The organism is Streptomyces griseobrunneus, from assembly GCF_046713465.1.
GTDB classification, from domain to species: Bacteria; Actinomycetota; Actinomycetes; order Streptomycetales; family Streptomycetaceae; genus Streptomyces; species Streptomyces microflavus.
In genome coordinates this window covers 172,268-223,280 of record NZ_CP177081.1, presented here as the reverse complement: position 1 = coordinate 223,280, position 51,013 = coordinate 172,268, and the positions used below count along the sequence as shown (strand labels likewise).

Genomic DNA, 51,013 nt, shown 5'->3' with positions numbered 1-51,013 from the left:
GGCCGTCTCCGGGTCCTTGCAGGCGGTGACGATGTCGGTGAGGAACGCGTAGTCGTCCAAGTAGCCCTCGACACCGGCCAGTCCACCCGTACGCAGGGACTGCGGGTGGGCGCCGAGCGGCGCCTCGCACAGGCCGAGCACGCGGGCGGCGGGGATCACCACCCGGTCCGGCATGGCCGCGATCACCTCGTCGTCGACGATCGCCTCCACCGAGGCCAGGACCCCGTCGGTGGCGGCGTACGCGGCCCAGGCGCCCTCGCCCAGCGGCGGGACGGCCACGACGTTGCCCCGGCGGTCGGCGACGACCCCGTGGAAGAGGGCGAGGCGCGGGCGCAGCGGGCTGAGCAGGGTGACGGTGCGCTCCGGGTCCTCGGGGTGCGGCACCAGGTGGAGGCTGCCCTCCTTGCCGTTCCGGAGGTCGGTCTCGGCGAGCATCGAGCCGGTGGTGGCGAAGGGCTGGCCGAGCGCGGCGGCCATCAGCCGCTGGGTGTAGCTGAGCAGCGACCACATCTCCACCTCGAACGGCCTGCCCTCGGCGAGTTCGCGGTAGAGGCGGTTGGGGCGCGGCGAGGGGAAGGTGTCGCCGACGAAGCCGGTGATCACCTTGCGTACGGCACCGGAGAGGGCGAGCGCGTGGGCGCTGGAGTGCACGGCCGTGGTGCTCACCGTCAGGCTGTGGCTTCCGGCGAAGGCCCGGCACACCGCGTTCAGGAGGGCGTTGGGCCGTGACATCGTTGCCGCGGCGTGCACGTGGTCGCCCTCGCGGACGAAGCGGCGCACCAGGTCGTCGGGGCCGCTTGCCAGATAGGGAGCGGTGGTGGAGGAGGGGCGTTCGGGGGCTGTGGTCATGCGTGCTCCAGGGCCATGACGGAGGTCTGCGATCCGAAGGCGAAGGACAGCGAGACCGCGAGGTCGATCTCGGTGTCGCGCGGCCCCTCGGCGACGTGGTCGTAGTCGCACTCGGGGTCCGGCGTGAGGTGGTTGGCGGTCCGGGCCAGCCGCTGGTGGTGGAGCATCAGCGAGGTGGCGGCGACGTTGATGATCCCGGCCATGCCGAACGTGTGGCCGTAGATGGGCTTGTTGGAGCCGTGCGGCGGCAGGTCGGCGTCGTCGTGGCGCGGCAGCAGACGGCGCAGCGCCCGGCTCTCGGCGATGTCGTTGTACCGGGTGGCGGTGCCGTGGCCGCAGAGGTAGCCGATCTCCTCGGGTTTGCGGCCGGCGTCGTCGAGCACGCCCGAGACGACCGAGGCGGTGACGTCACCGACCAGGTCCATGCTGGTGGCGTGGTTGGCCTCGTTGAGCGCGCGGTGGCCCAGGATCCGTGCGTAGATCCGGGCGCCGCGCTCCCGGGCGGACGACTCGCGTTCCAGGCAGAGCGTCATGGCGCCCTCGCCGAGGGCGAATCCGCGCCGGTCGCGGTCGTAGGGGCGCACCGCGGTGGCCGGGTCGTCGCTCTCGGGCGAGAGCACCCCGTCACCGAGGGCCAGGTAGCAGCGGGCCACCTCGGGGACGATGGGGAACTCGTGCCCGCCGGCGAGGACCACGTCGGCGCTGCCCGAACGCAGCTCGCGCAGGGCGAGGCCGATCGCGTGGTGGCCGCCGACGCAGGCGCTGCTGAGGGTGGTGACCAGGCCGCTCGCGCCGACGTCGATGGCGGCCAGCGTGGCCGGGCAGCCGGCCAGACCGCGGAACATGGCCGTCGCCTTGCCCCCGTACGGGTCCTGCTCCGCGTCGGCCGTGATGGTCTCGGCCCACCACGACAGGGGGCCGCGGGACGAGGACTGGACGATGCTCATCCGCTCCGGGGCGATCTGGCCCCGGGCGATCCCGGCGTCCTTCAGCGCGTCGCTGACGGCGGCCATGGTCGCGAGGATGTCGCGGTTGTACTTCGCGGCGTGCGCCGGGAGGAGGTCCGGCAGCCGGGTCGCGGTGTCGAACTCGCCGAGCTGCGCGGCCGCGTGGACGGGCAGCCCGGCAGCGGCGAAGGCCGGCCTCTCCAGCCGGCTCACCTGTGAGGTCCCGGTGGAGACATGGCTCCAGAAGGCATGGACATCGGGAGTGCCGGGCAGTACGCACCCGATGCCGGTCAGCACGATGGGATCGGAGGGGTCCGGGGAATGGGCTCGGCTGCTGTCCATGGCTCGAAGCTAGCTGCCCTTACATGAGCCTCGATATGGCCGTCAAGTACTCATGCACACTTTATTTGATGACTGCCAGTACTCGATTTCCGGCCCCGTGCGTCAACGCCGTGACCCGCCCCCACCCCGTACACACGTCGGCGGCCCGGCGCCTCCGCGAGGGAGGCACCGGGCCGCTGGGGGAACGCGCGGGTGTGCGGTTCAGGCGTTCTTGATGTCGCGCCGGTCCACGGCGTACGTGCCGGCGGCGACGACCACGACGGAGACGGCCACCAGCAGCGCGACCCCGCCCCAGGGGACGCCGTTGAGCAGCGGGTCGCTGCCCAGCGCCCACTCCCAGGGGGAGACGTTCGCCAGCGGTTCCAGGGCGTCGGACATCGGCGCGATGCCGTGCAGCAGATATCCGACGACGAGCACGCCCGCCGCCACGCCCAGCGCGGGACCGCGCCCGAAGCCGAACCCGACGACGGCGTACGCGATACCCGCGTGCAGCACGGCCAGCAGGGCGACGGTCAGCGTCACCGCCGCCACCCCGCCCGCGGAGACGTCCATGTCGAGGGAGACGACCGAGCCGTACACCGACAGCCAGACCAGGAGGCTGGTGAGGGCCAGGCCGAAAACCACGCAGAGGAAGCGGACCAGGAACACCTGGCGGCGGGCGACCGGCAGCGCGAGCAGCAGTTCGAGCCGCCCGGCCTCCTCGTCGCCGCCGGTCAGGGCGGTGGTGGCGGTCACGGCCATCAGGCCGAGGAGCAGCGGCAGCAGGACGGCGTACAAGTTGCCCTTGAGGTAGCCGCCGGCGCTGGCGATCTGGTCGACCCCCAACGCCGAGGCCAGCTCCGGCGAGAGACCGGTGGAGAAGTCCTCCAGGGCGCCGGAGCTCTCCATGGAGGGCCAGGCGCCGACGACGGAGAGCGCGAGCAGGACCAGCGCGGCCGACCAGGCGATCAGGGTGCGCTTCTGGATCTGTACTCCGCGCCGGAAGATCTCCGAGCTGGGCGATGACATGTGTTTCCCTTCCGGCCGGCCCGGGGGAGCGGCCTTGGTGACTGAGACCCGTGGCGGTGGTGTCCGGCGGTCGCTACCGCACCGGGTCGGCGGCCGGGGAGGGCTCCTCGGCGGTGGAGCTCCGGCTGCCCGGGACGTCCCGCTGGTAGTACTCCAGGAACGCCTCCTCCAGGTCCGGTTCGGGGGCGGTGAGCGTCGTGATGCGGTGCCCGGCCAGGAACCTCAGCAGCGCGTCGGGAGAGCCGGCCCACGCCAGGGAGACCTCCTGGCCCTCCTGCCGGCGGCGCCCCACGCCGGACGCCCCGTCCAGGGCGGCCAGCGCGGTGAGCGGTACGTCCTCGCCCTCCGCGAAGGTGATGTGGAAGCGCTGCGCGGCCTGGCGGCGCAGCTCCTGCGTCGGCCCGGAGGCGGCGAGCTTGCCGCCCTGGAGCACCGCGACCAGGTCCGCGACCCGCTCGACCTCGGAGAGGATGTGCGAGGAGAGCAGCACGCTCTGCCCGTTGTCCCGGGCCTCCTCGACGGTGGAGAGGAACACCTGCTGCATCAACGGGTCGAGCCCGTTGGTCGGTTCGTCCAGGATCAGCAGCTCCGGCCGGGCCATGAAGGCGCCGACCAGGCCGACCTTGCGGCGGTTGCCGGTGGAGAGCCCGCGCACCTGCCGGGACGGGTCGACGCCGAACCGCTGGACCAGATCGTCCCGGCAGGCGGTGTCGGTCAGCCCCCGCAGCCGCCCCCAGGAGGCCAGCGTCTGCCCGATGGTCAGCCGCTCGTCCAGCCGCAGTTCACCGGGCAGATAGCCGATGCGCCGCCGGACCTCGGGTTCGGTCGGGTCCTGGCCCAACACCCGGACCTGGCCCGATGTCGGCCGGGAGAGGCCCATGAGCATCCGGATCGTGGTGCTCTTGCCCGCTCCGTTGGGGCCCAGGTATCCGTAGACGACGCCCTGGGGGACCGTCAGGTTCAGCCGGCTCAGCGCGGTGAAGTCACCGAACTTCTTGGTGACATCGGTACATTCGATGAGAGGGGTCACGTCTCTTCTGCTCTCTCTCCTCTTGCGTCCACGGTCGTCCGCAGGTCATATTCACTGATTACTGAATCTGATCAACAAGGCTAACGGTGCAGCTCACCCGCTGCAACGGAGTGCTCGCTTCCGGTGGCCGGAAATGCTTCGGTCGCAGGGGTGCGAGGCCTAGGCGGGGTTCTGGTTCGCGGCCGACGCGGCCTGCCACCAGTAGCCGTTCTCCACGCCGAGCGCCGCCGCGCGGTCCAGGTGCCCGGAGTCCCGCAGCAGCCGGACCCCCGCCTCCAGGAGTGCCGGATCCTGCGCCGCCACCGAGGCGGCCAGGGCCTGTGCCTCGGTGAGCGCCCCGCCGTCGGGCACCGTGCGTTCCACCGCGCCCAGCCGGGCCAGCTCGTCCGCCCGCACGCGCTCCCCGGGGATCAGCAGCATCCTGGCGGCCACCCCGCGGCCCGCCCGGCGCAGCAGTGAGTGGACCGCGCCGCCGCCCGGAACGGCGCCGACCCCCAGCTCCGGAAGGCCGAACAGCGCACCCTCGCCGGCCACCACCAGGTCGCAGGCCAGGGCCAGTTCGAGCCCGCCCCCGAGCGCGTACCCCTCGACGGCCGCCACCACCGGGAAGGGGGCCTCGTGCAGGGCCGCGAACACGGTACGGAAATGGGCCCGCCGCACCGCGCGGCGCGACAGGTCACGCCAGTCGGGTTCCCGGGTGTCCGCACCGCTGGAGAAGGTCCCGCCGGCACCGGTGAGCACCAGTGCGCCCGTCACGTCGCCACCCAGCTCCGTCAACTCCCTTAACCTATGGGCCAGTTGACTCAACATCTCGGTGGACATCGCATTGCGGCGGTGCGGCCGGTCCAGGGTGAGGGTGACCACCCGCCCGTGCCGCTCGGCCGACAGAGGGTTTTCCGCCATTCCGGCCGCTGTCTCCCGGGGGGTCATCCGCGGGGCCTCAGCATCCTGAACAGCTCCTTGCGCCCGGAGACGCCCACTTTGTGGAAGACCCGGCTCGCATAGTTCTTGACGGTCTGCTGGGTGAGGCACAGCTCATGGGCGATCTCCTCGTTGGAGCGCCGGCGGAGTAAGAGGCCGAGAATCTCCTCCTCGCGCCCGCTCAGCTTCCACTGCCCGCCCGCGTCGGCGCGCTGCGCCACCGGTACCCGCTCGGGCTCGTCGGCCCCCAGATGCCAGAAGCTGCGCCCGCTCAGCACATCGTGCAGCCCCTTGACGATGGACTCGGGCGGGCACGACTCGTGCACGAACCCGGCGGCCCCGCCCCGGATGCAATCCACCACGCTGCGGGGGGCGTTGTCCCTGCTGTAGAGGATGACCCGGGTGCCGCTCCAGTACGCCAGATTGCCGCGCACGCCCTGCCACTGCTCGTACTCCACCAGTGCGACGTCCGGCCGGCGTCCGGGAAGGCTGCCGACGGCGGTCGGGTGCGGGCAGCCGCCCAGTACGGTGACGCCCGGATCACCCCGGAACAGATCGAGAATCGCCTTGCGTATCAAAGGTGACGAGTGCAGGACCAGCAGTCCGCATCTGCCCTTCTCTGCCATACCAGAACCCCTCGTGCTCCAACAGCGACGGCTGCTGCCGTGTGTCGTTCGGCATGTTGTGAATGTGTTGAACCGTGTGATCGGAGCGCGCCTGCCCCGCCTGGTGGGAGTTCACTCCCGGTGTGGGTCCGGGGCGACGGAAAAGCGGGGTTGCGGCGTCTTCGGCGCGCGACCGCATTGCTGCCGGGGCGCCACCGTGTATTCAGGCGGAATGCATTCTTCTACCGACAGTTATTACTGGCGCGTAGACAGTCTGCGCGGGAATGGGATTCCCCATGCTGGACGCTTCCGCTTCCTGATCGGTTCCACTGTCGCGGATACCTGATACCAGGTTTCGGTGCGCACGTTAAGGCTCTGTGACATCCGTGGGAACAGTGGGCCCGGGCCGCACGGGGGGCGACACGGTGGCCGGTGGCGGCCCCGGTCTCCGCGGTGTGACGGGAAAGTCCGCAGGGTCCTGCCGGGACGGCGCAACCCTGAGGGGTTAGCTGGCTGCGGCACGGTTTCCCCCCCCTGGTTGTGCGTTCCAGCCTGGTGGCCACTCAAGGCCGCACGGGGGGAATCATTGCGTGAGCTCCGCCCCCGAATCCAGGTCAACACTAACCGCAGCGCCTCCACTTGTCACGCAGCGGATTTTTACCCGGGGGTCAAGAATATGCAGGGGAAATTGACGCATCCTTTGTTCCTGGTCGCATTTCGCGGCCACTGTCCGGCATCCGACCGTGCGCCGGAGATGTCCGGGTTCACCCGGGGTGAGGACGCCTGGCGGCCCATGCTTAGCTGGAGGCATGATCGATGACTTCCTGTACGGGACCGCCGGGCACACCGGAGCGTTGGCCGAGGTGGAGGCGGCCGTGCGCGCCGCGGCGGCGGCCGAGATCATGCCCCGCCACCGGAAGCTCGCCGCCCACGAGATCATCGAGAAGAGCGGCCCGCACGACCTGGTCACCGCCGCGGACCGGCTGGCCGAGGAACACCTCACCGCCGCCCTCACCGAGCTGCTGCCCGGCTCGGTCGTCGTCGGCGAGGAGGCCGTGCACGCCGACCCGGCGGTCTATGACGCCCTCGGTGGCGACGCCCCCGTCTGGATCGTCGACCCGGTCGACGGCACCCGCCAGTTCGTCCGGGGCGAGTCCGGGTTCTGCACGCTGGTCGCCCTCGCCCGGCACGGCGAGGTCCACGCCTCCTGGACGTACGCCCCGGCCCTGGGCGAGATGGCCGTCGCCGTGCGCGGCCGCGGCGCCACGCTGAACGGCACCCCGATACGCTCCGGCGCGCCCGCCCCCGGCGCCGTACTGAAGGTGGCCATGTCGCACCCCGACTACACCACCGAGGCGCAGAAGCGGGCCCTGCTCGGCCTGCGCACCGAAGGCATCGCCGCCCGCCCCTGCGGTTCCGCCGGGCTCGAATACCTCTCCGTCGCCCGCGGTGCCCAGGACGCCACCGCCTTCAACTGGGAGTACGCCTGGGACCACGCGGCGGGCCTGCTCCTGGTCACCGAGGCGGGCGGCGCCCAGGCCACCCTGTCCGGCACCCCCTTCCGGATCGCGGGCGGCAACGACCTGCCGTTCTCGGCGGCCCGCGACGAGGCCACCCTCCAGCGCGTCCTGGCCGCCCTGCGGACGGGTGGCTGACAGGCTCCGGGCGGCACCCGCGTCCGCGCGGGCGGTGCGCCGGAATACCCTGGGGTTCCGCCTGCCGGCTGACGAAGGAGTCCCAAGGTGCCGTCGATGCTCGATGCGGTCGTCGTGGGGGCCGGGCCCAACGGGCTGACCGCCGCCGCCGAACTGGCCCGCAGGGGCTTCGCCGTGGAGGTCCACGAGGCGCACGACACCGTCGGCGGAGGTGCCCGCACCGAGGAGCTGACGCTCCCGGGGTTCCGGCACGACCCCTGTTCCGCCGTCCACCCGCTCGGCGTCGGCTCACCCGCGTTCCGGGCCATGCCCCTGGCCCGGCACGGCCTCGAGTGGCTGCACCCCGAGGTCGACCTCGCCCACCCCTTCCCCGACGGCACCGCGGCCACCCTCACCCGCTCCGTCGGCGAGAGCGCGATGTCGCTGGGGCCCGCTGACGCGGGGGCCTACCGCCGCCTCGTCGCCCCCTTCCTCGGCCACTGGGACACCCTGGCCGCCGACTTCCTCCGCACCCCCTGGGACGGCCTGCCCCGCGACCCGTACCGGCTGGCCCGCTTCGGCCTGCTCGGCTTGCAGCCCGCCACCTGGGTCTCCCGGCGCTTCGAGGGCGAGAAGGCCCGGGGCCTCTTCGCCGGTCTCGCCGCCCACGCCATAGCTCCCACCAGCGGATTCGCCACCGCGGCGATCGCCCTCGTCTTCGCGCTCGCCGCCCACGAGAACGGCTGGCCGGTGCCGCGCGGCGGATCGCAGGCCATCTCGGACGCCCTCGCCTCCTACCTCCGCGAACAGGGCGGCACCATCCGCACCGGCAGCGAGGTCAAGCGGCTCGACGAGCTCCCGCCGGCCCGCGCCTACATCTTCGACACCTCGCCCTCCGCGCTCGCCCGGATCGCCGGCCTCGGCAGTGCCTACAGCCACTACCGCTACGGCGCCTCCGCCTTCAAGATCGACTACGCGCTGTCGGGCCCCGTCCCCTGGACCGCCGAGGACGCCCGCCGCGCCGGCACCGTCCACATCGGCCCCGACGCCGGGACCATCGACACCGCGCTGAAGGCCGCCGTCGAGGGCCGCGACCCCAGCGTGCCCTTCCTCATCACCGCCCAGCCGAGCATCACCGACCCGTCCCGGGCCCCCGAAGGACGCCATGTCTTCTGGGTGTACGGGCACGTCCCGGCCGGCTGGGAGGGCGACGCCACCGACGTCATCGAGCGCCAACTGGAGCGCTTCGCCCCGGGCTTCCGCGACCTGGTGCTCGCCCGCGCCGTCTCGGGCCCGCCCCAGCTCGCCGAACGCAACGCCAACTACGTCGGCGGCGATATCGCCTGCGGAGCCTTCTCGGGCCTCCAGACACTGATCCGCCCCAAGCTCGCCCGCGTCCCCTACGCGACCGCGCACCCCGCGGTCTTCCTCTGCTCCTCGGCCACCCCGCCAGGCCCCGGCGTGCACGGCATGTCCGGCCACCACGCCGCCAAGGCCGTATGGCGGCAGCTGCGCGCCTCCTCCTGAATCAGCCGCCGGGGGCGGCGCGGGAGGCCGGAGCCCAACGCCGCTGCGCCGCACCGCCGATGTGGCCGGGCAGCAGAGCCCCCGCGATACCGGGTACCACCAGGGAGCGCGACGGGATCCGGAGCACCGGCGCCACGGCACCGGCCGCCGCGCCCAGCACCGCCGCCGCCCCCAGGACCGCCGGCGGCGTCGGCTGCCCCAGCTCCTGGTGCAGGACGCCCTTGACCGGGCCGGCCAGCACGCCCGCCCCCATCGCCCACGGCAGCAGGCGGGGCGGGCCGCCCATGAAGATGGCGTTGCCGAGCGCCCCGACCGCCGAGGTCACCAGGGAGAGCACCAACGGCAGGGCGCGGAAAGCGGTGTTGCGGGCATCCACGTCGGCGTCCCGCAGCAGGAACGCCACCAGGGAGATCCCGCCGACCATCGCCGCCAGGAACATGCCCACGCTGATCAGCCGCCCGGCCGCCATCGCCCGGAACCCCGAGATGGCGTCCTCCGCGAGGCTCACCACCGACAGGATCGGCAGGAGCAGCACCATGTTGGCCGCGGCCACGCTCGCCGCCTCGCCCCCGGTCAGCACCCGCGCGTCGGCCGGCACCATCGTGAGCCCGATGACGGCGGCGGTCTGGAGCCCGGTGACGTAGAACGAGGGCAGGCCGTTGGTGGACAGCGCCCACGTACTGGGCCTGGACGGTCCGCGCGGTGACGTCGACGGTCATGTGGTCCATGCCCCAGCGCGCGGTGACCGCGACGACCGCCGACTCGATGGCCCGGGTCTCCGCCCCGGCTAGGAACAGCTCCCGCCCGTGGCGCAGCGCGAACCGCATGCAGGCGACGGCGGTGGCCTCGTCCACGTCGTGCGGCCCGGGGAAGGCGTACCCCTCGAACTCCGTTCCGTACAGCCGGTCCAGCAGCGTCGACTCGTTGTCCCGCAACCGGGCGAGCTGCTCCCGCCGCTCCCGGCGCCGGGAGAGGTACGTGGCAACGGAGGGCCTGCCGGTCAGGGGGCCGCCCGCCCGGCCGCCGGTGGACGCATCGTCTGAGGACACGGACGGGCCCCTCGCCTGGGTAGCCACCTCCGACAGCGCGGGGAATCTTGATATACCGGGACATTCTGCCCTTCGGGTGGGCGGCCGGGCGGCAGCGAGGCGCCGCGCGTCACCGCGGGACGGCGGCGCGGCACCGTCCGCCGGGCCCGGTCCGCCCGAGCGGGCGGCGCGGGCGCGTGGGGCGCGGCATGATGTCCGCATGAGCACCTCCGTCACCCCCGCGGTCCGCCTGGTCCGCGGTGACATCACCGACCAGTCCGTCGACGTCATCGTCAACGCCGCCAACTCCTCGCTCCTCGGCGGCGGCGGGGTCGACGGCGCCATCCACCGGCGCGGCGGACCCGAGATCCTCGCCGCCTGCCGGGAGCTGCGCGCCTCGCAGTACGGCAAGGGCCTCGCCACCGGCCGGGCCGTCGCCACCACCGCCGGGCGCCTGGCGGCCCGCTGGGTGATCCACACGGTCGGCCCGGTGTTCTCCGGAGCCCAGGACCGCTCCGCGCTCCTCGCCTCCTGTTACCGCGAATCCCTGCACCTGGCAGCCGAGTTGGGGGCCCGGAGCGTCGCGTTCCCGGCGATCTCGACGGGCATCTACGGCTGGCCGATGGACGACGGCGCGCGGATCGCCGTGCGCACGGTGCTCGCGGAGACCGTGGCCCCCGTCGAGGAGGTGCGGTTCGTGCTCTTCGACGCGCACGCGTACGTGGAGTTCGAGGAAGTCCTCGCGATGCGCGGCTGACACCCAGGGGGCACGGCGGCCCCAGGGGCCCCGAGGTCCATGTCGGATTTCCGCCAGCCAAGCCCCTGACCGGTGACCCATCCTGGAGTCATGCACACCGACACCGAGCGCTGCGTGCGGGCCGTCCAGTCCAAGGACGCCCGCTTCGACGGCTGGTTCTTCACCGCGGTCCTCACCACCCGGATCTACTGCCGCCCCAGCTGCCCCGTTGTGCCGCCCAAGGTCCGCAACATGACCTTCTACCCGAGCGCGGCCGCCTGCCAGCAGGCCGGATTCCGGGCCTGCAAACGGTGCCGCCCCGACACCAGCCCCGGATCCCCCGAGTGGAACGCCCGCGCCGACTCGGTGGCCCGCGCCATGCGGCTCATCCGGGACGGTGTCGTCGACCGCGAGGGCGTCCCAGGCCTCGCCTCCCGCCTCGGCTACTCCGCCCGCCAGATCGAACGCCAGCTCCTCGCCGAGCTGGGCGCCGGGCCGCTGGCCCTGGCCCGCGCCCAGCGGGCCCAGACCGCCCGCCTCCTCATCGAGACCACGACCCTGCCCCTGGCTGAGGTGGCGTTCGCCGCCGGGTTCTCCTCCGTCCGCACCTTCAACGAGACCGTCCGCGAGGTCTTCGCCCTCGCCCCCGGCGAACTGCGCACCCGCGCGGCCCGCGGCCCCCTGGCCCCAGCCACCCCCGGCGTGATCGCGCTCCGCCTCCCTTACCGGGCCCCGCTCAACCCCAGCAACCTCTTCGGCCACCTCGCCGCGACCGCCGTCCCCGGCATCGAGGAGTGGCGGGACGGCGCCTACCGCCGCACGCTGACCCTCCCGTACGGCCACGGCATCGTCGCCCTCACCCCGCAGCCCGGCCACATCGCCTGCCGGCTCTCCCTCACCGACCCCCGCGACCTCACCCAGGCCATCAGCCGCTGCCGCTGGCTCCTGGACCTGGACGCGGACCCGGTCGCCGTCGACGACCGGCTGCGCACCGACCCCCTGCTCGCCCCGCTCGTCGACGCCGGGCCCGGCCGCCGGGTGCCGCGTACGGTGGACGGCGCCGAGTTCGCCGTACGCGCGGTCCTCGGCCAGCAGGTCTCCACCGCCGCCGCCCGCACCCACGCGGCCCGCCTGGTCACCGCGTACGGGGTGCCCGTCGAGGACCCCGAGGGCGGGCTCACCCACCTCTTCCCGGCCCCACAGGCCCTGGCCGGGCTCGACCCGGAGTCCCTGGCCCTGCCCCGCACCCGCCGCACCACGCTCACCACCCTGGTCGCCGCCCTCGCCGACGGGACGCTCCGCCTGGGCACCGACACCGACTGGGGACGGGCCCGCGCCGAACTCTCCGCGCTGCCCGGCTTCGGCCCCTGGACGGTCGAGGTCATCGCCATGCGGGCGCTCGGCGACCCCGACGCCTTCCTCCCCACCGACCTCGGCATCCGCCGGGCGGCCGAGCGGCTCGGCCTCCCGGCCACGCCCGCCGCCCTCACGACACGGGCCGCCGACTGGCGCCCCTGGCGCGCCTACGCCGTCCAGTACCTCTGGACCGTGGACGACCACCCCATCAACCACCTGCCCGCCTGACGGAGGGACCCCCGCCATGACCACACTCACGCCCCCGGTGACCAAGCAGCACACGGTCGTCGACAGCCCCTACGGCCCGCTGACGCTCGTCGCCGCCGACGGCGTCCTCTGCGCCCTCTACATGACCGACCAGCGCCACCGCCCGCCCGAGGAGACCTTCGGAGTCCCGGACCCGGAGCCCTTCGCCGAGGTGATCAGCCAGCTCACGGCGTACTTCGCCGGCGAACTCACCACCTTCGACCTCCCGCTCGACCTGCACGGCACCCCGTTCCAGCGGAGCGTCTGGGCGGAGCTGCTGAAGATCCCGTACGGCGAGACGCGTACGTACGGCGAACTGGCCGAGGAGCTCGGCAAGCCGGGCGCCTCCCGGGCGGTGGGCCTGGCCAACGGCAAGAACCCGGTCGGGATCATCGTGCCGTGCCACCGGGTCGTCGGAGCCTCCGGCAGCCTCACCGGTTACGGCGGCGGCCTGGACCGCAAGCAGCGGCTGCTCGCCTTCGAGAGCGGCGGCGGCACGCAGAACGGGGTGCAGGCGCTGTTCTGAGAGCGCCGGCGGGGGCGGGGAGCACGCAGGAGCGGGACGGGGTCGTACCGGCACCGGTACGACCCCGTCCCGCTCCCCGCCCCTCCTCGGCTCAGCCGGTGAAGATCTCCACGGCCGTCCAGAGCGCGAGGCCCAGCATGCAGATACCGCCGATGCGCTGCACGGTCTTCAGCGGTACGCGCTTGGCGATGAACTTCCCCGCGAGCAGGGCCAGCGCCGAGACGGACATCAGGGCGGCGGCCGAACCGATCGCGGTGGACCAGGTGCCGTTGCTCGCCGCCAGGTTGGCGGTGGTGATCTGGGTCAGGTCGCCCCACTCGCTGATGAAGACCGCCATGAACGCGGTCGAGTAGACGGGCCAGAAACCGGTCACGGTCTTCACCTCGGCGTCGTCATCGTCGTCCCCGCCGCTGCCGCGCAGCAGGATGAACGCGCCGAACGCGAAGAGCGAGGCCGAGACGAGCTTGACGGTCCAGTCGGGCAGCAGCCCGATCAGGCTGCCCGCGCCGACGGCGATGGCGACATGCACGATGAACGCGGACGACGTGCCGAACCACACGTAGAGCGGGCGCATCCGCGTGCCCATGGCCAGCGACGCGAACATCGTCTTGTCGGGGAGCTCCGCGAGGAAGATCAGCCCGAAGGCGGTGATGATCGCCAGAGGGTCGAGGTGCATTCCGGGTGGCTTTCTGTGCGAGCCGGGCCCCGGATCTTCGCGAAGCGCCACTGGGCTTTTCGGAGGACCACTCGGCCCGGCATGACGGCAGCGCCCACAGGACGTGGACGTGTCATACAGGACCGAAGGTCTCGCCCGCCCGTGATCACGATCCCCTCAAGGATCCACGAGCCCGGCCACCGGGAACCCGAGGGCTCCAGTGTGTCGACGACCGGTTTGCGGGGCTACTCCCCTTCGCAGCCATCAACGTTACCCCACCGGGCCCGGCGGGAGGGCAGGTGTTCGAAGCGGGGCGGCCTCGGTAGAGTCGCCGTGATCACCCGCACCAGCGATGGTCGTCGTCCCCCTCCCTTCCCCCACCGACCGGAAGTGCCCGCATGAGCCGCCGCCCCCGCAAGGACGTGCCCGCCCAGGGTGTTCCCCGGCCCACCGTGAGTGTCTGCCGGGGCTGCTGCTGCGGCACCGAGAAGATCCCGGGCGTCGATCACGCGGCCCAGCTCATCCGGCTCCGCTCAGGCCTGGAGGGCGCCGCCACCGTACGGGCCGTCGAGTGCCTGGACGCCTGCGAGCAGGGCAACGTCATCGTGGTCCAGCCCTCCGCCGAGGGCCGCCGCGCAGGCGGCCGCCCGGTCTGGCTGGGCCTGGTCAACGACGAGCACGCGGAGCAGGACATCATCACCTGGGCCTCGGCCGGCGGCCCCGGCCTCGCGGACGCCCCGGACATCCTCGACCTGTACGTCTTCCAGCCCTCGCGCCGGGTCCGGGCGGGGCTGGACGGCTGAAGCCGCAGGTCAGCCCGTGGCCAGCCCCGCCAGCAGCCGGGGCAACGCCGTACCGATCGGCTCCCGGACGACCTCGTCGGCGAGTTCGTCGTACGGGGTCGGCTCCGCGTTCACCACGATCAGCCGCGCCCCGTGCTCGGCCGCGACCCCGGCGAGCGAGGCGGCAGGCTGCACCTGGAGCGTCGAGCCGACCGCCACGAAGACCTCGCACGCCTTGGCGATCGTCATTGCGTCGGCCAGCACCCGCGGGTCCAGCCGTTCGCCGAACATCACCGTCGCCGACTTCAGGATCCCGCCGCAGACCGAGCACGCCGGGTCCGCCTCGCCCGCCCCGACGCGCTCCAGGGCCTCGGCCATCGAGGAGCGGGCGTGGCAGCGGGTGCAGGTCACCTCGCGCGCGGTGCCGTGGAGTTCGAGGACCTTGCGGGCGGGCAGTCCGGCCAGCTGGTGCAGCCCGTCGACGTTCTGGGTGATCACCCGGACCGGGGTGCCGGACCGCTCCAGCTCCGCCACCGCCCGGTGGGCCGCGTTCGGCTCGGCGTTCCAGGTGGAGGCGGTGCGGCGCATCTGCCAGGAACGGCGGCGGATCTCCGGATCGGCCACATAGAAGTCGTACGTGACGAGCTTCTCGGCCTCCGGGTCCTTGCGCCACACCCCGTTCGGGCCCCGGTAGTCGGGGATGCCGGAGTCCGTGGAGATACCGGCACCGCTGAGGATCGCGACAAGCGTCATGCGCCGAGCCTACGGATGCGGGAACGCGCCCCGCGAACGCATTTCGGCGGGGTAGGGTCCCGCCATGGCCAAGGTGAACGTCAGTCTGGACGCCGAACTCGTCGTCGAAGTCATGGTCCTCGCGGGTGTCGGCAATCCGCAGGACGCCGTGGAACTCGTGGTGCGCGACTACATCGCCCGCGGCCACCGCACGGAGGCGCTGGTCGCCGAGCGGGAGGGGCCGACCCGGGACGTGGAGATCAAGCCCGAGGCCCAGCAGGGCTGAGGCGGCCCGTCCTGGACCTCGGCCCCGGCAGGGCCGACGGCTTCCATGTCTCCTGCACGCCCTCCGCCCCCTTACGCCCTCTCCGCGACCGGCTTCCCGTCCTCCAGCTCCGCCGTGCCGGCGCCGGACTCCAGCACGTCCAGGGCTGCCCGCACCCGCGATTCCAGCTGCCCCAGCAGATGCCCGCCCAGGTCCGCCGGAGCGACCAGCTTCCAGGAGAGCAACTCCTCCTCCTGGAGCCGGATCGCCGCCAACTGCTCCGGGGTGAGCACCCCGCCGTCGTACAGGTACGCCACGATCGGCGGCCTGCGGCTGCCCCGCGTCCAGTCGACGGCGAGCAGCCGGCCAGGTGCCAGGTCGAGCCCGATCTCCTCCAGCGTCTCGCGCCGGGCGCCCTGCCGGGGGCCTTCGCCCGTCTCCGACTCGACCGTCCCGCCGGGCAGCGCCCAGCCCTTGCGGTAGTTCGGCTCGACGAGCAGGACCCGTCCCTCCGCGTCCCGGAAGAGACACGCGGCGGCGGCCAGGACCCGGGGGAGCCCGGAGATGTACGTGGCGTAGTCGGCATCGGTAGTCGTCACGGCCGACAGCGTAGTGGGGGAGGGGGAAGCGGGCGGTTCCGGACGGCCATGGGCAGATCAGGGGTCGTGCGGATAGGGTCGGGGCGGCGCGACTGCCTGTTCGAAAGCAAGGGATGCAAGGTGACGGACGGAGCAGATGTGGAGACCGCCCGCGTGCTCGTCGCGGCGGACAAGTTCAAGGGCTCGCTCACGGCCGTACAGGTCGCGGAGCGGGTGACGGCCGGGCTGCGGCGCGTCGCCCCCGGCGTACGGGTGGAGACCCTGCCCGTCGCGGACGGCGGCGACGGCACGGTCGCGGCGGCGGTGGCCGCCGGGTTCGAGCGCCGCGAGGCGCGGGTGACCGGACCCCTCGGGGACCCGGTGACGGCGGCGTACGCGGTGCGGGATTCCACCGCAGTGGTGGAGATGGCCGAGGCCTCGGGCCTCCAGCACCTGCCCGACGGGGTGTTCGCCCCGCTCACGGCCACCACGTACGGCTCGGGCGAACTGCTGAGGGCCGCCCTGGAGGCCGGGGCGACCACGATCGTGTTCGGGGTCGGCGGCAGCGCCACCACGGACGGCGGCGCGGGCATGCTCGCCGCGCTCGGGGCCCGCTTCCTGGACGCGGACGGCAAGCCCGTCGGCCCCGGCGGCGGGGGGCTCGCCGAGCTGGCCGAGGCCGACCTGTCAGGGCTCGACCCGCGCCTCGCGGACGTCGACCTGATCCTGGCCAGCGACGTGGACAACCCGCTGACCGGGCCCAAGGGGGCGCCCGAGGTGTACGGGCGGCAGAAGGGCGCGAGCGAGGAGGACATCGCGGTCCTTGACGCGGCCCTGACGCACTACGCCTCGGTCCTGGGGCCGGAGACGGCGGCCCTGCCCGGAGCCGGAGCGGCCGGAGGCATCGGTTACGGGGCGCTCGTCGCCCTCGGTGCCCGCTTCCGGCCCGGCATCGAGGTGATGCTCGACGTGCTCGGCTTCGCCCCCGCGCTCGCCCGCGCCACGCTGGTCATCACCGGCGAGGGCTCGCTCGACGAGCAGACCCTGCACGGCAAGGCCCCGGCGGGGGTGGCCGCGGCCGCCCGGGAGGCCGGGATCGAGGTCGTCGCGGTCTGCGGCCGGCTCGCCCTCTCCCAGGAGGCCCTGAGGGGGGCGGGCATCGCGCGCGCCTACGCCCTGGCCGAGCTGGAACCGGACCCGGCCGTGTCGATGGCCCAGGCCGGGCCGCTGCTGGAGCGGGCGGCCGAGTCGATCGCCCGGGACTTCCTGAGCTGACGGAACGGGGCCGGCGTACGGAACGTACGACCGGCCCCGCTTCCGGCCCCGCTTCCGGCCCCGCTTCCGGCCCCGCTTCCGGCCCCGCTTCCGGCCCCGAGGGCCCACGCGCCACCCGGGGCCCCCGCCTCCGGCTCTGCGGACCGACGCGCCACGGGAGAGCCCCGCTGCTCACCCCCGCCCCTCACCCCCTCACCCCCGCGCCGCCGACAACCGCAGCGCGTCCAGCGCCAGCACCGTCTCGACCAGCTCGCGCGGGTGCGACAGCGACCGTGAGGTCAGCCGTTCCAGCCGCCGCAGCCGGTTGAACACCGTGTTCCGGTGGCACCGCAGCCGCACCGCGGCCCGCCCCACCGAACCCCCGCACTCCAGCCACACCTCCAACGTGCCTACGAGCAGGGCCCGTTCGGCCGGATCCAGCACGAGCAGCGGGCCGAACACCTCCGCGAGCAGCCGCGCGGACAGCTCCGGCCGGCTCGCCACCAGGGCCGTCGGCAACCGCTCGTCCAGCGTCACGATCTCGCGCGTCCCGGGCCCACAGGTCAGCAGCGCCGCCCCCGCGAGCCGGCGGGCGAGCCCCAGCTCCGCGAGACCGCCCACCACCGGACTGACCCCGCCCGGCCCCGCCCCGGCCTCCCCGAGCAACCCGACCGGTCCGGCGAGACCTCCCTGGCCCAGCAGGACCACCCCCACCTTCCCGCACCAGCACCACCGCGCCCCGTCCCCGTCCGGGACCGCGACGGCTCCGCCCAGCACGACCACCGCGTAACGCCCCCGCTCGGGCAACCCGAGCCCCTGGGCCGCGCGCCGCACCTGGTGCGGCTGGGCGGAGCCGGCCAACAGCGGCCCGAGCAGCGCCCCGGCCGACGTCTCCGTCCCGGCACGCTGCTGCGCCGCGGCCCATGCGTCCCGCCGCATCCCCGCCTCCCTCCGCCGGGCCGGTCTCCCCGATGACCGATGAGGATGCCACCGGCCGCGCGGGCGGGAGCCCGCACGTCACCGCCTCTGTGCGCGTGCACAACGAGCCCCTTCGATCGCTGGTCACCCGCATCGAGTCCGCCCCGCGCCGTGGACGCGCGCTCCGGCCGGTGCTGGTCTGTGGCACCACACGAAGCCACACCCCCACAGATGAGCACGACCCACGAGCACGACACGAGAAGGCGGAAGGAGGAGGACGCATGGCAACGCTAGAGATCCGCGCACTGTCCGTCGGCTACGGCCCGGTCCGGGCCCTGCGCGACATCTCCGTCGATGTGCCGGACGGTGCGATCACCGCCGTACTCGGCGGCAACGGCGCGGGCAAGACCACGCTGCTGCGGGCCGTGTCGCGGACCCTCGGCTTCCACCGCGGTACGGGCACCGGCACCATCCGGTTCGACGGCCGCCCCCTGGAGGGGCTGCGGCCCGCCCAGGTGGTGGCCGCCGGAGTGGTCCAGGTACCGGAGGGCCGACAGGTCTTCGCCCGGATGACGGTGGCCGACAACCTGCGGGCGGGAGCCCTCGGGGCGCGCGGCGGACGCAAGGAGACGAGCGCCGCACTGGCCCGCGTCCACGAACTGTTCCCGGTCCTCTCCGACCGGGCGCACCAGCGGGCCGGCCTGCTCTCCGGCGGTGAGCAGCAGATGCTGGCGATGGGCCGCGCGCTGATGGCGGGACCCCGGCTGCTCCTGCTGGACGAGCCCTCGCTCGGCCTCGCCCCGCTGATGGCGGCCAGGATCGCGGAGACCGTGCAGGAGATCAACGCGAGCGGCACCTCCGTCATGCTCGTCGAGCAGAACGCGGCCATCGCGCTGCGCCTCGCCTCGACGGCGTACGTCCTGGACGTCGGCGAGGTCGCCCTGCACGGGCCGGCCGCCGAACTCGCCGCCTCCGACGAGGTGCGCCGGCGCTATCTCGGCGTGGTCGACGAGGAGGCCGCCGCCGACGCCGACGCGGCGTCCCGCACCCGCCGCACCCTGAGCAGGTGGTCCGCGTGAAGACCGCACCGGCCACCGCCACCGGCCCCGCCTCCACCGAGCCGGCCGCCCTCACCGTCACCGACGTGACCGTACGCTTCGCCGGGCTCACCGCCCTGGACGGCGTCTCCTTCACCGTCGAACCCGGCAGTGTGCACGCCGTCATCGGCCCCAACGGCGCGGGCAAGTCCACCTGCTTCAACGTCCTCTCCGGCGTCTACCGCGCCTCCGCGGGCACCGTCCACCTCGGCACCACCGAGCTCACCGGACTCGCACCGCACACCATCGCCGCCCTCGGCGTCGCCCGCACCTTCCAGAACCTGGCGCTCCCCCCGCACGCGACCGTCGCCGACAGCCTGCTGCTCGGCCGCCACCGGCTCACCCGCTCCGGGTTCATCGCCACCGGTCTGCGGCTGCCGTCCGCCGCCCGCGAGGAGAAGCGCCATCTGGACCGGGTCCGGGAGATCGCCGAATTCATCGGCCTGGAGAAGGCGTTGGAGCGCCCGGCGGGATCGCTTCCCTACGGGCAGCAGAAGCTCGTCGAGCTCGGCCGCGCCCTCTGCATGGAGCCGAGGGTTCTGCTCCTCGACGAGCCGATCGCGGGAATGACCGCCGACGAACGCCGCCGCACCGCCTCCGTCGTGGCCAACGTCCGCGACAGCCTCGGCATCTCCATCGTGCTGGTCGAGCACGACATGGGGGTCGTCATGCGGCTCGCGGACGCGGTGACCGTACTCGACTTCGGACGCAGGATCGCGGGCGGCACCCCCGCCGAGGTCCAGAACGACCCGGCCGTCGTCCAGGCCTACTTGGGAGCACCGGAATGACCACGTTCATCGAACTTCTCCTCGGCGGCCTGTCGATCGGTTCGGTCTACGCACTGATCGCCCTCGGTTTCGTCGTCATCTTCAAGGCCACCGAGGTCGTCAACTTCGCCCACGCGTCACTACTGCTGGCGGGCGGATACGTCACCGCCGTCCTCCACGACGACATCGGGTTCTGGCCCGCGCTGCTCGTCGGGATCGCGGGGGCGGCATCCGTCGGGGCGGCCATCGAGTTCTTCGTGATGCGCCGCTACCGGGGCAGCGACCACAGCGTCCTGGCCATCGTCACCATCGGCGTCGACATCCTCCTCATCACCGAACTCACCCGCCGCATGGGCACGGACGTCCTCGCGCTCGGCGACCCGTGGGGCAACGAGGTCGTCCGGATCGGCGGGATCACCCTCGCCCAGACCCGGATCGCCGCGTTCCTCGCCGCCGGGCTCCTCATCACCGTGTTCCTGCTGGCCTTCCGCTACACCTCCTGGGGCGTCTCGATGCGGGCCGCCGCCGAGAACCCGCAGACCGCGGCCCTCATGGGCATCAAGCTCGGCCGGGTCTCGCTCGCCGCCTGGGCCGTCGCCGGAGCCCTCGCCGCCGTCGCCGCCCTCTTCCTCACGGTCTTCCCGACCCCCGGTCTCGAACGCGCGACCTCGCTCGCCGCGCTCAAGGCGTTCCCCGCCGCGATCCTCGGCGGACTCGACTCCACGACCGGGGCGCTCGCCGGGGGACTCATCGTCGGCGTCACCGAGTCGCTCGCCACCGGCTACCAGAGCGACCTCTCCTTCCTCGGCCGGGGCATCGGCGATCTGGCGCCCTATCTGGTGATGGTCGCGGTCCTGCTCATCCGGCCCGCGGGACTCTTCGGCACGAAGGAGCTCGCCCGTGTCTGACACGACCGCCGAAGCTGCCCCCCTGGCGACAACCACCCCCGCACCCGGTGCCGCGGAGAGCGTCACCGACCGGCTGCGCCGACCCCGTACGTACGCCGTCCTCATCGCCTCCGTCCTGCTCCTCGCCCTCCCGTTCTACCTGGACCGCTTCTGGCTCCAGGCCGGACTGTTCGCGATGGCGGCGGCCATCGGGGCCATCGGGCTCAACATGCTCACCGGCGCCACCGGCCAGCTCTCCATGGGCCACGCGTTCTTCCTCGCCGTGGGGGCGTACAGCTACTGCATCCTGGCGGGCGAGAGCAGCACCGAGAACGGCCACGCCCTGACCGGACTGGGCCTGCCCACCTGGCTGGCCGCGATCCTCGCCGTCCTGCTCGCGGGGGCCGCCGGAGGGGTGTTCAGCCCGATCGCCGGACGGCTGCGCGGCGCCTACCTCGGAATCGCGACCCTCGCACTGATCTTCATCGGGCAGCACATCCTGTTCAACGCGGGCTCCCTGACCGGGGGTTACAACGGGCGGGCCGTACCGCCGCTCTCCCTCTTCGGGTTCACCTTCGACGACACCGAAGTCGTCGTCGCCGCCGTGCCGTTCGGATCGTCGGAGAAGCTCTGGTACGTGGGCCTGGCCGCCCTGCTGCTCGCCGCCCTGTTCGCCCGCGGAGTGCTGCGGGGCAGGCCGGGCCGGGCGATGAACGCCATCCGCGACCACCGGATCGCGGCGGGTGTGATGGGCGTGCCGGTGGCCCGCTACCGGGCCGGGGTCTTCGTCCTGTCCTCCATGTACGCCGGTCTCGCGGGCGTCCTGCTCGCGCTGGTCTTCCAGCGGACCGTGCCCGAGTACTTCGGCATGATCCTGTCCCTCGAATACCTCGCCATGATCGTCATCGGCGGGCTCGGCAGCGTCGCGGGAGCCGTCGTCGGCGCCTTCTTCGTCTCCCTGCTCCCGCAGGTGCTCACGCACTACAGCGACTCCCTCCCGCTGGTCTCCGCCCCCGGTACGGGCGGTCTCGCACCGGGTGAGGCATCCCGCTATCTGTACGGCGCCGCGGTGGTCGCGGTGGTCCTGTTCCTGCCCGGCGGCCTCGCCCGCCTCGGCATCGCACTCCCACGAGTCACGCGTCCGAAGAAATCAGGGGAGAAGTAATGAAACTCAGAGCGCTCACGGCCGTGGTCGCGGCCCTCACCGTCACCCTCGTCGGGTGCAGCGGCAAGGCGACCGAGGGGAAGGGGGAGGAGCAGGACAAGGCCGGGATCAAGACGGGTCCCGGGGTCTCCTCCTCGACGATCTCGCTCGGTGTCCTCACCGACATGACCGGCGTGTACGCCTCGCTCGGCAAGAGCGTCACCCAGGCCCAGCAGCTGTGGGTGAAGCAGATCAACGCCAAGGGCGGCATCTGCGACCGGAAGATCGAACTGACCGTGCGGGACCACGGCTACGACCCGCAGAAGGCGATCGCCGGCTACACCGAGCTGGAACCGAAGGTGCTCGGCTTCGCCCAGTTCATCGGCTCCCCGTTCGTCGCCGCCGTCGAGCAGCGCATCGACGGCAAGGACAAGGGGCTCGTGCTGCCGCAGGCCTGGTCGGCGAACCTGCTCGGCTCCCCGTACATCCGGGTCGTCGGCGCCACGTACGACATCGAGACCATCAACCTCATCGACCACCTGCTCAAGGAGAAGCGGATCGCGAAGGGCGACAAGATCGGCCATGTGTACTTCGAGGGCGACTACGGCGAGAACGCGCTCACCGGCTCCAAGCACGCGGCCAAGGAGGCCGGGCTCACCGTCGTCGAGCAGAAGATCAAGCCGACCGACAACGACATGACGGCCCAGGTCGCCGCGCTCAAGCAGGCCGACGTGAAGGCAGTCGTCGTCAGCGCCGGTCCGCGCCAGGCGGCCTCGCTCGTCGGCGTCGCGGCCGCCACCGGCTTCAATGTCCCCGTCGTCGGCAACAACTCGGCCTACGCACCGCAGCTGTTGAAGACCCAGGCGGGCCCGGCCCTGCTGAAGGACTACTACATCGCCTCCTCCACACTGCCCATCGGCGACCCCGGCGACGGGCCGTCGCTGCTGGCGAAGCAGTACGCGTCGCAGTACCCGAACGACGTCCTCGACAACGGCGTCGTCGCGGGCTGGACGGCGGCCTCCATCTTCGGCGAGGCCCTCGACAAGGCGTGCGACAACAAGGACCTCACCCGGGAGGGCGTCGACAAGGCGCTGCTCACGATCAAGGGGTACGGAACCGAGTTCGGGGTCTCCCACGACTTCTCCGACCCCGCGGCGCCGTCCACCCGGGAGAGCGTCATCATGAAGCCGGACGCCACGGTCCCCGGCGGACTGAAGGTCATCAGCCCGGCCTCGGTCTCCCCGGCGGCGAAGTCGTTCACGCTGAAGTGACCGGCTGAGTACGGGTGTGGGCCCGGCCGTCGTCCTGCGGCCGGGCCCACACCCTTGCCCTGCTCAGCTGGTGTACGCCTCCACCTCGGAGAGCTGGGCGGCCGGCCAGCCGGTGTTGCCGGTGAACGTCAGCCGCAGATAGCGGGCCGAAGTCCCGGGCAGTGTGACGGTGGCCGTGTTGCCGCTCGACGGGTTGAAGCTGTAACCCGCCGATCCCTTCAGGGTGTTGTACGTGCTGTTGTCGGTGGACCCCAGCACGCTCAGGGTCTGGGTGCGCGTCGCCCAGGCGGCCGCCGGGGGCAGCTTCAGCACCACCCGCTTGACGGCCTTCGCCGCACCCAGATCGACTGTGAGGGTCTGCGGGAAGGCGTTGTTACGGCTCTCCCAGTACGTGTTCGGGTTCCCGTCCACCGCGTTCCCGGCGCCGTACACGTCGACGTGGCTGCTCGCCGTCACCGCACGCCCCTGCGCGAGATTGCCGGTCTCCTCCGGCGGGTCGGTCGGGCCGGGCGGGTCGGTGGGACCCGGCGGGTCCGTGGGGCCGCCGGGGCCGCCTCCGGGGACCCCGCCGTTGGTCCACACGGGGGGCGGCCAGACGCCCGTGCAGGCGGGCGGATCGGCGTACCAGCCGGAGTTGCCGGAGCCCCGGGTGATCTGGAAGCCCGCGCCGACACAGTTGTGGATCGGGTTGGACTGGGCGATGTTGGTGGCGACGACATCGGTGAACGTCGCCCGGCCCGGCGACTGGATCTGGAGCGCGTAGGTCCCCGCGCCGTCGATCTTCACCCGGTTGAAGTTGAGCCCGTTGCTCGCGCCCTCGATGAGGTGGATCGCGGCGTAGGAGCTGTCCAGGATCTCGGTGTCGGTGACATTGATCGTGGCGCCCTGGATCGGTTCGTTGAGACCGCTGAACCAGACCGCGCCGACCCCGAACTGCCAGTTGAAGTCGTTGTTCCCGGTCCGGATGAGGGTGTTGCGGGCGGCGGTGTGCGTACCCGAAACAGCTGTTCCCCGGCCGGAGTTGACCCCGGGGTAGCGGTTGGCGATGTGCAGGCCGCCACCGTTGGTGATGGAGTCCGACATGACGTTGTCGGAGATGGTGATGTCCTTGCCGCCGTAGGTCACGATGTTGTTCGCCAGGATCGGCAGGATGACGGTGTTGAACGTGAACTTGTTGTTCACGTTCGGGATGTTCTCCGCCCACATGGCGAGCCCGTCGTCACCGCTGTTGCGGACGAAGGTGTTGGTGACGGTGGAGTTGGTGACGCCGTAGTGGAAGTTCACCCCGTCGGCCGTCTGGTCCAGGATCCGGGTGTTCTTCATGGTGAAGTTGTTCATCGGGCCGGTCAGCCAGGCGCCGCACTTGGTGTGCTGGAGCAAGAGGTTGTCGACGACCGAGTCGGACAGGGAGCCGCCGATGGCGTTCACCTGGTCGTCGTCGATCCGCTCGCGGATGTCGCCGATGATCGCGAAGTCCTTCAGCGTCACATTCGAACTGCCGCCCTGGGAGGCGTACTTGCCGTAGACGCCGACGGCCTTGTGGCGCTCCGTGGGATGCCGGCCGGTCAGCACGCTGTACCAGGGACCCGCCCCGCGCAGCGTCACCTTGTCGACGATGATGTGGTCCTGGACCTTGAAGGTCCCCTGCGGGATGTACACCTCCCGGCCCTGGGTGCGGCCCGCATCCACCGCCGCCTGGATCTTCGCCGTGGCGTCCGCCGCGCCGGTCGGGTCGGCGCCGAAGTCGCCCACCACGTCCAGTGCTCCGGAGGGCTTGCCGATCGGTGCGGCGACCTGCTCGAAGTCGGCGAGGTCGATGGTGAACGTGGGGGACTGCGCGGTGGAGGAGACCTGGAGGCGGACCTTGGTGCCGGCCGCCAGGGTGGAGCCGAACATCGTCCGGGTCTCGTCGTAGAAGTGGTGCGGGTTGGTGTCGCCGGGGTTGTTGTTGAAGGGGTAACCCCCGTAGTACCAGCCGTACTTCGAGGTCACGGGCACGCTCTTGAGCTGTGTTCCGTTCACCCGCACGTCGATCGAGGCGTCCCGGCCCGTCCCGGCGGCGTTGTCCGGCAGTGAGTAGCGGAAGGTCATCGCGTTCGCCGGGGCGGTGAGCGTGAACTCGACGTACTCACCGACCGCGTCGAGCGTCACGGCCTGGCGGCCCGAGGCCTCCGAGGGCAGTGAGCCGTAGAGCCGGTTCGGCCCGATGAGCGTGCCGTTGGTCGCGGCGTACTCGGCCTCCTGCTCCTTGAACGGGACGGTCGCCCCGCGTCCGGGGACGTTCAGCGGGGAGGGTGCGGGGACGGCGGCGGCAGCGGCTGGCGGCGCACCGGCCACCACGAGCGTGGTGGCGGCGGCCAGCGCGGTGAGGGCCAGCGCCAGGGAGGCGGACAGGGAGCGCCGCAGCATGCGGCCGGGGCGTGGGGGTGGTGGGGGAGGGGTCACGGGAGGTCCGTCCTTGCGGCTCGGGGGCTCTGCGGACGCCCTGAGGCTAAGAGCAGCCCCGCAAGGAAGTCTATGCCGCTGCGCAAAATATTGCTCTGGACGCTCAAATTAGCGACTCGGGGCGGAATGTGACGTGCCCTCACCCCTGGTGGACGATCAACCGGCCCCGGCTTCAGGCGAGATGCTCAGACCTCGCGGCCGTCCATCCCGATGTACCGGAAGCGCCCCCGCTCCACGCGGTAGATGAAGACCCCGGTGCCGGTGTACATCCCGTTCGCGGGCTCGAACGCATAGCTCTTGGAGACGCCCTTGTACCGCGTCGACCGCAGCACGGGCAGCATGTCCTGACGCGTCACCGTCTCCCGGCCCAGCCCCTCCGCGCAGGCCGCGATCAGCCCGACCGCGTCGTACGCCTCGGCCGCGAGCAGCGGCGGCGCACTGTCGAAACGCTTGCGGTAGACGGCCGCGAAAGGATGCACCGAGGGTACGGAGGCGGGGTCGGCGGCCGTCGACACGACCAGCCACCCCGCCGCGTCCTCGCCCGCCTCTGCCAGGAACCGGGGATCGTGCACGGCCTGGGTACCGATCTTCGGCCCCAGGAACCCGGCCCCGGTCAGCGCCCGCGCGAACCGGCCCGCATCCCGCCACCCGCCCCCGTACACCACCGCCCCCGGCTTCTTCGCGACGATCCGCTCCGCCTCGGCGTCCAGATCACGGGTGCCCTCCCGCACGGTCTCCGCGAGCACCGTCCTGCCGTTGCCCCGCAGCCCAGCGTCAAGGAACCGCGTGGTCTGTCGGCCGTACTCGGTCCCGTCGTCCACCAGCGCCACGGTGTCGATCTCGTACGCCCCCAGGAACTCCGCCACCGGCAGCATCTGCATGTCGTTGCGCGGGCGGGCGCAGAGGAAGATCCGGTTCAGGTTCCTGGTGTCCCCGTCGACCACGCTGAGCAGCGGCAGCGCCGCCTCGTCGTACGCGACCAGCGCCTTGCGCGCCGCGTCCGTGCCGGTCGCCCCGATGGCCGCCACCAGCAGCGGATCCTCGGCGAACCTGCGCACCGCTGCCTTCGCCCGTTCCTCGTCACCGCCGTCGTCGGCGGTGGTCAGGCGCAGGGTGAACGGCGCGTCCTTGCGCGCGTTGTGCTCCTCGACCGCCAGGAGCGCCGCCCGCTCCTGGCCCTTGCCGGTGGCCGCCGAGGGGCCGCTGAGATCGGCCTGCAGCCCGATGTGGAGCTCCGGCCGGGCCGCCGCCGTCTCCCCGCCCTCCTTGCCGTCCCCGCCCGGGTCCTTCCCGTCCCCGAACGCGGCCAGCCAGGCGGTGGTCCCGCCCGCGGCGGCGAGGACCGCGCCGCCGGTGACGTACGCGAGGAAGCGCCGACGCCCGGGGGAGGCGGGGACAGCGGTGGCGTCCCTGCCGCCGGCACCGGTCGCGGCCGTGTCCACCGTGGACCCGGCGTCCAGGCTGGTCGCCTCGATGTCGGGGAGGGCCAGCATCCGCGCGGAGCGCTCGGCGATCAGATGGGTCACCGGGCCGGGCAGCCAGCTGCCTCCCGACGCGTCCTCGGCGAAGGCCCGCCGGATGTCCCCGGCGGTCGGCCGCCCCGCCGGCTCCTTCGACAGGCACGCCTCCACGACCGGCAGCAGCCCGGGCGGCAGCGCGCCCAGCTCCGCCGGGTCGTGCACCGTACGGAAGAGCATCGCCTCCACGGGGCCGCTGCCGAACGGCCGCCCGCCGGTCGCCGCGTACACCAGGACACAGCCCAGCGAGAAGATGTCGCTCGACGGGCCGATCCGCCGCCCCTGCGCCTGCTCCGGCGAGAGGAAGCCGGGCGAACCGACGATCGCGTCCGTCGCCGTCAGGACCGTGTCGTCCAGCGCCCGCGCGATCCCGAAGTCGATCAGCCGGGGACCGTCAAGACCCAGCAGGACGTTGCCGGGCTTCACGTCCCGGTGCACGAGCCCCGCCCCGTGGACGGCCTCCAGCGCCTCCGCCAGCATCGAGCCGAGCGCCCGCACACTGCGCTCGGGCAGCGGCGCCCCGCCCCCCACCGCCTCGCTCAGCGCGGGCCCCGGCACGAACTCGGTGGCCAGCCACGGCGCGCCCGCCTCGGTGTCGGCGTCGACCACCGGCACCGCCCACCGGTTGCGCACCTGCCGGGCGATCGCCACCTCGCGCCGGAACCGGGTGCGGAACCCGGCGTCGTCCGCGTACTCGGCCCGGATCAGCTTGATGGCCACCAGCGCGCCGCCGGGCGACCGGCCCAGCAGGACCACGCCCATGCCTCCGGCGCCGAGCCGGCCGAGGATGCGGTACCCGGCGATCCGCGCCGGGTCGGTGGAGCGGAGTGGTTCCATGAGGTGTTACGTCCCCGAATCGTGCCGTGCGCCCTCAGGCGCGATCTCCAACAGGACCGGTCTGACGGTCACTTCAGCTCCAGCTCGACGCGGTAGAGCACCTTGGCGCCGCCCTCGGCGGCGATCCGCAGCAGGTCGGAATTCTGGTAGCCCTTCGCGCCCTTGACCGAGACGGCCGTGGTGACCGGCCCGATCCGGGACTTGGACCAGACGTAGTCCTGCGTCCCGCCCGAACCGGGACCGGTGTACTTCCCCGCCTCGAACAGCGAGGCGTCCGCATTGCGCACGTCCTTCTGGTCGAACTGCAGGGACATCAGCCCGCTCAGCCGCTGCCCGCCGCCCAGCTCCTGCGCCGGGCAGTGGAAGCTCTCCTGGACGGTGTCCTTGATCTCCCGGTCCGCGCCCGCCACCGTCTTGTGCACCGTCACGGTCACCGCCCCCTGGACCCGCCCCTTGCCGTCCTGGGCCGGGACGTCGAGCCGCCGGGTGAAGGTGTCCAGCACCCCGTCGGGCAGCCCGGTCCGGCTCCAGACGCAGGAATCGGCCAGCACCGGCCAGGTGCCCCCGCTCTCGTACGGCGTCGCCCGCACCATGCCCGCCGTCCAGTCGGCCTCCCCGAGAGCGGTGTTGCGCGTCAGCCTCCGGGCCTCCGCCGCCGTCTTGGGGACCCGGGCCGGGTCGGGTGTGAACTCGTAGGCGCTGGGCAGCGCACCCGGCTCCCCGGTCTCCCCGGGCTTCTTCGGATCGGGCGTCCCGGACGGATCCGCCGGCTCCCCGGCCTGCCGCACGGAGCCCGACGGCTTCGCATCCGGGCCCTCCCCGGTCTTCGTCCCCGAGCTGCCGCAGCCGGCCAGCAGGACCCCCGCCGCCGCGACCGCCACCACACGTGCCCCGTTACGCCTGTGCTTCATCGCCGGACCCCCGTCGTCCCCTGCTCCGCGCCCGGTCCGAGGTGGCCGGGGCGTCGGGTGCGAGGCGATTCTAGAAGCCCGGCGCGCCGGGTTGACGGGAACCCGGTACTCATCCCGCTGCCGAAACTTCTCAGCCACCGGGAGGGGTTCGCCTCTGGTGCGGGGGATCGGTCCGTGGTAAATGGCGGCGGCTGCGGGTCCCGGTGGCTGAAATCAGGTCATGGTGCGCGGGCGGAACTCCCGTACAGCGGGGGCGGCGGCGGGGAGTCGGCCGCCCTGTAATCACCGTGTACGGGTTCCGTGTTCGGCGGAAAATTGGTCTGGACCACCTGGGGCGGCGGTGGTTAGCTCGACTCCGGGCCCGGGGCCGCCGCGCTGCGTGCCGTGCCGTTTCCGCCCGGGCTTCCGCCGCTTGCCCACGCTTCTGCTGAGGGGATCCATCCCGTGATCGACATCGTGGCCGTGCTCAGGGCCGAGGACGCCGTTCTGGACTTCCTCTCCGTGCTCACCGCCCCCGGGCCGACCGGCCGGCAGGACGAATCCCCCGAGGTCCACGTCCTGTTCGGCGACACGGCGGAACACCTGGTGCTCCCCGCGGGCGTACCGACCGCCGAGCGCCTCGACGCCGTCGCCCGGCACGTCCGGCCCGTGGACGAGAGCGCCGCGTCGCCCGGGCCGGCGGCGCTGGCCGCCCTGATCGAGGCGGCGGCCCAGGGAGCCCCGGCCCGGCTCTGGACCCACTCGCCCGCCGACACCCGCCGCAGCAGGGGCCGCCTCGGCCGGGACGCCGCTGCCGCCGCCCCGGACGGGCCGCCCGTCCTGCACGCCGTCGGCCACTCCCCGTACCTCCAGTTCATCAGCGACCTCGACCGGCCGCTGGACCGCGCCGGGGCCGAGGCCAAGCTCGCCTTCGTCAACCGGCACTGCGGCCACCTGCTGCGCACCGAATCCGCCGAACACGTCGTCGCGACCGGGCGGGTCCATGCCACCGAGCGGTTCTTCTCCGCCGGGCCCGAGGAGCGCGAGCGGCTGTTCGCGCTCCTGGCCAGCCTCGACGAGGACGCGGCCTCGGTGCCCGACCCGTGGGAGTTCGCCACCTCCGCGTACGAGGCGGAGCGGCTGGACAGCACCGTCGCGTGGATCGCCGGACACTGTCCGCCCGGCAGCGGTCACCTCGTCGAGGTCGGCGCCTGCGAAGGCGCGCTCACCACCCGGCTCGCGGAGAAGGGCTTCACCGTCCACGCGACCGAACCCAACCCCGCCTTCCGCCGACGGCTGACCGACGCCGTCGGAGAGACAGCCCGGGTCCACCCCGCGTCCCTGGAGGAGCTGGCCGCCCGGCCGGAGCTGCCCGGAGCGGCCTACCTCCTGATCGAGATGCTCTACTACGGCCAGGACCTCGCCCTGCTGGACCGCCTCCCGGCCGATCTGGTCTTCGTCGCCCTCGAACCCGAGACGCTCGCCACCCGGCTGACCCCCTGGCTGGAGAGCGCCCCGCACTGGGAGAAGGCGGACGAGACCCCGCTCGTCGCCCCGGCGCTGGAGACCGTCTGCGGCGGCCGCGCCTACCTCAGCAAACGCGGCAGCATCGGCGTCCTGCTGCGGCGCACCGGCGTCTGACGGAGCCGGCCATGTACGACGTCTGCGTCGGGCTCGGCTACCACTGCGAGTCGACCTACCAGCTCCGCCGCATCACCGGCGTCGAGCGCGCCCACTTCTTCGACTGGCTCGACCTCGACCTCGTCGCCGTGCGGGAGATCATCGAGGCCGACTTCGCCAACGTACTCCGCCCCGGCCTGAGCGAACCGTTCAGCAACGGCCTCTGCGTACGGGACCGGGGCTCGAACATCCGCTTCTTCCACGACTTCCACGCCCCGGACGGCACCCCGCTGACCCCGGCGCTCATCGCCGAGCAGCATTCCGCGGTCCGGGAGAAGTTCGCCTACCTGGCCGACCGCTGGCGGGCGCTGACTGCCTCCCGCTCCCGCGTCCTGTACGTCCACCACGACGCCTTCGACGAGAGCGGCGCCGGCGACCTGGCGGCCCTGCACGGCCTCCTGCGCTCCCGCTACCCGGACCACGTCTTTGATCTCCTCTGGCTGCGCCGTACGGCCCCGGAGGACGCCACCGCACTCCCGCCCGGCATCACCTGGTCAACCGTCGCCGCCCAGCCGGGCCGCTGGGAGGGCAGCGACACGGCCTGGGACACCGCCCTCGCCCCGCTGGACGTCCCCCGGGCCCCAGCGCCCTGAGACCGCCCCCATCCCTCCGGAGGAACCGTGCCCGTACCACCCCCCTGGCGCACCCTCGTCGTCTCCCCGCACTTCGACGACGCCGCGCTCTCCCTCGCCGGGCTCCTGCCCACCCTGTCCGGCCCCCTCGCCGTCGTCACCGTCCACGGCGGGCCCCCGCCGCCCGGCGCCCCCGTCTCCTGGTGGGACAGCGTCTGCGGCTTCACCACCGCCGCCGAGGCCCACCGGGTCCGCAGCGCCGAGGACGCCCGCGCCTGCGAGCTGCTGGGCGCCGAGCAGGTCCTGATCGACCACCCCGACGGCCCGTACGTCACCGAGGGCGACGGACCGGACGCGCTCGACGCCCTCCTGGGCGGCCTCGGCCCCACCACCCGGGTCCTCGTCCCGCTCGGCACCAACCAGCCCGACCACGAGGCCGTCCGGCTCCGCGCCGAACGCGCCCTCGCCGCGGCCGGCGCTCCCGCCCCCCGGGTCTACGCCGACCTGCCCTACACCGGGCACCTGCCGGAGTGGGGCACGCCCGAGGCGTCCGGGGCACTGGCCGCGAGCCAGAAGTGGGGGGCCGCCTACCAGAAGCTCACCCGCCGCCACCGGGTCACCGTCGAGCGCGAGCTGGTGCTCTCCGACGAGCAGTGGGCGGCCAAGCGGGCGGCGGTCCTCAGCCACGCCTCCCAGCTCGCCGCGCTCGCCCCCGACCACGGGAACTTTCTCGCCAGGTCCGGCCCCCTGCGCGCCGAGCTGATCTGGAGCCTGGAACCTCAAGGCTGAGCCCCCCCCCGGAACGCACGAAGGCCCGGATGCCGGGGAGCATCCGGGCCTTCGCCCTGTCTGTATGCGTAACGCTGTATTCGTAACGCTGTGTTCGTACCCGCTACGGCAGCTGTGCCGCCCGCGCCTCACGCCGGTTGTCACGGAACGTGTTGACCCGTCGCGCGGTGGCGAAGAGCGGGATCACCGCACCGAGGACGACCTGGAGCGCACAGCCGGTCTGGAGCAGCAGCTGACCGCCCGGCGCGTCGAACGCCCACGCGGCGAGCAGCCCCATCGCGCCCACGATCCAGCTGAGCATCGCCACCGCGAGGATGCCCCGCGGCTTGGGGTACTCGACCCGGCTCACCATCAGCCACGCCACTCCGATGATCGCGAGCAGCGTCGGGACGAAGGGCAGCTCCAGGAGCACGATCGAGACGACCGTCAGCGCTCCGAAGGGGCTCGGCATGCCCTGGAACATGCCGTCCTTCAAGGTCACACAGGAGAATCTGGCCAGCCTGAGCACCACCGCCAGCAGCACGACGATCGCCGCCAGCGCCGACACCCGCTGGTGGGCGTCGTCCGCGACCATCCCGTACACGAGCACGAAGTAGGCCGGGGCGAGCCCGAAGCTGATGAGGTCGGAGAGGTTGTCCAGCTCGGCACCCATCGGCGAGGACCGCAGCTTGCGTGCCACGAGCCCGTCGAAGAGGTCGAAGATCGCCGCCATCAGCATGAGGATCACGGCGGTGGCCGCCGAGTGGCGGGCCATGCCCGTCTCCTCGCTGCCCGTGAGGTGCGGGATGAGGATCCCGGTGGTGGTGAAGTACACCGCCATGAATCCGCACGTTGCGTTACCGAGGGTGAGAGTGTCCGCTATCGACAGCCGCATCGACAGCGGCATGTCCTCCGCGCCGTCGGCGTCGCTCTCCTCGTCGGCTTCCGGCACCCAGCCGACCTTGGTATCCGGATCAACTACGGTCAATTCGAGTCACCCCCGCGGTGGTGGCCTGGCCGACCTCGACCGCGACATCGATACCTTCCGGAAGGTAGATGTCGACGCGCGAGCCGAAGCGGATCAGGCCGATGCGCTCGCCCTGCTCCACCTTCGTGCCCTGGGGGAGGTACGGCACGATCCGACGGGCGACCGCTCCTGCGATCTGCACCATCTCGATGTCGCCGAGCTCGGTGTCGAAGTGCCAGACAACGCGCTCGTTGTTCTCGCTCTCCTTGTTGAACGCCGGGACGAACCCGCCCGGGATGTGCTCGACCGACGTCACGGTGCCCGCCAGCGGTGCGCGGTTGACGTGGACGTTGAGCGGGCTCATGAAGATGGCGACCCGGGTGCGCCCGTCCTTCCACGGCATGATGCTCTGCACCACACCGTCGGCCGGGGAGATGACCCGGCCTTCGGCGATCTCGCGCTCGGGGTCACGGAAGAACCACAGCATGCCCGCCGCGAGCGCGGTGGTGGGCACGGCCACTGCCGCCCAGCGCCCGGACTTGCGGGCGCGGGCCAGGCTGAGGGCTGCGGTGGCGACGGTCGGGAGGAGCCACGGCGATGCTCCGCGTGCGATGCGGACCCCGCCGCGGGGTGCGGAGGTAGGGCTGTCGGGCATGGATGACCTTCGTAGCGGATGATGCCGCGCTGGCAACGGGGGACGGCGGCTTTCCGGCGATGCTATCGGTTGCCGGGCGCAACTGGGCAAGCCAGCAGCCGAGTCGGACTGCTGAAAGGCACCCGCCGAGGATGACTCGGTGTGATGTTCTTCGCCACCAAATCACCTCGAAAGGGACAATCAGCCCTGGAATCGGTACTCCTCCAGGAGGCGCCGGCCAATGATCATTTTCTGGATCTCGGCGGTACCTTCGCCGATCAGCAGCATCGGGGCCTCGCGGTAGAGGCGCTCGATCTCGTACTCCTTGGAGAAGCCGTAACCGCCGTGGATACGGAAGGCGTCCTCGACGACTTCCTTGCAGTACTCGGAGGCGAGGTACTTCGCCATCCCTGCCTCCAGGTCGTTACGTTCCCCGGAGTCCTTTTTGCGTGCCGCGTTCACCATCATCGCATGGGCGGCTTCGACCTTGGTGGCCATTTCAGCCAATTTGAACTGGATCGCCTGGTGCTCCGCGATCGGTTTGCCGAAGGTGTGGCGCTGCTGGGCGTACGAAACACCCAGCTCGAATGCACGCTGAGCGACACCGCAACCACGTGCGGCGACATTTACCCGGCCGACCTCGACACCGTCCATCATTTGGTAAAACCCTCGGCCGGTCGCGCCCCCGAGGACCCGATTGGCCGGAATGCGCAGGTCGTCCATGATGAGCTCGGTCGTGTCGACGCCCTTGTAGCCCATCTTGTCGATCTTCCCGGGGATGGTCAGGCCGGGCCGGACCTCTCCGAAGCCGGGCTCCTTCTCGATGAGGAAGGTCGTCATCGACTTGTGGGGCGGGGTGCCCTCGGGGTGGCCTTCGTCACTTCGGCAGAGAACGGCCACCAGATTGGACGTTCCGCCGTTCGTCAGCCACATCTTCTGGCCGTTGAGGACGTACTCGTCGCCGTCCCTGACGCCCTTCGACGAGATCGCCGAGACATCGGAACCGAGCGCCGGCTCCGACATCGAGAACGCGCCCCGCACCTCGCCCAGCGCCATCCGCGGCAGGAACGTGTCCCTCTGCTCCTGGGTGCCGTGCTGCTTGAGCATGTAGGCCACGATGAAATGCGTGTTGATGATCCCCGACACGCTCATCCAGCCGCGCGCGATCTCCTCCACGCACAGCGCGTAGGTGAGCAGCGACTCTCCCAGACCCCCGTACTCCTCGGGGATCATCAGCCCGAACAGGCCGAGTTCCTTGAGCCCCTCCACGATTTCCGTGGGGTACTCGTCGCGGTGCTCCAGCTGGGTCGCGACCGGAATGATCTCCTTGTCGACGAAATCCCGGACCGTGGCAAGGATTTCCCGCTGGATGTCGTTCAGACCGGCGGTCTGGGCGAGTCGCGTCATGGCTGCTTCTCCTGTGGCTTCACGCGGATGGCCTTAAGGCTTCACACAGTTAGTTGGCGGGCGTCGGGCGGCCGGGCTGTTCGCCGCCGCGCTCCTTGATGTACGTCTCGGTGGGGACCATCACCTTGCGCCGGAACACGCAGACGACCGTGCCGTCCTGCTTGTAACCCTTGGTCTCCACGTAGACGATCCCGCGGTCGTTCTTGGACTTCGAAGGGGTCTTGTCCAGCACGGTCGTCTCGCCGTAGATCGTGTCGCCGTGGAAGGTCGGCGCGATGTGCTTGAGCGATTCGACCTCCAGGTTGGCGATGGCCTTTCCGGAGACGTCCGGCACCGACATGCCGAGCAGCAGCGAGTAGATGTAGTTCCCGACGACGACGTTCTTCCCGAAGTCGGTCGTGCTCTCCGCGTAGTTGCTGTCCATGTGCAGCGGGTGGTGATTCATGGTCAGCAGGCAGAAGAGGTGGTCGTCGTATTCCGTGACCGTCTTTCCGGGCCAGTGCTTGTAGACGGCACCGACCTCGAACTCCTCAAATGTGCGTCCGAACTGCATGATCAGGCCTCCGGGGCTTCGAACTTGGAGGTGCGCTGCATTCCGGCGGCCCGGCCCTTGCCCGCGATGACCAGGGCCATCTTGCGGCTGGCCTCGTCGATCATCTCGTCGCCGAGCATCGCGGAGCCCTTCTTGCCGCCCTCCTCGGAGGTGCACCAGTCGTAGGCGTCGAGGATCAGCTCGGCGTGGTCGTAGTCCTCCTGCGAGGGCGAGAACACCTCGTTGGCCGCGTCGACCTGGCCGGGGTGCAGCACCCACTTGCCGTCGAAGCCGAGGGCGGCGGCGCGGCCGGCCACCTCGCGGTAGGCGTCCACGTCACGGATCTGGAGGAACGGGCCGTCGATCGCCTGGAGATCGTGCGTACGGGCCGCCATCAGGATGCGCATCAGGATGTAGTGGTACGCGTCCGCCGGGTAGCCGGGCGGCTGCTGACCGACGACCAGGGTCTTCATGTTGATCGAGGCCATGAAGTCGGCCGGGCCGAAGATCAGCGTCTCCAGGCGGGGCGAGGCGGCGGCGATGTCGTCGATGTTCACCAGGCCCTTGGCGTTCTCGATCTGCGCCTCGATGCCGATCTTCCCGACCTCGAAGCCCATCGTCTTCTCGATCTGGGTCAGCAGCAGGTCCAGCGCCACGACCTGCTGGGCGTCCTGGACCTTCGGCAGCATGATGCAGTCGAGGTTGGGGCCCGCACCCTCGACGACCGTGATGACGTCCCGGTACGTCCAGTGCGTCGTCCAGTCGTTGACCCGTACGACCCGGGTCTTGCCGCTCCAGTCACCGTTGTTCAGCGCGTCCACGATGTGGTGGCGGGCGCCTTCCTTGGCGAGGGGCGCGCAGGCGTCCTCCAGGTCCAGGAAGACCTGGTCGGCCGGGAGGCCCTGGGCCTTCTCCAGGAAGCGCGGGTTGGAGCCCGGCACGGCCAGACACGAACGCCGGGGGCGCAGCCGGTTCACGGGGGTGGTGGGCGTGGTCATGCGGAGACCTCCAGAGGGTCGAGCTTGTTCGCTTTCCGGATCTCGTCGACGATACGGCCGATGATCTCCGTGATACCGAAGTCCTTCGGGGTGAAGACGGCGGCCACACCGGCTTCGATGAGCGCAGCGGCGTCGGCCGGCGGGATGATGCCGCCCGCGATCACCGGAATGTCCGGCGCCCCGGCCTCGCGCAGCCGGTGCAGCACATCGGGCACCAGCTCCGCGTGCGAGCCGGAGAGGATGGACAGCCCCACGCAGTGCACGTCCTCGGCGATCGCCGCGTCGGTGATCTGCTCGGGGGTCAGCCGGATCCCCTGGTAGACCACCTCGAAGCCGGCGTCCCTGGCCCGTACGGCGATCTGCTCGGCCCCGTTGGAGTGCCCGTCCAGGCCCGGCTTGCCGACCAGCAGGCGCAGCCGTCCCACGCCCAGCTCGTCGGCGGTGCGGGTGACCTTCTCGCGGACCAGGGCGAGCGGGGTGCCCGCCTCCGCGGTGACCGCGACCGGGGCCGAGGAGACCCCGGTGGGCGCGCGGAACTCGCCGAAGACGTCCCGCAGCGCCCAGGACCACTCGCCGGTGGTGACGCCCGCGCGGGCGCACTCGACGGTGGCTTCCATCATGTTCTCGGTGCCCGCGGCGGCCTTCTTCAGCGCGGCCAGCGCCTCCGTCGCACGGGCCTCGTCGCGGTTGTCCCGCCACTCGTGGAGGGCCGCCACGACCCGCGCCTCGTTCTCCGGGTCGACGGTCATGATCGCGCCGTCGAGGTCGGAGGTGAGCGGGTTGGGTTCGGTCGTCTCGTAGATGTTGACGCCGACGATCTTCTCCTCGCCGCCCTCGATCCGGGCCCGCCGCGCCGCGTGCGAGGAGACCAGCTCGGACTTGAGGTAGCCGGACTCGACGGCCGCCATCGCACCGCCCATCTGCTGGATCCGGTCGATCTCCGCGAGCGACTCCTCGACCAGGGACTCCACCTTGGCCTCGATGACGTGCGAACCGGCGAAGATGTCCTCGTACTCCAGCAGATCGCTCTCGTGCGCCAGCACCTGCTGGATCCGCAGCGACCACTGCTGGTCCCAGGGCCGGGGCAGCCCCAGCGCCTCGTTCCAGGCGGGGAGCTGCACCGCGCGGGCGCGGGCGTCCTTGGAGAGGGTGACGGCCAGCATCTCCAGCACGATGCGCTGGACGTTGTTCTCCGGCTGCGCCTCGGTCAGGCCGAGGGAGTTGACCTGGACGCCGTAGCGGAAGCGGCGCTGCTTGGGGTTGGTGATGCCGTACCGCTCACGGGTGACGCGGTCCCAGATGCGGCCGAAGGCGCGCATCTTGCACATCTCCTCGATGAAGCGGACGCCCGCGTTCACGAAGAACGAGATCCGGGCGACCACATCACCGAACTTCTCCTCCGGCACCTGCCCCGAGTCGCGGACCGCGTCGAGCACCGCGATGGCGGTCGACATGGCGTACGCGATCTCCTGGACCGGGGTGGCCCCCGCCTCCTGGAGGTGGTAGCTGCAGATGTTGATCGGGTTCCACTTGGGGATGCGGTTGACCGTGTACGTGATCATGTCGGTGGTCAGCCGCAGCGAGGGCACCGGCGGGAAGACGTGCGTCCCGCGCGAGAGGTACTCCTTCACGATGTCGTTCTGCGTGGTCCCCTGGAGCTTGTCGGGGTCGGCCCCCTGCTCCTCCGCGACCACCTGGTAGAGCGCCAGCAGCCACATGGCGGTCGCGTTGATCGTCATCGAGGTGTTCATCTGCTCCAGGGGGATGTCCTGGAACAGCCGGCGCATGTCACCGAGGTGGGAGACGGGAACACCGACACGGCCCACCTCGCCGCGGGCGAGAATGTGGTCCGGGTCGTATCCGGTCTGCGTCGGCAGATCGAAGGCGACCGAGAGACCCGTCTGGCCCTTGGCGAGGTTGCGGCGGTACAGCTCGTTGGACGCCTCGGCGGTCGAGTGACCGGCGTACGTCCGCATGAGCCAGGGCCGGTCCTTCTGACGTTCGTTCATCGGAGAACCTCAGACGTTGCGGAAGCGGTTGATGGCGTCGATGTGCTGCTCGCGCATTTCCTCGTTGCGCACGCCCAGACCCTCGCGGGGCGCCAGCGCCAGGACGCCGACCTTGCCCTGGTGGACGTTGCGGTGGACGTCGTGGGCGGCCTGTCCCGTGTCCTCCAGGGAGTAGACCTTGGAGAGGGTGGGGTGGATCTTGCCCTTGGCGATGAGCCGGTTCGCCTCCCACGCCTCGCGGTAGTTGGCGAAGTGGGAGCCGATGATCCGCTTGAGCGACATCCACAGGTAGCGGTTGTCGTACTCGTGGTTGAAGCCCGAGGTGGAGGCGCAGGTGACGATGGTGCCGCCCTTGCGGGTGACGTAGACGCTCGCGCCGAAGGTCTCGCGTCCGGGGTGCTCGAAGACGATGTCGACGTCCTCGCCGCCGGTCAGCTCGCGGATGCGCTTGCCCAGCCGCTTCCACTCCTTGGGGTCCTGGGTGTGCTCGTCCTTCCAGAACTTGTAGCCCTCGGCGTTGCGGTCGATGACCGCATCCGCGCCCATCGCCCGGCAGATGTCGGCCTTCTCCGGGCTGGAGACGACACAGATCGGGTTGGCGCCGCCGGCCAGGGCGAACTGGGTGGCGTAGGAGCCGAGTCCGCCGCTGGCGCCCCAGATCAGCACGTTGTCGCCCTGCTTCATGCCCGCGCCGTTGCGCGAGACGAGCTGGCGGTACGCGGTCGAGTTGACCAGGCCCGGCGACGCGGCCTCCTCCCAGCTCAGGTGCTGGGGCTTGGGCATCAGCTGGTTGGACTTCACGAGCGCGATCTCGGCGAGCCCGCCGAAGTTGGTCTCGAAGCCCCAGATGCGCTGCTCGGGGTCGAGCATCGTGTCGTTGTGCCCGTCGGAGGACTCCAGCTCCACGGAGAGGCAGTGCGCGACGACCTCGTCACCCGGGTTCCAGGCGTTCACGCCGGGGCCGGTGCGCAGGACGACGCCCGCGAGGTCGGAGCCGATGACGTGGTACGGCAGGTCGTGGCGCTTGGTGAGCTCGCTGAGCCTTCCGTACCGCTCCAGGAAGCCGAAGGTGGACACAGGCTCGAAGATCGAGGTCCAGACGGAGTTGTAATTCACCGAACTGGCCATCACGGCGACGAGGGCCTCGCCGGGGCCGAGTTCGGGGACCGGGACCTCGTCCAGGTGGAGCGACTTGCGGGGGTCCTTGTCACGGGAGTCGAGCCCCGCGAACATCTCCGCCTCGTCCTTGTGCACGGTGATCGCGCGGTAGGACTCGGGGAGGGACAGGGCCGCGAAGTCCGCGGCCGTGCTGTCCTGCGATTGGATCGCGTCCAGGATTTCCTTCACGGTGTTGCCTCCGGTGATGCGGCGTCGAGGGAACGCTTGACGGGCCCTGCTGGCAGGGGTGCGGTGCGGTGTGGAGGTGTTGCCGTCGGTTCGGCGGGTGGAGCTTCGGCTTGCTCGGGTGGAGCAGAAGGTTGCCTGTGACGCAGGCGTCCGGGCGCGCAGCACGGTGGTTGCGGGGACAGCCGGCGTACGTGAGATCCCAGCACGCCGGCCGCCCGGACACCTTCAACGTATGGCACTCCGTGACACCTGACAAGGCACCCAGTGCCAACAATTTCTCTCACTTGTCATCTCGTAGGCACGCATGAGCAACACGATGGGCGTTACAAGACGTTCTGTCCTGCTGGCGTGCGGTTACTGGCCGGGTCGGTACACATACGGCGTCGTCGTCCCCAGCTCCGTGAAGCCGAGCCGGCCCAGGATCGGGGCGGACATGTCGGTCGCGTCGACCTGGAGGTACCGGTAGCCGCGCTCGGCGGCGATCCGCGCCCGGTGGGCGACCAGCGCCCGGTAGATGCCCTTCCCTCGCCAGGCGGCCACCGTGCCGCCGCCCCAGAGCCCCGCGAAGCCCGTGCCCGGGTACAGCTCCATCCGCCCGGAGCACACCGGCTCCCCGTCGCCGTCCACCGCCATCACGGCCACGAACTCCTCGGGGGCCTCCTCCAGCCGCCTCAGCACCTGATGGAGGAGCCGGGTCCCATCGGTGCCGAACGCCCGCTCATGGGCCCGGGCCATCAGTTCCGCCCCCGCCGCGTCGGTCACCGGGCGCAGGGTCACCCCCTCGGGCAGCTCGACCGGCCCGGCCAGCAGGCCGGCCGGCGCCACCAGCAGGGCCTCCGGCGGCTCCGGCTCGAACCCGGCCGCCCGCAGCCGCTCACCCAGATCGGCGGGCCGGTCGTGCGCGTACAGCTTCCACTCGAACTCCGGCAGCCCCAGGGCCGCACAGTGCTCGATCTGGGCGGCGATCACCGCGTCCGCCCCCGCGGAGTCCAGCTCCGGGTCCGACCACACCACCCCGTTCCAGTCATCGGGGCCGCCCACCTGGCGTACGACGGGGCCGGAGCGCTCGACGCGTACACCGGGCCCGTCCGGACGGGCGTGCTCCCGCATCTCACGGTCGAACAGGACACGGGTCGCCGCGGTGGTCTCGGGGGTTCTCTCACTTGATCGCATCCGTGCACCTCAGCACAGCGGTGATCGGTAAACCAGCGGATTTCGGCCGCTCGCCGCAGGGAACGGCTCGCCGCGCAGGCGTCGAAACCCCAGCTCGGGGCAGGTGTGCCGAACCAAGTGATCTTGAAATGGTCGGAAGGCAGGGGTGGGGCACCGATGGGCATACCGATCCGCAGACGGAGCATCCGGGAACGGCGCGCCGCCTTCGACCTCCGGCGCACCACCTTCGGCTTCGCCCTGATCGCGCTGATCCTCGCGGGCGGCGGGATGGCGCTGCGGGCGGCCTGGCGGAGCGCCGCCGGTCACCCGGTCGCCGCGGCGCTCCTGATCGCCCCGGTCCTCGCCGCAGCGGTCGTGGTGCTGCGCCGCCGCCGTCGGGCCCGGCGGGTCGCGGGGGTGGTCACGGACGCCGCGTACGGGATCGTCGACGCGGGTCTCGCGGAGCTGGACGCAGCCGAAGCCGCCCGGGCGGAGAGGCGCCCGGAGCCCCCGGAGGCCGCTCATCCGGTCGACTACGCGCAGCTGGACCCGTACGCCTTCGAGGAGGCCGTGGCCGAACTCTGCCGACGCGACGGCTGTGCGGACGCCGAGGTGGTGGGCGGCGCCGGTGACCTGGGTGCCGACGTCCTGGCCACCACCCCGGACGGCCGCCGCCTGGTCGTCCAGTGCAAGCGCTACGGGCCGGACAACCGGGCCGGATCCCAGGAGCTCCAGCGCTTCGGCGGCACCTGCTACGCGGTGCACGGGGCGGACATCGCGCTCGTCGTCTCCACCGGCGGCTTCACCGACCCCGCCCTCGACTACGCCGAGCAGTGCGCGATCCTCTGTTACGGCCCCGAGGAGCTGGCCGCCTGGAGCGAGGGTGGGGCGCCGCCGCCCTGGGATACGGTGGCGGCCCCGGCCGCCGAGCAGGACGCCGGGCTCAGCGCTCCTTGAGCGCCTGCTGGATCGTCCGCATGACCTCGTCCAGCGGGGCGTCCGTACGCGCCACCGCGACGAGCACCTCGCCCTCCGTGGACACCGTCGCCGCCGGGGTCCTGGCGGGCTCGGCCTGGGCGGTCCGCCCGGCCCCGATGCCGGTGCCGAAGGTGTCGCGCACGATGGCGAAGGCGCGGTCGAGCTGGGCCTCCACATCGCCCTGGCCGCCCGCCCGCAGCCAGCGGCGCAGTACGTGGTTGTGCGCGGTGACCACGGCGGACGCGGCCACCTCCGCCAGCAGCGGGTCATCGTTGCCCACGTGGTGGTCGCGCTCGTCGAAGTGGCCCAGCAGATAGCGGGTGAACAGCCGCTCGTAGCGGGCCACCGACGCGATCTCGGCCTCCCGGAGGGTGGGCACTTCGCGGGTCAGTTTGTAACGGGCCACGGAGACGGCGGGCTTGGCCGCGTACATCTTCATGACTTCCTTGATGCCGCGGCAGACCGTGTCGAGGGGGTGCTCGTGCGCGGGGGCGGCGTTCAGGACGGCCTCGGCCCTGACGAGGGTGTCGTCGTGGTCGGGGAAGATGGCCTCTTCCTTGGAGCGGAAGTGCCGGAAGAAGGTCCGCCGGGCGACGCCCGCGGCGCCCGCGATCTCGTCGACGGTCGTCGCCTCGTAGCCTTTCGTGGCGAAGAGCTCCATCGCGGCTGCGGCCAGTTCGCGGCGCATCTTGAGCCGTTGGGCGGCGGCACGCGTTCCCGCGGCGGTCTCCGGGGCGTCGGGCGCGGCGGTGGCACGGGGTGACTTGGCGGGCTGGGACATGGCATGAACGTAACGCATCGGTGCAGGAGAGCGCGCCTGCGGGGGCGGGGAGCCGGAGGGTCCCAGCAGCCCGCCCCACCCGGCTCCCGGGTCAGCGACGGGCATATTCGCGGAAGCCACGGCCCGTCTTGCGGCCGAGGCAGCCCGCGGCCACCAGGTGCTCCAGCAGCGGCGCCGGAGCGAGCCCCGGGTCACGGAACTCGCGGTGCAGCACCTTCTCGATCGCGAGCGAGACATCGAGCCCCACGACGTCCAGCAGTTCGAACGGGCCCATCGGGTAGCCGCCGCCCAGCTTCATCGCCGCGTCGATGTCGTCCAGCGAGGCGTAGTGCTCCTCGACCATCTTGATCGCGTTGTTGAGGTACGGGAACAGCAGCGCGTTCACGATGAACCCGGCCCGGTCCCCGCAGTCCACCGGGTGCTTGCGGATCTTCGTGCAGACCGCGCGGACCGTGGCGTGGACGTCGTCGGCGGTCAGGACCGTACGGACGACCTCGACCAGCTTCATCGCGGGCGCCGGGTTGAAGAAGTGCATCCCGATGACGTCCTCGGGCCGGGCGGTGGCCCGGGCGATGGCGATGACGGGCAGTGAGGAGGTGGTGGTGGCGAGCACCGCGCCCGGCCGGCAGACCTTGTCCAGGGTGGCGAACAGCTGCTGCTTGACCTCCAGGTCCTCGGCGACCGCTTCGACGGCGAGGTCGACCTCCGCGAACGCGTCCAGCGACCCGGCCGCGGTGATCCTGGCCAGTGTCTCGTCGCGCGCCTCGGCGGTGAGCCGCCCCTTGGCCACCGAGCGCTCCAGCGACTTCGCGATCCGGGACTTGGCGAGGTCCGCCTTCTCCTGGCCGCGGGCCGCCAGGACCACGGTGTATCCGGCCTTGGCGAAGACCTCGGCGATCCCGGAAGCCATGGTGCCGGAGCCCGCGACCCCGACGGACGCGATCTCGCGCCCGGTGCCCGCGGCCGCTTCCGGCGAAGGAGTCAGCGCGTCGGGCACGACGTCCTGGCCGCCCGGGGCGTCGTACGTGTAGAAGCCGCGCCCGGCCTTGCGCCCGGTCAGGCCCGCCTCGCTGAGCTGGCCGAGGACGGGGGCGGGAGCGTGGAGGCGGTCGTGGGAGGCGGAGTACATGGCCTCCAGGACCGTACGGGCGGTGTCGATCCCGATCAGGTCCAGCAGGGCGAGGGGGCCCATCGGCAGGCCGCAGCCCAGCTTCATCGCCGCGTCGATGTCCTCGCGGGAGGCGTAGTTCGCCTCGTACATCGCGGCGGCCTGGTTCAGGTAGCCGAAGAGCAGCCCGTCCGCGACGAACCCGGGCCGGTCGCCGACCGCGACGGGCTCCTTGCCCAGCTCCCGGGCCAGCCTGGTGACGGCCTCGACGGCGGGCGGCGCTGTCAGCACCGAGGAGACCACCTCGACCAGCTTCATCGCGGGCGCCGGGTTGAAGAAGTGCAGGCCGAGCACGCGCTCGGGGTGCTGCGACTCGGCCGCGAGCCGGGTCACCGACAGGGCGTTCGTCCCGGTGGCGAGGATCGCGGTGGCGGAGACGACCGCGTCCAGCTCCCGGAACACCTGCTGCTTGATCTCGTACGTCTCGGGCACGACCTCGATGACCAGCTCGGCACCCGCGGCGGCCCGGAGGTCGTCGGAGGTGCGGAACCGGGCGAGCGCGTCGGCCCGCTGCTGCTCGGTGATCCGCCCGCGCCCGACGGCCCGTGCGGTGGAGGCTTCGAGGGAGGTGACGGCCTGCCGGGCGGCGGCCTCGCTGATGTCGATGCCGATGACGTCGCGGCCGGCGAGAGCCAGGACCTCGGCGATGCCGGTGCCCATGGTGCCGAGGCCGACGACGGCAATGGTGGAGAGCGGGGTGTCCATCACGGGACTCCAGGGTGAGTGACGACTGTGGGAGCAGGCGCGCGCGGCGATGAGGGAGCGGCGCGTGGCATGCGCGGATGCGTGTCGTGAAGCGCGGTGGCGGGGCGTTGGAAGCACGCCCGGCCGGGAGGGGTGAGCGACTCTGTCCCGGAGTCGCGTCGCACTGGAACTGCCGAACCGACAAGCACTCCGGGTGGCTGCGTCACCAGGCCACCGGAGCTGCGGGGAGTGTGTTCCCGCTCAGATGAGATTAACCGGCGAGTAACGAGCGCGCCACCCCTGGGTCTTTGTGCGCTGGGCCACATAGGCTCTTCCGGCCCGCCCCGCACGGAGCGTGTTCGTGGATACGCTGAGCGTCATGGATGAGGAGCTGTGTTCGCTGATGGACCGGTTACGGGACGAGGCGGCCGGGTCGGCCGCGTACGACCTGCTCGTGGCCACCGACGACAACGAGGTGCTGGCCCGGGTCCTGGTGGAGCCCGGGCGGCCCCTGTGGGCCCGCGAGATCGCCGCCTTCCGGCTCGGGTGCGCGGGTGACCGGCGGGCCTTCGAGGCGCTGGTGCTCCTGCTCAACCACCGCGACCCCGAGCGCTGCGTCTCCGCCGCCCACGCCCTGGCGCGGCTGGACGACCCCCGCACGCCCCGGGCCGCCGCCGCGCTCGCCACCAACACCCTGCGCACCGCCTACGCCCTGCACCCGGTCCGCCTGCTCACCACCCTGCGGGCCCCCGAGGCGGTCCCCGCCCTGGTCGCCACCCTCCAGCGGCTGCTGGCCCCGGGGGAGCCGCACTGGCGGGTGGCGCTCGCCTGCGTGGAGGGGCTCGGACAGCTCGGCGACGACCGGGCCCGCCCGGTCCTCACGGCGGCCCTCCCGCATCCCCGGCTCGGCACGGCGGCGGAGGAGGCGCTGGGGCGGCTGCCGTAGGGGGACCGGGCGGGCCCGTCTTCCGATGACTAGTGGCGCGGCCCCAGCAGCCCGTGCAGGCGGCTGCCGGCGCTGTTGTCCACCGACTGGGCCGCCGCCTTCGCGGCCGGCAGCGGCTTCGGGTCCGGGAGCGCCGCGCAGACCGCGTCCGCCTCGCCCTCGCCCCGGCCGCGCGGGACGGTCCCGTCGGTCAGATAGGCCGTCAGGTGCTTGTCCAGGCAGGCGTTGCCGCTCAGCGTGATGCCGTGGTTGCCGCCGCCCTCCTCCACCACGAAGCTGGAGCCCGCGATCTTGCGGTGCATGGCCACCGCGCCCGCGTACGGGGTCGCCGCGTCGCCGGTGGCCTGGAGGATCAGCGTCGCCGGGAGGCGGTCGTTGTTCACCCGCACCGGGGTGAGCGGCGCCACCGGCCAGTCGGCGCACGGCGCGTTGTACCAGGTGTTGTTCCAGGCCATGAAGGGCGCCTTGTCGTGGATCCGGCGCGTGTCGTTGCGCCAGGTGCTCCAGTGCCGGGGCCAGCCGGCGTCGCGGCACTGGACGGCGGTGTAGACGGAGTAGCCGTTGTCGCCGCCCGTGCCGGTGGCGCCGAAGTTCTCGTACGCCTCGACCAGCGCCTCGGTGTCCTGGTCGTTCACGTACGCGGCGAACGCCTCGGCGAGATAGGGCCAGTAGCCGTTGTAGTACCCGCCGGGCAGGAAGGTGTCCTCCAGCTCGCTCCCCCCGACCTTGCCGCCCGCCGGCTCGGCCGCGACCGCCGCCCGCATCCGGTACCAGGCGGCCTCGACCCCGGCCGGGTCGGTGCCGAGCCCATAGGTCGCGTCGTGCTTCGCCACCCAGGCCGCGAACGCCTTGTGGCGGTCGTCGAAGGCGTAGTCCTGGTTGAGGTTGCCCTCATACCAGACGTCGTCCGGACCCACGACGGAATCCAGGACCAGGCGCCGCACCCGCTCCGGGTGCAGCTTCGCGTAGACCGCGCCCAGATAGGTGCCGTACGAATAGCCGAAGTAGTTGATCTGTTCCGAGCCCAGCGCCCGGCGGATCACATCGAGGTCCTTGGCGGCGCTGACGGTGTCCATGTACGGCAGCACGTCGCCGTGCTTCTCCCCGCAGGCGCGGGCGAAGGCGGCGGCCCGGTCCCGGTTGATCCGCTCGTCCCGGTAGGAGGCGGGCACCGAGTCCGGACGTACGGGGTCGGAGTGGCCGGGCAGACAGTTCAGCTTCGGGGTGCTCTTCCCGACCCCGCGCGGGTCGAACCCGATCACGTCGTACTGGGACGCCACCTTCTTCGGCAGCGACGAGGCCACGAACCCGGCCATCGACAGACCGCTGCCGCCCGGGCCGCCCGGGTTGACCAGCAGCGGGCCCTGGAAGGTCTTCGCGGTGTGCGGGATCCGGGACAGGGCGAGGGTGACCTGGCGGCCCGAGGGGTCGGCGTGGTCCAGCGGGGCGTCGACCTTGGCGCACTGGAGCGTCGGATGGTTCTCCGTCGGACAGTCGGTCCAGGCGAGCTCCGGGGCGGGCGGCGCGCTCGCCCCGGAGGCGGCGGCCGGGGCCGGTGCGGCGGCCAACAGACCGGCGACCGTCGCACCGGCGGCGACCAGAATTCCTGCACGTTTCGTCATGGGGCCTCCCGAGGTGGAGGGGACGCGGCGGCGGTTGGCCGGTCCCCGCCGCATGCTCCCCGAGATCCACCGGCCGGGAGCCGATTCCGCGCGGAGTTGACCCGTACGGTCACGCCATCGGCCCTGCGGGAGGCGCCAGGGGCGCGTCAGAGCAGGGTGAGCTGCGTGGGCCCGGGCTCGGGCTCCTCCGGTGTCCGTACCGGAGTGATCCGGCGGGCCTCGCCCCGGTGCGCCGGGCCGATCCCGAACTCGTCCGCCAGCTCGTGCACCTGACGGGTGATCCGGCGCTGGTACCAGGTGGGGGCGTACGCCCCGTCCGCGTACATCCGCTCGTACCTCGGTACCAGGTGCGGATGGTGGAGCCCGAGCCACTGCAGGTACCACTCGCGGGCGCCGGGGCGCAGATGCAGGACCAGCGGGGTCACGGAGGTCGCGCCGGCCGCCGCGATGGCCGAGACGGTGGCGCGCAGCTGCTCCGGGCTGTCACCGAGGAAGGGAATCACGGGGGCCATCAGGACCGAGCAGCCGATCCCGCTCTCCGTCAGGGCGTGTACGACGTCGAGGCGGCGCCCGGGGGAGGGGGTGCCGGGTTCGACCGTGCGCCACAGCTCACGGTCGGTGAAGCCGACGGAGACCGAGACGCCGACCTCGGTGACCTCGGCGGCCTGCCGCAGCAGCTCCAGGTCCCGCAGGATCAGCGTGCCCTTGGTCAGGATCGAGAAGGGGTTCGCCCGGTCCCGCAGGGTGCTGATGATGCCCGGCATGAGCCGGTACCGGCCCTCCGCCCGCTGATAGCAGTCGACATTGGTGCCCATCGCGATGTGCTCGCCCTGCCAGTGCCGGGAGGCCAGCTCCCGCTGGAGCAGTTCGGCGGCGTTGATCTTGACGACGATCTGGGAGTCGAACCCGATGCCGGTGTCGAGGTCCAGATAGCTGTGGGTCTTGCGGGCGAAGCAGTACACACAGCTGTGCATCCCATCCTGGAACGCGCTGGACCCCCGGTTCTGGGATCACGCCGCTCAGCTGCCCCCGGCGGAGCTCGCCCGTGTCCTGGGCACCTACGCAACCCGGGTGATGACGCCCCCGGGTCGACCGCCGTCACCAGCCTGGAACTGATGACCGCCCTGCACCCGCCGACCCACGCCGTACGAGACGAGGAGACCGGCGCCCTGCGGCAGGCCGACACCAAGACACCCGGCTCGCTCGGCACCGACCCGGTGGACTGCGCACCGCCTGAGGCCCCCGACGGACACCCGGTGCTCAACGCGCTGAACCTGCCGCGCTTCCACGTGCGCGGCCCGTCGGAGAAGCTGTTCGAGGAGGCCTACGACTGGGCGCAGCCGATGACCGACGAGGAGTGCACCCTGCGCTACCTGGTCGGCCTGGACGTGAACATGGCCTTCGCCGCCGGCGCGAACGGGCTGACCGTCGGTCTCGGTGAGCCGACGTACATCAAGAACCCGGTGTTCGACCCGAAGCCGCCCGGCTCGTGGCTGGTCGACCTCTCCCACGTCGACCTGTCCCGCGTGAAGGCCGGCAAGGAGTGGGTAGAGCTGGACGGCAGCCTGCTGCCCTCCCCGTTCACGTACAAGGGCGACCGCCCCACCGGCCCGGCCTGGTACGCGACACCGACCGTCGCCTACGCCCAGGAGCTCGGCTACGACGTGACGCCGACCGAGGCGTGGGTCCGGTACGACAACGGCCGCTATCTGGACGGCTGGTACCAGCGGCTGCGGGACGCCTACCTCGCCACGATGGCCGACCTCGGCGTCACCGCCGACCTGTCGCCGGAAGATTTCCTCACGGCGATGGACGGCTACAAGGACCGCGACCCGGAGCTGGGAATCGTCATCACGGCGATCAAGGCAACAGTCAAGGGCGGCGTCGGCAAGCTGCGCGAGCCGCCCCGCGGGGAAGGCTGGCGGCCCGGAGAGCGGTGGCGGGCCCTGGAACGGCCGACGTGGCGGCCCGACATCCGGGCAGCGGTCATCTCCCGTACCCGGATCAACCTGCACCGCAAGATCGTCAAGCACGCGGCGTTCACCGGCCAGTACCCGATCGCGATCATGTCCGACTGCGTCGTCTACGCCGCCGACGGGCCCTCACCGCTGGACTTCTTGCCCTACCGGGAGGACAAGCCGCTCCCCGGCGGGTTCAAGCTCGGCGTCAACCCCGGCCTGGTCAAGCACGAGGGCACCCAGACCGTGCTGTGGGGCGAGGAGGTCCGCGAGCGGTTCAACGCCCCGGAGCTTAACCTCGCCCGCTCCATCAAGGACGGCACCGTCACCAACGTCGACAACGGAGAGTAGAAGAAGACGATGAGCCTGATCGGGGACGGCCTGGACAAGGCGGTGCAGAAGGCGTTTACCCGCCCCGCGCCGAAGAGCGCGGGTGCGCAGATGCGGTACCTGCTGAAGAAGCTCGGCGGCACCATGGCGGTCGCCCTGATGCTGGGGGTCTCCCAGCGCACCGTGGAGCGGTACGTGAAGGACCAGATCAAGAAGCCCCGTCCCCACCTCGCCAGGCGCTTGGACCGTGAGGTGCAGAAGCGCTGGCAGCCGCAGATCAGGGCCAAGGCCAAAGCGAAGGCGGCGTCCACGGGCGGCATCCTCATCGACACCCGCGCCCGCCTCGGCTACACCGCCCCCATCGACTCCACCGACCAGGACCGCATCCGCCACCTCACCATCGCCCTGCCCCCGCAGTACGCCGCCCGCCTCTTCGACGCCCAAGAGGCCGGTGCCAGCGATGCCCGCCTCAAGGAGATCGCGGCCGAAGCGCTCAAGGAGGTCTACTTCCAGGACGGCGGCCGCCGCGCCGGCTCCCTGGACGAGGTCCGCTTGAAGTTCCCCCTGTGAGCTGGACAGCTTGATACTGGGACGGATGGTCCCGGAGAAAGCAGTCATAGGTAGTGAGCGCGAAGAGCAATATGAGTAAGAGGTACACGGCCGAGTTCAAGCGGGACGCGGTCGCTCTGGCGGTGTCCTCGGACAAGACGGTCACCGAGGTCGCCCGGGACCTGGGCGTGAGTCCGGAGGGGCTGCGCGGGTGGGTGAAGCAGGCGAAGACCGACCGTGGTGAGAGTCCGGCCGGGGCCCTGACCAGTGCGGAACGTGAGGAGCTGGTCCGGCTGCGGCGGAGGGTCCGCGAGCAGGAGGCCACGATCGAGGTCCTGGGAAAAGCGACCGCCTTCTTCGCGCGGGACAAGATGAGGTAGACACCGCCGCACGGTGTCGCTTCATCGACGCGGAGGAGGCGTGCCAGGACAAGCCTGCAGGTCACAGTGTCGCGTTCCTGTGCCGGGTGCTGGGAGTGCCCCGCTCCACCTACTACGCGCACCTGTCCTCGCGGCCGACCCGGGCGGTGCGGAAGAGGGCCGAGGAGCTACTGGTGGACGAGATCCGGGTGCTGCATGCCGGCTCACGCGGCGCATACGGGGCTCCGCGGATCCACGCGGCCCTGCGGCGGGCAGGTCGGATCGTCAACGGGAAGCGGGTCGAGCGGCTGATGCGTGTCCATCGCATCACCGGGATCACCCGGCGGCGCCGCCGCGGCCTGACCCGTCAGGCCAGGCGGGCGGTGTTCGCCGCCGATCTCATCGGCCGGGACTTCACGGCACCCCGCCCCGGGATGCGACTGGTCGGCGACATGACCGAACTGGTGACGCTTGAGGGGAAGCTGTATCTGGCGACCTGTATCGATCTCGCGACGCGGGAGGTGGCCGGCTGGGCGATGGCCGACCATCACCGCGCCGAGCTGCCGGTCGCCGCTCTGAGGATGGCGGCCGGACGCGGTGGCCTGGAGGACGGCTGCGTCATGCACACCGACCGCGGCAGCGAATATACGAGCGCGGAATTCCGCGCCGAGATAGGCAAGTTGCGCATGAGGCAGTCGATGGGACGTGTCGGCTCTTGTTACGATATCGCGGCTGCGGAAAGCTGGTTCGCCGTCCTCAAAGCAGAGATCGGAACCGT

General features: G+C 71.8%; 47 protein-coding genes and 1 pseudogene (1 of these 48 only partly in view). 22 read left to right on the top strand and 26 right to left on the bottom strand.

Going from position 1 to position 51,013, the window contains the following annotated elements; all coding sequences use genetic code 11:
• The 6 genes from ACK8N7_RS38420 to ACK8N7_RS38395 form a co-directional block, all read right to left on the bottom strand.
• Positions 1–849 (bottom strand): CoA-transferase (locus ACK8N7_RS38420; protein ID WP_500446216.1); only part of this gene is annotated, 849 nt, incomplete at its 3' end.
• Entirely contained in the window at positions 846–2,138 is a 1,293-nt protein-coding gene (locus tag ACK8N7_RS38415) for a beta-ketoacyl-[acyl-carrier-protein] synthase family protein (protein ID WP_403210126.1), read from the bottom strand. The genes ACK8N7_RS38415 and ACK8N7_RS38420, both read right to left, overlap by 4 nt.
• 201 nt (positions 2,139–2,339) lie before the next feature.
• On the bottom strand, positions 2,340–3,146 hold the full coding sequence (locus tag ACK8N7_RS38410; RefSeq protein ID WP_500446214.1) for an efflux permease Rv1217c-related protein: 807 nt from the start codon (positions 3,144–3,146) through the stop codon (positions 2,340–2,342).
• Positions 3,147–3,219: 73 nt separating this feature from the next.
• A complete protein-coding gene (locus tag ACK8N7_RS38405) occupies positions 3,220–4,176 on the bottom strand; it encodes an ABC transporter ATP-binding protein (protein WP_500446213.1) in 957 nt (318 codons plus the stop codon).
• A 159-nt stretch (positions 4,177–4,335) separates the two neighbouring features.
• Entirely contained in the window at positions 4,336–5,079 is a 744-nt protein-coding gene (locus tag ACK8N7_RS38400; RefSeq protein WP_403210132.1) for an enoyl-CoA hydratase/isomerase family protein, read from the bottom strand.
• Between the two features lie 23 nt (positions 5,080–5,102).
• Complete coding sequence (locus ACK8N7_RS38395; protein WP_403210134.1) at positions 5,103–5,723, bottom strand: response regulator transcription factor; 621 nt, start codon at positions 5,721–5,723, stop codon at positions 5,103–5,105.
• Between the two features lie 788 nt (positions 5,724–6,511).
• On the opposite strand from ACK8N7_RS38395, the gene ACK8N7_RS38390 reads away from it, so the two are divergent.
• Both ACK8N7_RS38390 and ACK8N7_RS38385 read left to right on the top strand, forming a co-directional pair.
• Positions 6,512–7,357 carry an inositol monophosphatase family protein gene (locus ACK8N7_RS38390; RefSeq protein ID WP_403210136.1) on the top strand — a complete coding sequence of 282 codons (846 nt, stop codon included), beginning with the start codon at positions 6,512–6,514 and terminating at the stop codon, positions 7,355–7,357.
• A gap of 87 nt (positions 7,358–7,444) precedes the next feature.
• Entirely contained in the window at positions 7,445–8,863 is a 1,419-nt protein-coding gene (locus tag ACK8N7_RS38385) for a phytoene desaturase family protein (RefSeq protein WP_403210138.1), read from the top strand.
• Between the two features lies 1 nt (position 8,864).
• On the opposite strand, the gene ACK8N7_RS38380 is transcribed toward ACK8N7_RS38385, so the two are convergent.
• Positions 8,865–9,464: a hypothetical protein gene (locus ACK8N7_RS38380; protein WP_500446210.1), complete on the bottom strand. Its 600-nt coding sequence runs from the start codon at positions 9,462–9,464 to the stop codon at positions 8,865–8,867.
• 647 nt (positions 9,465–10,111) lie between these two features.
• Between ACK8N7_RS38380 and ACK8N7_RS38375 the strand changes: the two genes are divergently transcribed.
• From ACK8N7_RS38375 to ACK8N7_RS38365, 3 genes are all read left to right on the top strand, one after another.
• On the top strand, positions 10,112–10,648 hold the full coding sequence (locus ACK8N7_RS38375) for an O-acetyl-ADP-ribose deacetylase (RefSeq protein ID WP_015612477.1): 537 nt from the start codon (positions 10,112–10,114) through the stop codon (positions 10,646–10,648).
• Between the two features lie 90 nt (positions 10,649–10,738).
• Positions 10,739–12,211, top strand: coding sequence for an AlkA N-terminal domain-containing protein (locus ACK8N7_RS38370; RefSeq protein ID WP_500446208.1), 1,473 nt, complete (start codon positions 10,739–10,741; stop codon positions 12,209–12,211).
• 16 nt (positions 12,212–12,227) lie between these two features.
• Positions 12,228–12,755 carry a methylated-DNA--[protein]-cysteine S-methyltransferase gene (locus ACK8N7_RS38365; protein ID WP_500446206.1) on the top strand — a complete coding sequence of 176 codons (528 nt, stop codon included), beginning with the start codon at positions 12,228–12,230 and terminating at the stop codon, positions 12,753–12,755.
• A 91-nt stretch (positions 12,756–12,846) separates the two neighbouring features.
• Here the strand turns inward: ACK8N7_RS38365 and ACK8N7_RS38360 are convergent, their stop codons facing one another.
• A complete protein-coding gene (locus tag ACK8N7_RS38360; RefSeq protein WP_015612480.1) occupies positions 12,847–13,431 on the bottom strand; it encodes a TMEM165/GDT1 family protein in 585 nt (194 codons plus the stop codon).
• 377 nt (positions 13,432–13,808) lie between these two features.
• On the opposite strand from ACK8N7_RS38360, the gene ACK8N7_RS38355 reads away from it, so the two are divergent.
• The gene (locus ACK8N7_RS38355; RefSeq protein WP_500446204.1) at positions 13,809–14,213 is read left to right on the top strand and encodes a (2Fe-2S) ferredoxin domain-containing protein; all 405 of its coding nucleotides are present in this window, start codon (positions 13,809–13,811) and stop codon (positions 14,211–14,213) included.
• Positions 14,214–14,222: 9 nt separating this feature from the next.
• Here the strand turns inward: ACK8N7_RS38355 and ACK8N7_RS38350 are convergent, their stop codons facing one another.
• Positions 14,223–14,945: an SIR2 family NAD-dependent protein deacylase gene (locus ACK8N7_RS38350; protein WP_403210148.1), complete on the bottom strand. Its 723-nt coding sequence runs from the start codon at positions 14,943–14,945 to the stop codon at positions 14,223–14,225.
• Positions 14,946–15,009: 64 nt separating this feature from the next.
• Between ACK8N7_RS38350 and ACK8N7_RS38345 the strand changes: the two genes are divergently transcribed.
• Entirely contained in the window at positions 15,010–15,210 is a 201-nt protein-coding gene (locus ACK8N7_RS38345; protein WP_403210150.1) for a type II toxin-antitoxin system VapB family antitoxin, read from the top strand.
• Positions 15,211–15,281: 71 nt separating this feature from the next.
• On the opposite strand, the gene ACK8N7_RS38340 is transcribed toward ACK8N7_RS38345, so the two are convergent.
• Positions 15,282–15,788 carry an NUDIX domain-containing protein gene (locus ACK8N7_RS38340; RefSeq protein WP_403210151.1) on the bottom strand — a complete coding sequence of 169 codons (507 nt, stop codon included), beginning with the start codon at positions 15,786–15,788 and terminating at the stop codon, positions 15,282–15,284.
• Between the two features lie 138 nt (positions 15,789–15,926).
• Here ACK8N7_RS38340 and ACK8N7_RS38335 point away from each other — a divergent pair, with 138 nt between their 5' ends.
• On the top strand, positions 15,927–17,042 hold the full coding sequence (locus ACK8N7_RS38335; RefSeq protein WP_500446232.1) for a glycerate kinase: 1,116 nt from the start codon (positions 15,927–15,929) through the stop codon (positions 17,040–17,042).
• 192 nt (positions 17,043–17,234) lie between these two features.
• On the opposite strand, the gene ACK8N7_RS38330 is transcribed toward ACK8N7_RS38335, so the two are convergent.
• Complete coding sequence (locus ACK8N7_RS38330; RefSeq protein ID WP_403210153.1) at positions 17,235–17,960, bottom strand: PucR family transcriptional regulator; 726 nt, start codon at positions 17,958–17,960, stop codon at positions 17,235–17,237.
• 260 nt (positions 17,961–18,220) lie between these two features.
• On the opposite strand from ACK8N7_RS38330, the gene ACK8N7_RS38325 reads away from it, so the two are divergent.
• Genes ACK8N7_RS38325 through ACK8N7_RS38305 form a run of 5 tightly spaced genes read left to right on the top strand, consistent with a single transcriptional unit; the run spans position 18,221 to position 23,105 of the window.
• Complete coding sequence (locus ACK8N7_RS38325) at positions 18,221–19,018, top strand: ABC transporter ATP-binding protein (RefSeq protein WP_015612487.1); 798 nt, start codon at positions 18,221–18,223, stop codon at positions 19,016–19,018.
• On the top strand, positions 19,006–19,824 hold the full coding sequence (locus ACK8N7_RS38320) for an ABC transporter ATP-binding protein (RefSeq protein ID WP_403210155.1): 819 nt from the start codon (positions 19,006–19,008) through the stop codon (positions 19,822–19,824). The genes ACK8N7_RS38325 and ACK8N7_RS38320 overlap by 13 nt, the downstream gene beginning before the upstream one ends.
• Positions 19,821–20,711 (top strand): branched-chain amino acid ABC transporter permease, encoded by an 891-nt coding sequence (locus ACK8N7_RS38315; protein ID WP_403210157.1) that lies wholly within the window; start codon positions 19,821–19,823, stop codon positions 20,709–20,711. The genes ACK8N7_RS38320 and ACK8N7_RS38315 overlap by 4 nt, the downstream gene beginning before the upstream one ends.
• On the top strand, positions 20,704–21,855 hold the full coding sequence (locus tag ACK8N7_RS38310) for a branched-chain amino acid ABC transporter permease (protein ID WP_403210159.1): 1,152 nt from the start codon (positions 20,704–20,706) through the stop codon (positions 21,853–21,855). Before ACK8N7_RS38315 ends, ACK8N7_RS38310 begins: the two co-directional genes overlap by 8 nt.
• On the top strand, positions 21,855–23,105 hold the full coding sequence (locus ACK8N7_RS38305; RefSeq protein ID WP_403210161.1) for an ABC transporter substrate-binding protein: 1,251 nt from the start codon (positions 21,855–21,857) through the stop codon (positions 23,103–23,105). Before ACK8N7_RS38310 ends, ACK8N7_RS38305 begins: the two co-directional genes overlap by 1 nt.
• A gap of 63 nt (positions 23,106–23,168) precedes the next feature.
• Here ACK8N7_RS38305 and ACK8N7_RS38300 read toward each other — a convergent pair whose 3' ends face one another.
• From ACK8N7_RS38300 to ACK8N7_RS38290, 3 genes are all read right to left on the bottom strand, one after another.
• Complete coding sequence (locus ACK8N7_RS38300; RefSeq protein WP_500446230.1) at positions 23,169–25,514, bottom strand: discoidin domain-containing protein; 2,346 nt, start codon at positions 25,512–25,514, stop codon at positions 23,169–23,171.
• A 221-nt stretch (positions 25,515–25,735) separates the two neighbouring features.
• Complete coding sequence (locus tag ACK8N7_RS38295) at positions 25,736–27,904, bottom strand: bifunctional serine/threonine-protein kinase/ABC transporter substrate-binding protein (protein ID WP_500446200.1); 2,169 nt, start codon at positions 27,902–27,904, stop codon at positions 25,736–25,738.
• A 68-nt stretch (positions 27,905–27,972) separates the two neighbouring features.
• Complete coding sequence (locus tag ACK8N7_RS38290) at positions 27,973–28,815, bottom strand: hypothetical protein (RefSeq protein WP_403210165.1); 843 nt, start codon at positions 28,813–28,815, stop codon at positions 27,973–27,975.
• A gap of 444 nt (positions 28,816–29,259) precedes the next feature.
• Here ACK8N7_RS38290 and ACK8N7_RS38285 point away from each other — a divergent pair, with 444 nt between their 5' ends.
• The 3 genes from ACK8N7_RS38285 to ACK8N7_RS38275 are packed head-to-tail and all read left to right on the top strand — an operon-like array spanning position 29,260 to position 31,835.
• Entirely contained in the window at positions 29,260–30,435 is a 1,176-nt protein-coding gene (locus ACK8N7_RS38285) for a class I SAM-dependent methyltransferase (protein WP_500446198.1), read from the top strand.
• An 11-nt stretch (positions 30,436–30,446) separates the two neighbouring features.
• Positions 30,447–31,067: a DUF1796 family putative cysteine peptidase gene (locus ACK8N7_RS38280; protein WP_500446196.1), complete on the top strand. Its 621-nt coding sequence runs from the start codon at positions 30,447–30,449 to the stop codon at positions 31,065–31,067.
• Between the two features lie 27 nt (positions 31,068–31,094).
• Positions 31,095–31,835: a PIG-L family deacetylase gene (locus tag ACK8N7_RS38275; protein ID WP_500446194.1), complete on the top strand. Its 741-nt coding sequence runs from the start codon at positions 31,095–31,097 to the stop codon at positions 31,833–31,835.
• Positions 31,836–31,938: 103 nt separating this feature from the next.
• Here ACK8N7_RS38275 and pssA read toward each other — a convergent pair whose 3' ends face one another.
• The 8 genes from pssA to ACK8N7_RS38235 form a co-directional block, all read right to left on the bottom strand.
• Positions 31,939–32,766, bottom strand: a complete 828-nt coding sequence (gene pssA / locus ACK8N7_RS38270; RefSeq protein WP_032757026.1) for a CDP-diacylglycerol--serine O-phosphatidyltransferase — start codon at positions 32,764–32,766, stop codon at positions 31,939–31,941.
• Positions 32,767–32,788: 22 nt separating this feature from the next.
• Positions 32,789–33,436 (bottom strand): phosphatidylserine decarboxylase, encoded by a 648-nt coding sequence (locus ACK8N7_RS38265; protein ID WP_015612499.1) that lies wholly within the window; start codon positions 33,434–33,436, stop codon positions 32,789–32,791.
• A 180-nt stretch (positions 33,437–33,616) separates the two neighbouring features.
• Positions 33,617–34,822, bottom strand: coding sequence for an acyl-CoA dehydrogenase family protein (locus ACK8N7_RS38260; RefSeq protein ID WP_403210173.1), 1,206 nt, complete (start codon positions 34,820–34,822; stop codon positions 33,617–33,619).
• Positions 34,823–34,871: 49 nt separating this feature from the next.
• Positions 34,872–35,375, bottom strand: coding sequence for a MaoC family dehydratase (locus ACK8N7_RS38255; RefSeq protein ID WP_403210175.1), 504 nt, complete (start codon positions 35,373–35,375; stop codon positions 34,872–34,874).
• A gap of 2 nt (positions 35,376–35,377) precedes the next feature.
• Positions 35,378–36,352, bottom strand: coding sequence for an HpcH/HpaI aldolase/citrate lyase family protein (locus ACK8N7_RS38250; protein WP_031123361.1), 975 nt, complete (start codon positions 36,350–36,352; stop codon positions 35,378–35,380).
• Complete coding sequence (locus ACK8N7_RS38245; protein WP_403210176.1) at positions 36,349–38,361, bottom strand: protein meaA; 2,013 nt, start codon at positions 38,359–38,361, stop codon at positions 36,349–36,351. The genes ACK8N7_RS38250 and ACK8N7_RS38245 overlap by 4 nt, the downstream gene beginning before the upstream one ends.
• Before the next feature lie 9 nt (positions 38,362–38,370).
• Positions 38,371–39,708, bottom strand: a complete 1,338-nt coding sequence (ccrA, locus tag ACK8N7_RS38240; RefSeq protein ID WP_403210178.1) for a crotonyl-CoA carboxylase/reductase — start codon at positions 39,706–39,708, stop codon at positions 38,371–38,373.
• Positions 39,709–40,062: 354 nt separating this feature from the next.
• Complete coding sequence (locus ACK8N7_RS38235; protein ID WP_403210180.1) at positions 40,063–40,881, bottom strand: GNAT family N-acetyltransferase; 819 nt, start codon at positions 40,879–40,881, stop codon at positions 40,063–40,065.
• A 156-nt stretch (positions 40,882–41,037) separates the two neighbouring features.
• On the opposite strand from ACK8N7_RS38235, the gene ACK8N7_RS38230 reads away from it, so the two are divergent.
• Entirely contained in the window at positions 41,038–41,817 is a 780-nt protein-coding gene (locus ACK8N7_RS38230; protein WP_500446190.1) for a restriction endonuclease, read from the top strand.
• On the opposite strand, the gene ACK8N7_RS38225 is transcribed toward ACK8N7_RS38230, so the two are convergent.
• Both ACK8N7_RS38225 and ACK8N7_RS38220 read right to left on the bottom strand, forming a co-directional pair.
• Positions 41,804–42,619: a TetR family transcriptional regulator gene (locus tag ACK8N7_RS38225; protein ID WP_500446188.1), complete on the bottom strand. Its 816-nt coding sequence runs from the start codon at positions 42,617–42,619 to the stop codon at positions 41,804–41,806. The two genes, ACK8N7_RS38230 and ACK8N7_RS38225, sit on opposite strands and share 14 nt — an antisense overlap.
• Before the next feature lie 91 nt (positions 42,620–42,710).
• On the bottom strand, positions 42,711–44,492 hold the full coding sequence (locus ACK8N7_RS38220) for a 3-hydroxyacyl-CoA dehydrogenase family protein (RefSeq protein ID WP_500446229.1): 1,782 nt from the start codon (positions 44,490–44,492) through the stop codon (positions 42,711–42,713).
• Positions 44,493–44,850: 358 nt separating this feature from the next.
• On the opposite strand from ACK8N7_RS38220, the gene ACK8N7_RS38215 reads away from it, so the two are divergent.
• Complete coding sequence (locus tag ACK8N7_RS38215) at positions 44,851–45,417, top strand: adenylosuccinate lyase (protein ID WP_319346515.1); 567 nt, start codon at positions 44,851–44,853, stop codon at positions 45,415–45,417.
• A gap of 29 nt (positions 45,418–45,446) precedes the next feature.
• On the opposite strand, the gene ACK8N7_RS38210 is transcribed toward ACK8N7_RS38215, so the two are convergent.
• A complete protein-coding gene (locus tag ACK8N7_RS38210) occupies positions 45,447–47,039 on the bottom strand; it encodes an alpha/beta hydrolase (RefSeq protein WP_500446187.1) in 1,593 nt (530 codons plus the stop codon).
• A 146-nt stretch (positions 47,040–47,185) separates the two neighbouring features.
• Positions 47,186–48,013 carry a radical SAM protein gene (locus ACK8N7_RS38205; protein ID WP_500446185.1) on the bottom strand — a complete coding sequence of 276 codons (828 nt, stop codon included), beginning with the start codon at positions 48,011–48,013 and terminating at the stop codon, positions 47,186–47,188.
• Between ACK8N7_RS38205 and tap the strand changes: the two are divergent.
• The 4 genes and pseudogenes from tap to ACK8N7_RS38185 all read left to right on the top strand — a co-directional run.
• Positions 48,003–49,348: pseudogene (gene tap / locus ACK8N7_RS38200) on the top strand (telomere-associated protein Tap); the annotation flags it as partial. The gene ACK8N7_RS38205 and the pseudogene tap sit on opposite strands and share 11 nt — an antisense overlap.
• Positions 49,349–49,357: 9 nt before the next feature.
• A complete protein-coding gene (gene tpg, locus ACK8N7_RS38195; protein WP_500446184.1) occupies positions 49,358–49,897 on the top strand; it encodes a telomere-protecting terminal protein Tpg in 540 nt (179 codons plus the stop codon).
• A gap of 71 nt (positions 49,898–49,968) precedes the next feature.
• Entirely contained in the window at positions 49,969–50,256 is a 288-nt protein-coding gene (locus tag ACK8N7_RS38190) for a transposase (protein WP_500446182.1), read from the top strand.
• Between the two features lie 23 nt (positions 50,257–50,279).
• Positions 50,280–51,013 carry the 5' portion of an IS3 family transposase gene (locus ACK8N7_RS38185; RefSeq protein WP_500446227.1) on the top strand. The gene runs 157 nt beyond the window's last position, so the window shows 734 of its 891 coding nt (coding positions 1–734); the start codon lies at positions 50,280–50,282; its stop codon lies off the right edge, out of view.

Coding starts and splice junctions, on each gene's coding strand:
- ACK8N7_RS38415 (WP_403210126.1), bottom strand. CDS start 2,138: ATGGACAGCAGCCGAGCCCATTCCCCGGACCCCTCCGATCCCATCGTG.
- ACK8N7_RS38410 (WP_500446214.1), bottom strand. CDS start 3,146: ATGTCATCGCCCAGCTCGGAGATCTTCCGGCGCGGAGTACAGATCCAG.
- ACK8N7_RS38400 (WP_403210132.1), bottom strand. CDS start 5,079: ATGGCGGAAAACCCTCTGTCGGCCGAGCGGCACGGGCGGGTGGTCACC.
- ACK8N7_RS38395 (WP_403210134.1), bottom strand. CDS start 5,723: ATGGCAGAGAAGGGCAGATGCGGACTGCTGGTCCTGCACTCGTCACCT.
- ACK8N7_RS38390 (WP_403210136.1), top strand. CDS start 6,512: ATGATCGATGACTTCCTGTACGGGACCGCCGGGCACACCGGAGCGTTG.
- ACK8N7_RS38380 (WP_500446210.1), bottom strand. CDS start 9,464: ATGGTGCCGGCCGACGCGCGGGTGCTGACCGGGGGCGAGGCGGCGAGC.
- ACK8N7_RS38375 (WP_015612477.1), top strand. CDS start 10,112: ATGAGCACCTCCGTCACCCCCGCGGTCCGCCTGGTCCGCGGTGACATC.
- ACK8N7_RS38370 (WP_500446208.1), top strand. CDS start 10,739: ATGCACACCGACACCGAGCGCTGCGTGCGGGCCGTCCAGTCCAAGGAC.
- ACK8N7_RS38365 (WP_500446206.1), top strand. CDS start 12,228: ATGACCACACTCACGCCCCCGGTGACCAAGCAGCACACGGTCGTCGAC.
- ACK8N7_RS38360 (WP_015612480.1), bottom strand. CDS start 13,431: ATGCACCTCGACCCTCTGGCGATCATCACCGCCTTCGGGCTGATCTTC.
- ACK8N7_RS38355 (WP_500446204.1), top strand. CDS start 13,809: ATGAGCCGCCGCCCCCGCAAGGACGTGCCCGCCCAGGGTGTTCCCCGG.
- ACK8N7_RS38350 (WP_403210148.1), bottom strand. CDS start 14,945: ATGACGCTTGTCGCGATCCTCAGCGGTGCCGGTATCTCCACGGACTCC.
- ACK8N7_RS38345 (WP_403210150.1), top strand. CDS start 15,010: ATGGCCAAGGTGAACGTCAGTCTGGACGCCGAACTCGTCGTCGAAGTC.
- ACK8N7_RS38330 (WP_403210153.1), bottom strand. CDS start 17,960: ATGCGGCGGGACGCATGGGCCGCGGCGCAGCAGCGTGCCGGGACGGAG.
- ACK8N7_RS38325 (WP_015612487.1), top strand. CDS start 18,221: ATGGCAACGCTAGAGATCCGCGCACTGTCCGTCGGCTACGGCCCGGTC.
- ACK8N7_RS38315 (WP_403210157.1), top strand. CDS start 19,821: ATGACCACGTTCATCGAACTTCTCCTCGGCGGCCTGTCGATCGGTTCG.
- ACK8N7_RS38305 (WP_403210161.1), top strand. CDS start 21,855: ATGAAACTCAGAGCGCTCACGGCCGTGGTCGCGGCCCTCACCGTCACC.
- ACK8N7_RS38300 (WP_500446230.1), bottom strand. CDS start 25,514: ATGCTGCGGCGCTCCCTGTCCGCCTCCCTGGCGCTGGCCCTCACCGCG.
- ACK8N7_RS38295 (WP_500446200.1), bottom strand. CDS start 27,904: ATGGAACCACTCCGCTCCACCGACCCGGCGCGGATCGCCGGGTACCGC.
- ACK8N7_RS38290 (WP_403210165.1), bottom strand. CDS start 28,815: ATGAAGCACAGGCGTAACGGGGCACGTGTGGTGGCGGTCGCGGCGGCG.
- ACK8N7_RS38280 (WP_500446196.1), top strand. CDS start 30,447: ATGTACGACGTCTGCGTCGGGCTCGGCTACCACTGCGAGTCGACCTAC.
- ACK8N7_RS38265 (WP_015612499.1), bottom strand. CDS start 33,436: ATGCCCGACAGCCCTACCTCCGCACCCCGCGGCGGGGTCCGCATCGCA.
- ACK8N7_RS38260 (WP_403210173.1), bottom strand. CDS start 34,822: ATGACGCGACTCGCCCAGACCGCCGGTCTGAACGACATCCAGCGGGAA.
- ACK8N7_RS38255 (WP_403210175.1), bottom strand. CDS start 35,375: ATGCAGTTCGGACGCACATTTGAGGAGTTCGAGGTCGGTGCCGTCTAC.
- ACK8N7_RS38250 (WP_031123361.1), bottom strand. CDS start 36,352: ATGACCACGCCCACCACCCCCGTGAACCGGCTGCGCCCCCGGCGTTCG.
- ACK8N7_RS38245 (WP_403210176.1), bottom strand. CDS start 38,361: ATGAACGAACGTCAGAAGGACCGGCCCTGGCTCATGCGGACGTACGCC.
- ACK8N7_RS38235 (WP_403210180.1), bottom strand. CDS start 40,881: ATGCGATCAAGTGAGAGAACCCCCGAGACCACCGCGGCGACCCGTGTC.
- ACK8N7_RS38230 (WP_500446190.1), top strand. CDS start 41,038: ATGGGCATACCGATCCGCAGACGGAGCATCCGGGAACGGCGCGCCGCC.
- ACK8N7_RS38225 (WP_500446188.1), bottom strand. CDS start 42,619: ATGTCCCAGCCCGCCAAGTCACCCCGTGCCACCGCCGCGCCCGACGCC.
- ACK8N7_RS38220 (WP_500446229.1), bottom strand. CDS start 44,492: ATGGACACCCCGCTCTCCACCATTGCCGTCGTCGGCCTCGGCACCATG.
- ACK8N7_RS38215 (WP_319346515.1), top strand. CDS start 44,851: ATGGATGAGGAGCTGTGTTCGCTGATGGACCGGTTACGGGACGAGGCG.
- ACK8N7_RS38210 (WP_500446187.1), bottom strand. CDS start 47,039: ATGACGAAACGTGCAGGAATTCTGGTCGCCGCCGGTGCGACGGTCGCC.
- ACK8N7_RS38205 (WP_500446185.1), bottom strand. CDS start 48,013: ATGCACAGCTGTGTGTACTGCTTCGCCCGCAAGACCCACAGCTATCTG.
- tpg (WP_500446184.1), top strand. CDS start 49,358: ATGAGCCTGATCGGGGACGGCCTGGACAAGGCGGTGCAGAAGGCGTTT.
- ACK8N7_RS38190 (WP_500446182.1), top strand. CDS start 49,969: ATGAGTAAGAGGTACACGGCCGAGTTCAAGCGGGACGCGGTCGCTCTG.